This window comes from Streptomyces griseoaurantiacus, from assembly GCF_036189845.1.
In the GTDB taxonomy this organism is placed as follows: Bacteria; Actinomycetota; Actinomycetes; order Streptomycetales; family Streptomycetaceae; genus Streptomyces; species Streptomyces griseoaurantiacus.
Window position 1 is genome coordinate 1,357,767 of sequence record NZ_CP108326.1, and the last position, 57,259, is coordinate 1,415,025.

At 72.4% G+C, this 57,259-nt stretch carries 50 protein-coding genes (1 of these 50 running past the window's edge); 11 read left to right on the forward strand and 39 right to left on the reverse strand.

The features are described from left to right. On the reverse strand, window positions 1–75 hold the 5' portion of the coding sequence (locus tag OHB09_RS06160; RefSeq protein ID WP_328921696.1) for an SseB family protein. The gene continues 714 nt to the left of window position 1, outside the view; the window shows 75 of its 789 coding nt (coding positions 1–75); its start codon is at window positions 73–75; its stop codon lies off the left edge, out of view. A gap of 67 nt (window positions 76–142) precedes the next feature. Here OHB09_RS06160 and OHB09_RS06165 point away from each other — a divergent pair, with 67 nt between their 5' ends. Next, window positions 143–985, forward strand: coding sequence for a serine hydrolase (locus tag OHB09_RS06165; protein ID WP_319350903.1), 843 nt, complete (start codon window positions 143–145; stop codon window positions 983–985). A gap of 18 nt (window positions 986–1,003) precedes the next feature. Here OHB09_RS06165 and mycP read toward each other — a convergent pair whose 3' ends face one another. Both mycP and OHB09_RS06175 read right to left on the reverse strand, forming a co-directional pair. Beyond that, window positions 1,004–2,209 carry a type VII secretion-associated serine protease mycosin gene (mycP, locus tag OHB09_RS06170; protein WP_328921697.1) on the reverse strand — a complete coding sequence of 402 codons (1,206 nt, stop codon included), beginning with the start codon at window positions 2,207–2,209 and terminating at the stop codon, window positions 1,004–1,006. Continuing rightward, entirely contained in the window at window positions 2,206–3,033 is an 828-nt protein-coding gene (locus tag OHB09_RS06175) for a hypothetical protein (protein ID WP_040896020.1), read from the reverse strand. The genes mycP and OHB09_RS06175 overlap by 4 nt, the downstream gene beginning before the upstream one ends. Before the next feature lie 908 nt (window positions 3,034–3,941). Here OHB09_RS06175 and OHB09_RS06180 point away from each other — a divergent pair. Beyond that, entirely contained in the window at window positions 3,942–5,144 is a 1,203-nt protein-coding gene (locus OHB09_RS06180) for an amino acid deaminase/aldolase (RefSeq protein WP_328921698.1), read from the forward strand. A 34-nt stretch (window positions 5,145–5,178) separates the two neighbouring features. Here the strand turns inward: OHB09_RS06180 and OHB09_RS06185 are convergent, their stop codons facing one another. Genes OHB09_RS06185 through OHB09_RS06205 form a run of 5 tightly spaced genes read right to left on the reverse strand, consistent with a single transcriptional unit; the run spans window position 5,179 to window position 11,210 of the window. Next, window positions 5,179–6,150 (reverse strand): DUF2510 domain-containing protein, encoded by a 972-nt coding sequence (locus OHB09_RS06185; protein WP_191852380.1) that lies wholly within the window; start codon window positions 6,148–6,150, stop codon window positions 5,179–5,181. 49 nt (window positions 6,151–6,199) lie between these two features. Next, entirely contained in the window at window positions 6,200–7,564 is a 1,365-nt protein-coding gene (locus OHB09_RS06190) for an HAD family hydrolase (protein ID WP_328921699.1), read from the reverse strand. A 34-nt stretch (window positions 7,565–7,598) separates the two neighbouring features. Further along, on the reverse strand, window positions 7,599–8,414 hold the full coding sequence (locus OHB09_RS06195) for a 3-oxoacyl-ACP reductase (RefSeq protein WP_006141713.1): 816 nt from the start codon (window positions 8,412–8,414) through the stop codon (window positions 7,599–7,601). Beyond that, a complete protein-coding gene (locus OHB09_RS06200; protein ID WP_319117096.1) occupies window positions 8,411–9,826 on the reverse strand; it encodes an aldehyde dehydrogenase family protein in 1,416 nt (471 codons plus the stop codon). The genes OHB09_RS06195 and OHB09_RS06200 overlap by 4 nt, the downstream gene beginning before the upstream one ends. A 19-nt stretch (window positions 9,827–9,845) precedes the next feature. Continuing rightward, the gene (locus tag OHB09_RS06205) at window positions 9,846–11,210 is read right to left on the reverse strand and encodes a glutamine synthetase family protein (protein WP_093592520.1); all 1,365 of its coding nucleotides are present in this window, start codon (window positions 11,208–11,210) and stop codon (window positions 9,846–9,848) included. Window positions 11,211–11,284: 74 nt separating this feature from the next. On the opposite strand from OHB09_RS06205, the gene OHB09_RS06210 reads away from it, so the two are divergent. Both OHB09_RS06210 and OHB09_RS06215 read left to right on the forward strand, forming a co-directional pair. Continuing rightward, window positions 11,285–12,097, forward strand: a complete 813-nt coding sequence (locus tag OHB09_RS06210) for a FadR/GntR family transcriptional regulator (protein WP_252306761.1) — start codon at window positions 11,285–11,287, stop codon at window positions 12,095–12,097. Window positions 12,098–12,171: 74 nt separating this feature from the next. Then, window positions 12,172–12,873: a gamma-glutamyl-gamma-aminobutyrate hydrolase family protein gene (locus OHB09_RS06215; RefSeq protein WP_167793715.1), complete on the forward strand. Its 702-nt coding sequence runs from the start codon at window positions 12,172–12,174 to the stop codon at window positions 12,871–12,873. Window positions 12,874–12,926: 53 nt separating this feature from the next. Here the strand turns inward: OHB09_RS06215 and OHB09_RS06220 are convergent, their stop codons facing one another. The 4 genes from OHB09_RS06220 to OHB09_RS06235 form a co-directional block, all read right to left on the reverse strand. After that, window positions 12,927–13,481 (reverse strand): helix-turn-helix domain-containing protein, encoded by a 555-nt coding sequence (locus tag OHB09_RS06220; protein ID WP_006141718.1) that lies wholly within the window; start codon window positions 13,479–13,481, stop codon window positions 12,927–12,929. Window positions 13,482–13,662: 181 nt separating this feature from the next. Continuing rightward, window positions 13,663–14,637 (reverse strand): hypothetical protein, encoded by a 975-nt coding sequence (locus OHB09_RS06225; RefSeq protein WP_006141719.1) that lies wholly within the window; start codon window positions 14,635–14,637, stop codon window positions 13,663–13,665. Window positions 14,638–14,855: 218 nt separating this feature from the next. Then, on the reverse strand, window positions 14,856–16,670 hold the full coding sequence (locus tag OHB09_RS06230) for an ABC transporter permease/substrate binding protein (protein WP_191890160.1): 1,815 nt from the start codon (window positions 16,668–16,670) through the stop codon (window positions 14,856–14,858). After that, window positions 16,663–17,781 (reverse strand): quaternary amine ABC transporter ATP-binding protein, encoded by a 1,119-nt coding sequence (locus OHB09_RS06235; protein WP_006141721.1) that lies wholly within the window; start codon window positions 17,779–17,781, stop codon window positions 16,663–16,665. Before OHB09_RS06235 ends, OHB09_RS06230 begins: the two co-directional genes overlap by 8 nt. Before the next feature lie 251 nt (window positions 17,782–18,032). On the opposite strand from OHB09_RS06235, the gene OHB09_RS06240 reads away from it, so the two are divergent. The 3 genes from OHB09_RS06240 to OHB09_RS06250 all read left to right on the forward strand — a co-directional run bounded on the left by OHB09_RS06240 (window position 18,033) and on the right by OHB09_RS06250 (window position 20,913). Continuing rightward, window positions 18,033–18,938 (forward strand): 5'-3' exonuclease, encoded by a 906-nt coding sequence (locus OHB09_RS06240; RefSeq protein WP_006141722.1) that lies wholly within the window; start codon window positions 18,033–18,035, stop codon window positions 18,936–18,938. A 173-nt stretch (window positions 18,939–19,111) separates the two neighbouring features. Beyond that, entirely contained in the window at window positions 19,112–19,951 is an 840-nt protein-coding gene (locus OHB09_RS06245; RefSeq protein WP_006141723.1) for a siderophore-interacting protein, read from the forward strand. Window positions 19,952–19,974: 23 nt separating this feature from the next. After that, window positions 19,975–20,913, forward strand: coding sequence for an RluA family pseudouridine synthase (locus OHB09_RS06250; RefSeq protein ID WP_328921700.1), 939 nt, complete (start codon window positions 19,975–19,977; stop codon window positions 20,911–20,913). A 10-nt stretch (window positions 20,914–20,923) separates the two neighbouring features. Here OHB09_RS06250 and OHB09_RS06255 read toward each other — a convergent pair whose 3' ends face one another. From OHB09_RS06255 to OHB09_RS06330, 16 genes are all read right to left on the reverse strand, one after another. Further along, the gene (locus tag OHB09_RS06255) at window positions 20,924–22,390 is read right to left on the reverse strand and encodes a cytochrome P450 (RefSeq protein ID WP_328921701.1); all 1,467 of its coding nucleotides are present in this window, start codon (window positions 22,388–22,390) and stop codon (window positions 20,924–20,926) included. A 52-nt stretch (window positions 22,391–22,442) separates the two neighbouring features. After that, on the reverse strand, window positions 22,443–23,063 hold the full coding sequence (locus OHB09_RS06260; RefSeq protein WP_006141726.1) for a GTP-binding protein: 621 nt from the start codon (window positions 23,061–23,063) through the stop codon (window positions 22,443–22,445). After that, window positions 23,044–23,469, reverse strand: coding sequence for a DUF742 domain-containing protein (locus tag OHB09_RS06265; protein ID WP_040896022.1), 426 nt, complete (start codon window positions 23,467–23,469; stop codon window positions 23,044–23,046). Before OHB09_RS06265 ends, OHB09_RS06260 begins: the two co-directional genes overlap by 20 nt. Then, on the reverse strand, window positions 23,466–23,873 hold the full coding sequence (locus OHB09_RS06270; RefSeq protein WP_006141728.1) for a roadblock/LC7 domain-containing protein: 408 nt from the start codon (window positions 23,871–23,873) through the stop codon (window positions 23,466–23,468). Before OHB09_RS06270 ends, OHB09_RS06265 begins: the two co-directional genes overlap by 4 nt. Continuing rightward, on the reverse strand, window positions 23,870–25,477 hold the full coding sequence (locus tag OHB09_RS06275) for a sensor histidine kinase (RefSeq protein WP_093592504.1): 1,608 nt from the start codon (window positions 25,475–25,477) through the stop codon (window positions 23,870–23,872). The genes OHB09_RS06270 and OHB09_RS06275 overlap by 4 nt, the downstream gene beginning before the upstream one ends. A 368-nt stretch (window positions 25,478–25,845) precedes the next feature. Further along, window positions 25,846–28,707: a DEAD/DEAH box helicase gene (locus OHB09_RS06280; protein ID WP_093592501.1), complete on the reverse strand. Its 2,862-nt coding sequence runs from the start codon at window positions 28,705–28,707 to the stop codon at window positions 25,846–25,848. An 89-nt stretch (window positions 28,708–28,796) separates the two neighbouring features. Continuing rightward, window positions 28,797–29,747 (reverse strand): twin-arginine translocase subunit TatC, encoded by a 951-nt coding sequence (tatC, locus tag OHB09_RS06285; protein WP_006141731.1) that lies wholly within the window; start codon window positions 29,745–29,747, stop codon window positions 28,797–28,799. 48 nt (window positions 29,748–29,795) lie between these two features. Further along, window positions 29,796–30,083, reverse strand: a complete 288-nt coding sequence (tatA, locus tag OHB09_RS06290) for a Sec-independent protein translocase subunit TatA (RefSeq protein ID WP_006141732.1) — start codon at window positions 30,081–30,083, stop codon at window positions 29,796–29,798. A 217-nt stretch (window positions 30,084–30,300) separates the two neighbouring features. Then, entirely contained in the window at window positions 30,301–30,486 is a 186-nt protein-coding gene (locus OHB09_RS06295) for a hypothetical protein (RefSeq protein ID WP_006141733.1), read from the reverse strand. 9 nt (window positions 30,487–30,495) lie between these two features. Then, window positions 30,496–30,744, reverse strand: a complete 249-nt coding sequence (locus OHB09_RS06300; RefSeq protein ID WP_078631043.1) for a hypothetical protein — start codon at window positions 30,742–30,744, stop codon at window positions 30,496–30,498. Window positions 30,745–30,860: 116 nt separating this feature from the next. Beyond that, on the reverse strand, window positions 30,861–32,015 hold the full coding sequence (locus OHB09_RS06305; RefSeq protein ID WP_328922993.1) for a helix-turn-helix transcriptional regulator: 1,155 nt from the start codon (window positions 32,013–32,015) through the stop codon (window positions 30,861–30,863). Between the two features lie 5 nt (window positions 32,016–32,020). Then, window positions 32,021–33,031 (reverse strand): helix-turn-helix transcriptional regulator, encoded by a 1,011-nt coding sequence (locus tag OHB09_RS06310; protein WP_006141736.1) that lies wholly within the window; start codon window positions 33,029–33,031, stop codon window positions 32,021–32,023. A gap of 224 nt (window positions 33,032–33,255) precedes the next feature. Continuing rightward, entirely contained in the window at window positions 33,256–33,630 is a 375-nt protein-coding gene (locus tag OHB09_RS06315) for an FKBP-type peptidyl-prolyl cis-trans isomerase (RefSeq protein WP_328921702.1), read from the reverse strand. Window positions 33,631–33,719: 89 nt separating this feature from the next. Further along, on the reverse strand, window positions 33,720–34,727 hold the full coding sequence (locus OHB09_RS06320; RefSeq protein WP_093592498.1) for an FKBP-type peptidyl-prolyl cis-trans isomerase: 1,008 nt from the start codon (window positions 34,725–34,727) through the stop codon (window positions 33,720–33,722). Between the two features lie 214 nt (window positions 34,728–34,941). Beyond that, a complete protein-coding gene (gene pafA / locus OHB09_RS06325) occupies window positions 34,942–36,303 on the reverse strand; it encodes a Pup--protein ligase (RefSeq protein ID WP_006141739.1) in 1,362 nt (453 codons plus the stop codon). A 9-nt stretch (window positions 36,304–36,312) separates the two neighbouring features. Next, entirely contained in the window at window positions 36,313–37,572 is a 1,260-nt protein-coding gene (locus tag OHB09_RS06330) for an MFS transporter (RefSeq protein ID WP_006141740.1), read from the reverse strand. 101 nt (window positions 37,573–37,673) lie between these two features. On the opposite strand from OHB09_RS06330, the gene OHB09_RS06335 reads away from it, so the two are divergent. After that, window positions 37,674–38,723 (forward strand): LacI family DNA-binding transcriptional regulator, encoded by a 1,050-nt coding sequence (locus tag OHB09_RS06335; protein ID WP_176944984.1) that lies wholly within the window; start codon window positions 37,674–37,676, stop codon window positions 38,721–38,723. Window positions 38,724–38,829: 106 nt separating this feature from the next. On the opposite strand, the gene prcA is transcribed toward OHB09_RS06335, so the two are convergent. The 5 genes from prcA to arc all read right to left on the reverse strand — a co-directional run bounded on the left by prcA (window position 38,830) and on the right by arc (window position 44,577). Further along, window positions 38,830–39,618: a proteasome subunit alpha gene (gene prcA / locus OHB09_RS06340; protein ID WP_319350911.1), complete on the reverse strand. Its 789-nt coding sequence runs from the start codon at window positions 39,616–39,618 to the stop codon at window positions 38,830–38,832. Window positions 39,619–39,677: 59 nt separating this feature from the next. Beyond that, a complete protein-coding gene (gene prcB, locus OHB09_RS06345; protein ID WP_006141743.1) occupies window positions 39,678–40,523 on the reverse strand; it encodes a proteasome subunit beta in 846 nt (281 codons plus the stop codon). 161 nt (window positions 40,524–40,684) lie between these two features. After that, window positions 40,685–40,903 (reverse strand): ubiquitin-like protein Pup, encoded by a 219-nt coding sequence (locus OHB09_RS06350; RefSeq protein WP_040896025.1) that lies wholly within the window; start codon window positions 40,901–40,903, stop codon window positions 40,685–40,687. Between the two features lie 163 nt (window positions 40,904–41,066). Beyond that, complete coding sequence (gene dop / locus OHB09_RS06355; RefSeq protein ID WP_006141745.1) at window positions 41,067–42,578, reverse strand: depupylase/deamidase Dop; 1,512 nt, start codon at window positions 42,576–42,578, stop codon at window positions 41,067–41,069. 232 nt (window positions 42,579–42,810) lie between these two features. After that, complete coding sequence (gene arc, locus OHB09_RS06360) at window positions 42,811–44,577, reverse strand: proteasome ATPase (protein WP_006141746.1); 1,767 nt, start codon at window positions 44,575–44,577, stop codon at window positions 42,811–42,813. Window positions 44,578–44,821: 244 nt separating this feature from the next. Between arc and OHB09_RS06365 the strand changes: the two genes are divergently transcribed. Then, window positions 44,822–45,145, forward strand: a complete 324-nt coding sequence (locus OHB09_RS06365) for a ferredoxin (protein WP_040896027.1) — start codon at window positions 44,822–44,824, stop codon at window positions 45,143–45,145. Between the two features lie 93 nt (window positions 45,146–45,238). Here OHB09_RS06365 and OHB09_RS06370 read toward each other — a convergent pair whose 3' ends face one another. The 3 genes from OHB09_RS06370 to OHB09_RS06380 all read right to left on the reverse strand — a co-directional run bounded on the left by OHB09_RS06370 (window position 45,239) and on the right by OHB09_RS06380 (window position 48,647). Then, on the reverse strand, window positions 45,239–45,817 hold the full coding sequence (locus OHB09_RS06370) for a hypothetical protein (RefSeq protein ID WP_328921703.1): 579 nt from the start codon (window positions 45,815–45,817) through the stop codon (window positions 45,239–45,241). 240 nt (window positions 45,818–46,057) lie between these two features. Further along, the gene (locus OHB09_RS06375; protein ID WP_006141749.1) at window positions 46,058–46,963 is read right to left on the reverse strand and encodes a tRNA (adenine-N1)-methyltransferase; all 906 of its coding nucleotides are present in this window, start codon (window positions 46,961–46,963) and stop codon (window positions 46,058–46,060) included. Between the two features lie 136 nt (window positions 46,964–47,099). Further along, window positions 47,100–48,647 carry a site-2 protease family protein gene (locus OHB09_RS06380; RefSeq protein ID WP_328921704.1) on the reverse strand — a complete coding sequence of 516 codons (1,548 nt, stop codon included), beginning with the start codon at window positions 48,645–48,647 and terminating at the stop codon, window positions 47,100–47,102. 142 nt (window positions 48,648–48,789) lie between these two features. Here OHB09_RS06380 and OHB09_RS06385 point away from each other — a divergent pair, with 142 nt between their 5' ends. Both OHB09_RS06385 and OHB09_RS06390 read left to right on the forward strand, forming a co-directional pair. Next, window positions 48,790–49,860 carry a RecB family exonuclease gene (locus OHB09_RS06385; protein ID WP_328921705.1) on the forward strand — a complete coding sequence of 357 codons (1,071 nt, stop codon included), beginning with the start codon at window positions 48,790–48,792 and terminating at the stop codon, window positions 49,858–49,860. A gap of 19 nt (window positions 49,861–49,879) precedes the next feature. Continuing rightward, a complete protein-coding gene (locus tag OHB09_RS06390) occupies window positions 49,880–50,551 on the forward strand; it encodes a response regulator (RefSeq protein ID WP_006141752.1) in 672 nt (223 codons plus the stop codon). A 109-nt stretch (window positions 50,552–50,660) separates the two neighbouring features. On the opposite strand, the gene OHB09_RS06395 is transcribed toward OHB09_RS06390, so the two are convergent. The 3 genes from OHB09_RS06395 to metH form a co-directional block, all read right to left on the reverse strand. Continuing rightward, the gene (locus tag OHB09_RS06395) at window positions 50,661–52,265 is read right to left on the reverse strand and encodes an ABC transporter substrate-binding protein (RefSeq protein WP_006141753.1); all 1,605 of its coding nucleotides are present in this window, start codon (window positions 52,263–52,265) and stop codon (window positions 50,661–50,663) included. A gap of 439 nt (window positions 52,266–52,704) precedes the next feature. Next, window positions 52,705–53,421: an HAD family hydrolase gene (locus OHB09_RS06400; protein ID WP_006141755.1), complete on the reverse strand. Its 717-nt coding sequence runs from the start codon at window positions 53,419–53,421 to the stop codon at window positions 52,705–52,707. A 128-nt stretch (window positions 53,422–53,549) separates the two neighbouring features. Then, window positions 53,550–57,101, reverse strand: coding sequence for a methionine synthase (gene metH / locus OHB09_RS06405; protein ID WP_191852371.1), 3,552 nt, complete (start codon window positions 57,099–57,101; stop codon window positions 53,550–53,552). Window positions 57,102–57,259: the final 158 nt, after the last annotated feature.

The window sequence follows — 57,259 nt, forward strand, 5'->3', positions numbered from 1 at the left end:
CGCGGCGCTCAGCGCGGGATCGGCGGAGCCGTCGTCGTCGGAGAAGCCGGGGTCGGGGATGTTCTTGTTCGCCACGGTCACCGACCCTATAGGGGGCACCCGGGCCGGCTCGTACGGGCCCGTCCGCGTGGAGGGCGGGCCGGTGAGGGTGCCAGGGTTCGGGGTCGGCGGGTTCGGGAGCGGGGAGGCGTGGGTGGGGTCCGTGGGGAATGCGGCCGACGAGCGTGGCGGGGTGCTCACCGAGGCGATGGGGGCGGTCCCGGACCGGGTGCGGGTCTCGGTGGCCGTCCTCGACCGGGACTCGGGCGCCCACGCGGCCTACGGCGAGGGGGAGTTCGTCACGGCGAGCGTCGTCAAGGTCGACATCCTCGCGGCGCTGCTCCTGCGGGCGCGGGACGCGGGCCGCCCGCCGACCGCGCGGGAGCGGGCGTACGCCGCCGCGATGATCGAGCGCAGCGACAACGACTCCGCCTCCGCGCTGTGGGAGGCGATCGGCCGGGCGGAGGGCCTCGACGCGGCGAACGCGCGGTTCGGGCTGCGGGCCACGCGGGGCGGGGAGGGGCCGCTGTGGGGCCTGACACGGACCACCGCCGCCGATCGGCTGCGCCTGCTGCGGCAGGTGTACGGGGAGGGCGGCCCCTGCGGTGCCCCGCTCCTCGACGCGGACTCGCGGGCGTACGTCCGGGAGCTGATGGGGAACGTGGTGGCGGATCAGCGCTGGGGGGTGTCCGCGGCGGCCGGGCTCGGCCGAGGACCCGCACCGGCGTGCGCCCTGAAGAACGGGTGGCTGCCGCGGAGCGCCACGGGGCTGTGGGTCGTCCACAGCGTCGGGCGGATCACGACCGCCGAGGGGCACCGCTGTCTGATGGCCGTGCTGTCGGACGGGCACGCCACGCTCGCGGAGGGGATCGCGGTGGTGGAGGCGGCGGCCCGGGCCGCGGCCGGGCTGCTCGCCGGGGGCGGAGAGGGGACCGGGGCCGGGTAGCGCCCGGAGGGCGGCCGGTTACGGCAGCCGGGGGCCCGCTGGGTGCCGGGTGCGCCAGAGGACCACGGCCGCGACCAGCAGGACCGCGCCCAGGCCGCCCGCGAGGGGGCCCGCCCAGCCGAGGGAGTCGCCGTCCCCGTCCGGGTCCCCGGGGCCGGGGCCGAAGTACTTCTCGGGATAGGCGCCCGCGTGGAGCTGCCGGGGCTCCAGCCGGGCCGCCTCCCGGAGCGCCGCCGCGGGGTCGACGAAGCCGAAGCCGCGGGCGTCGTCGCGGCCCCCGCCGGGGGCGTTGCGGGCGGAGTCCTCCAGGAGTCGCTTGACCTGGGCCGGGGTGAGGTCCGGGTGGACGGCCTTGATCAGGGCGGCCGCGCCGGAGACGAACGCGGAGGCGGCGCTGGTGCCCCAGCCCTCGTAGTACTGGCGGTCGGGGTCGGCGATGACGACGTCGACGCCGGGGGCCGCGACGGTGGCGTACCAGTGGCGGGTGGAGAAGGCGGCACGGGTGCCGTAGCGGTCGACGGCGGTCGCCGCGATCACGCCCGGGTAGGCGGCCGGGTAGGAGATGTGGTCGCCCTTCTCGCCGCCGTTGCCGGCGGAGGCGACGACGACCGCGCCCCGTTCGAGCGCGTACTGCACGGCCTCGTCCTCGGCGGCCTCGGGGTGGGCTGCGTCGGAGTCGTCGCCGAGGGAGAGGTTGATGACGTCGGCGCCGTGGTCGGCGGCCCAGCGGATGCCCTCGGCCAGGGCGTTGCCCCGGGTGTCGCGGGCCTTGGCCCGGGAGGGATCGCCCTCCTCCAGGATGACCCGGACGGGGAGGATCTTCGCCTCGGGGGCGATGCCGAGGACACCGTCGGCCTCGCCCGCGCCATGCCCGTGACCGGCGATGATGCCGGCCATGGCGGTGCCGTGCCGGGCCCAGGGGCGGTCGCCGCGCGAGGCCCCGAAGCCGATCATGTCCTTGCCCGGCAGCACATTGCCGGCCAGGTCGGGGTGCTGGTCGTCGACGCCGGTGTCGAGGACGGCGACGGTCACGCCCTTGCCCTTGGTGGTCGCCCAGGCCTCGTCGGTGTGCATGGCGTCCAGGGCCCACTGCTGGGCCCGTATGCCGTCGGCGTGGGCGGTGCCGGCGGGGGTGAGCACCACGAGGGTGGCGGCGAACAGCGGGGCGAGGACCCGGGCGGCGGCGCGGCCGCGGCGGCGGGGCGAGGCGCTGGGGCGGGTCATGACGGCTTCTCCGTGGCGGAGGCGACCGCCGTGCGCAGACGGCGTTCGACGCGGTCGGCGAGACCCTTGGCCTCGTGGCCGAGTCCGGCCTGGGCGGGGGCGCTGGTGGCGCCGGAGGCGGTGGCCTTGGCGGCGGGCTGGGGGTCGGTGACCGTCCGGCCGTCGGCGAAGCCGGAGACGGCGTAGACGACGACGGGGGCGTCGGTGAGCACGGACAGGGTCCAGGAGGCGCGCTGGGCGTCCCCGAAGTCCGCGGCGACGGTGTCCTTCGCGGCGTACGGACGGGGCATGAGGTCGGGGCGCCGGTCCAGGCCCTGCGCCTCGACGCGGGTCCGCAGCGCGGCCATGGCGGTGGCGTCGGCGCGGGTGAACAGCAGGCCGACGGTGGTGACATGGCTGCGGGTGGCGTCGGTGTAGGTGGCGCGGAGCAGCCGGAGGCAGCCGACGGGGGCGAGGGCCTTGCGCAGCAGCGGGTCGAAGGCGTCGCGGCAGCCGGTGTCGGGGGCGACGGCGATCCGGGTCCAGGTGCGGTCGGAGCCGCCGGGGCCGGCGCCCTCGCCGTCGACGGTGGGCGGGAAGAGACGGTCGACGGGAAGGCTGTGCCAGAGGTCGCCGGCGGCGCTGTAGGCGGTGCGGGCGCCGTCCTCGTCCGCGCCGCCGCCGGTGAGCCAGCTGCCGGTGACGGCGCCGCCGAGGAGGCCGGCGCCGAGCACGAGGCAGGCCGCCGCGGCGGCGGCCCGGGTGCGTATGCGCTCGCCGAGGGGGTGCGGGCGGCGCGGGCGGCCCTCGGGGATCCCGGAGGTCTCGGGTCGGCCGAGGGTCACGTAGGGGCGCGCGGGCGCGGCCGCCGGGGACGACGGGGCGGGGGGTGCCGGGGGTGGGGGCGGCAGCGGTCCCGTGGTCTCGACGATGCCGCCGTCGGGGCGAGGGCGGGGGCGGGGACGGTGGACGCCGTCACTCGCCGACGGGGCCGGCCGGGCTGGTGGAACCGGTGGGACCGGCGGGACGGTTGGGGCCGGACGTGCCGGACGTGCCGGACGTGCCGGTGGGACGGGTGGGGCCGCCGGGGCGGGTGGGGTGTCCGGAAAGCGGGAGGAGGGGGCGGGCGGCGGGGGCGTGTCGCTGCCCACGCGCCGGGGGTGCACGCCGGAGCGCGGGGCGCCCGGGGGCGCGGGCGCCGCCGGGCCGGAAGCGCCGGGGGGACCGGATGTGGTGGAGGTGCCGGCCGACCCGGACGTGCCCGAGGTGCCGGACGTGCTCGACGTGCCGCCGGTACCCGGGGTGTGGCGGTGCGGGTGGCGGCCCGGGCCCGGCTCGCCGGGGCCCGGTCCGGGGCCGGGGACGTACGGGCGCGCGGGTCCGTGGGGGCGGCCCGGGGGCTTCTCTCCACCGCTCCCGCGGCCCCTGCCGTCCTCCGGGGGCTCCGCGCCCGGGGTGTGCTCGGGAGGGCGTCCGGCCGCCCGGGCGGGCTCGGCCCCCTGCGCCCGCGGGGAGGTGCGGGGCCCCGCGGGCCGTGTTCCGGCCGGCGGGACGAGGGGACGCGGGGGGACCGGGGCGCGGTCTGCTTCCGTGCTCATGGGTCCGCTCCCCTGTTCCATCTCCGGTCCTTCCCCCTCACCGCGCGTCACTCTACGGGCTGAACCCGCCCGCACGGGAACCACTCGGGGATGCCAGGGGCTTTGGCCCGGAACGTCCCCTACCCTGCGGTAATCACTTCTGGCAGGCTTCGGGCATGACCGCCCGTGCCGCAGACCGTGCCCGGTACGACAGGGCCACCGCCGCTCTCGACGCCCCTCTCGCCCTCGTCGACCTCGCCGCCTTCGACGCCAACGCCGAGGACATCCTGCGCCGCGCGGCGGGCAAGCCGGTGCGGGTCGCCAGCAAGTCCGTGCGCTGCCGTGCCCTGCTGGAACGGGTCCTGGCGCGCGAGGGCTTCGCGGGCGTCATGTCGTACACGCTCGCCGAGTCCCTGTGGCTCGCGCGCTCCGGCTTCGAGGACGTGCTCCTCGCGTACCCCTCCGCCGACCGCGCCGCCTACGCCGAGCTGACGGCCGACCCCAAGCTGGCCGCCGCCGTCACGGTCATGGTCGACGACCCCGCCCAGCTCCGGCTGATCGACGACTCCCGCGCGGGCGGCACCGAGGAGGTGCGGGTCTGCGTGGAGCTGGACACCTCCCTGCGGCTGCTGGGCGGCCGGGTGCGGATCGGCGCCCGCCGCTCCTCCCTGCACTCCCCCGCCCAACTGGCCGAACTGGCCCGCACGATCGCCCGTACCCCCGGTTTCCGGCTGGTGGGGATCATGGCGTACGAGGGGCACATCGCCGGGGTCGGCGACGCCGTGGCCGGGCAGCCGCTGCGCTCCCGGGCGGTACGGCTGATGCAGTCGGCCGCCCGCCGGGAGCTGGCCGCGCGGCGCGTGGAGGCCGTGCGCGCGGTCCGGGCGGTCGCGCCGGACCTGGAGTTCGTCAACGGCGGCGGCACGGGCAGCGTGCAGTACACGGCGGCCGAGGACGCGGTCACCGAGATCGCGGCCGGCTCCGGCCTGTACGTGCCGCGGCTGTTCGACAACTACACGTCGTTCCGCGGCCGTCCGGCCGCCCTGTTCGCCCTCCCCGTGGTGCGGCGGCCGGGCGTCGGCGTGGTGACCGTGCTCGGCGGCGGCTACCCGGCCTCCGGCGCGGCCGGCCGGGACCGGCTACCGGAGCCTTATCTGCCGGAGGGGCTGCGGTACGACCCCCAGGAGGGCGCCGGCGAGGTGCAGACCCCGCTCCTCGGCTCACCGGCCGACGATCTGCTGATCGGCGACAAGGTGTGGTTCCGGCACGCCAAGGCGGGCGAGTTGTGCGAGCGTTTCGAGGCACTGCACCTGGTCGAGGGCGAGACGATCACGGCGACCGTGCCGACGTACCGGGGCGAGGGGCGGACCTTCCTCTGAGAGCCCTCGGCCACCTAGGGTCTGCAGCCGCGTCTCAGCGCCCCGGGCCGATACTGCTGCCCACCCCGCCGTCCCCGGCCGCGTCGCCGACCGGGCGGATGCCCTCGGTGATGCGGTCCATGTCGGCGACCGGCGGACCGTCGGCGCCCGCGTCGAAGGCGAAGCGGACCAGGACCGGCGACTGGGAGCCCACGCTGGACGGGAAGGCGAGGGACTCGACGTAGCCGCCGGGACCCTCGGCCGTGGTCACGCGCCAGCGCACGAAGTACCCCGCGCGGCCGGCCACCGCGACCTGGCCCTGCTTCACCAGGCGGTGGGAGGTCACGCCGCCGTAGGGCCGGTCACCGGCGCCGTCGCGGTCGTACTCGGCCTCTGCCGCGTCCTGGACGTCGTCCTTGGCGAGTTCCTCCGGGCTCGGGCCGGCCGGGGCCGTGCGGGACAGGACGCGGCCGTGCCGGCACACCCCGACGGAGTCGCCGGGGCAGGTGTAGGTGCCGGGGGTGGTGAGGACGACGTCGTCCTCGGCCACGTGCTCGGGCCGCTCCCAGCCCTCGAGGACCGGGAAGGTGAGACCGTTCAGGTCGTCCACGACGACCGAGGGGTCGGCGGCGGCGGAGGGCTGCGGCGCCTTCGGTCCCGCGGACTTCCCCGCGGCGGCGGAGGCCCCGGAGGCCGGGGCGCTCGGCCCGGCCCCGGCCCGGCCGCCCTCCTCGCCGTCGTCCCCGCCCTCGCGCCCGAGGACGGCGATCCCGGTCCCGAGGCACGCGAGCAGCACGACCCCGGCGGCCACGAGCGCGAGGACCCGGCCGCGGCCGGAACCCGGGCGTTCGGGGACGACGGGGACGAAGACAGCGGAGGACGCCGCCACCGGCCCCGGCCCCGGTAGTGACCCGGGCCCCGGTTCCGGTGTGCGGCGGTGGTCGGTCCACGCGGTCCCGTCCCACCAGCGCTCGCTCAACGGGTAGGACGGGTCCCGGTACCAGCCGGGCGGCGGCGCACTGCTCATCCCGGCACTCCAGGCCGCACCCGGCCGGTCCCCACCACTCTCGGGAACGTCAGGAACTGTGCGCGGACTCCGGCCCGTACACCGTGTCCTTCTGGTCCGGCACCACGGAGCCGTCCTCCCGGCGCACCGGGCCCCGGCTCCCGTCGGGCTCGTTGTACGCGGTCGTCGAGCACGGGTAGGGGTCGGCCTTGCGCGGCAGCGGCTCGATGAACATGGGGTTGATCACCCAGCGGCCGTCGGCGTCGTCGTAGGCCCGGCACATGATCTCGGCCTTGTTGCGGTTGAGGACGAGGTGCGCGCCGACCGCGTCGCCGACGAAGGTGACGTCGGTGTCGGCGTCGCCGCCGCCGATCACGATGCGGTGCGCCCGGTCCTGCTTCTTCCAGGCGGCGGCGCCGTGGATGCCGAAGATGTCCTGGTTGATCCAGCAGCGCTTGCCGTCGATGTACGGGATCGCGGTGCCCTTGTTCACCGGTACGTCGCCGCAGCCGGTGTTGTAGGTGGTGATCCGGCCGCGGCGGTCGAGGACCGAGCGGATGGCGACGGTGTGCGCGGCGTCGATGCCGACGCCCGGCGCCCAGACCTCGGTGACCGGCTCGGAGCCTGCCGAGACGATCCAGACGTCGAAGCCCGCTTTCCGCAGGGTGCGGACCAGGTCGCGCTGCTGCTCGTAGTAGCGCACGTAGCCCGGAACGGTGTGCGTGCCGAGCGTGCGGGTGGAGCCCACGGGCGCGGCGAGGGCCTCGTCACGGGCGTGGCGGGCGTAGGAGGAGAGTTCGGGGACGGTGTGCCCGGCGAAGAGCTGCGGCACCCAGGCGTACTGGGGGACGGTGCGCCGGTGGTTCCAGGTGCCGGAGAAGGCGGCGGCGCCGCTCATGGTGGTGGCGTTCTCGCGGATCTCGAAGATCTCGTCGGTGCAGTCGGTGTCGGTGGCGGTCGGCAGGGGCGCGCCGACGGGCACCTCGGTGCCGCAGGCCTCGGTCAGCGCCCGGTCGGCGGCGTCGGTGAGCCAGGCGCTGGTGTCCTTCCAGCGGGCGGGGCGCAGGATCTTGTCGTGCCGCAGCGCCCAGGACAGGGTCGCGTCGGTGACGTCGTTCTTGGTGATCGTGTTGTCCCAGTCGAAGGCCGCGACCGGGCGGTGCCCCTTGTGCCGCCCGCCGTAGCAGGTGCCGAAGGTGTCGATGACCTGCTGGAGCCGTTCCCGGTTGGCGCCGTACCAGTCGGTGCTCAGTTCGGGGCAGTCGCGGTGCGCGGCGGTGGCGTGGATGTTGTGCGTCCCATTGCCCGCCGTGCCGGTGCCCGCCGTGCCGCCGGTGGCCGCCTCGGCCGACGGTGCGGCCGCCAGTGCGGCGACCGCGGCGAAGGTCGCTGTCGTCCGGATGATCGTGGGGGTGATCGCTCGTCGGAGTCGCATGGGAACGGGACGCTACACCCCGGGGCCGCCGGGGCTACAGAGGCGTGACGTAGGCACCGGAGATTCCGCCGTCCACCAGGAAGTCGGTGGCGTTGACGAAGGAGGAGTCGTCGCTGGCGAGGAAGGCGACGGCGGCGGCGATCTCCTCGGCCTCCGCGAACCGGCCGAGCGGGATGTGCACCAGGCGGCGGGCGGCCCGTTCGGGGTCCTTGGCGAACAGCTCGCGCAGCAGCGGGGTGTTGACGGGGCCGGGGCACAGCGCGTTGACGCGGATGCCCTCGCGGGCGAACTGCACGCCCAGTTCGCGGGACATGGCGAGGACGCCGCCCTTGGAGGCGGTGTACGAGATCTGGCTGGTGGCGGCGCCCATGCGGGCCACGAAGGACGCCGTGTTGATGATGGAGCCCCGGCCCTGGCGCCGCATGTACGGCAGGGCGGCCTTGCAGCACAGGTAGACGGAGGTGAGGTTGACCTCCTGCACGCGCTTCCACGCCTCCAGGCCGGTCTCCAGGATGGAGTCGTCGTCGGGCGGGGAGATGCCCGCGTTGTTGAAGGCGACGTCGACCGAGCCGTAGGTGTCGTCCGCGGCCCGGAACAGTGCCTCGACCTGGTCGGGGTCGGTGACGTCGACGGCGACGAAGAGGCCGCCGGTCTCCTCGGCGGCGGCCCGGCCGCGGGTCGCGTCCACGTCGCCGCAGACCACGTGGGCGCCCTCGGCGGCGAGCCGGCGGGCGGCGGCCAGGCCGATGCCGCTGCCGGCCCCGGTGACGACGGCGGTGCGGCCGACCAGTCGGCGGCAGACGACGTCCGACGGCTGTTCCGACGCTTGTTCCGACGGCTGTGCGCTCATTGTGCGGGGCCCTCCGTGGAGATGAAGACGTTCTTGGTCTCGGTGAACGCGGTCAGGGCGTCCGGGCCCAGCTCACGGCCGATGCCGGACTGCTTGTAGCCGCCGAACGGGGTCCAGTAGCGGACGCTGGAGTGGGAGTTGACGGACAGGTTTCCGGCCCGGACGGCGCCCGAGACGCGCAGGGCGCGGCCGACGTCGCGGGTCCAGATCGAGCCGGACAGCCCGTAGGGGGTGGCGTTGGCGAGGCGGATCGCGTCGGCCTCGTCCTCGAAGGGCAGGACGACGGCGACGGGGCCGAAGACCTCCTCGACGGCGACACGCGCGTCCGGGTCCGTGCCGGTGAGGACGGTGGGCGGGAACCAGAAGCCGGGGCCCTCGGGCGCGGTGCCGCGGAGGGCGGGGGCGCCGGGGTCGACGTAGGAGCGGACACGGGCGAGCTGGGCGGCGGAGATCAGCGGGCCCACGTCGGTGCGCTCGTCGGCGGGGTCGCCGACGCGGACGGCCTCGAGGGCGGGGGCCAGCAGGTCGAGGAAGCGCTCGTGGACGGAGCGCTGGACGAGGATGCGGGTGCGGGCGCAGCAGTCCTGGCCGCAGTTGTCGAGGAAGGACATCGGCGCGGCCGCCGCGGCCGTCTCCAGGTCGGCGTCGGCGAAGACGAGGTTCGGGCTCTTGCCGCCGAGTTCGAGGGTGAGGCGTTTGAGGTGCTCCCCGCTCCTCGCCCAGACCTGCCTGCCGACGGCGGTCGACCCGGTGAAGACGATCTTCGCCACGCCGGGGTGGTCGACGAGGGCGGCGCCCGCGACCGGTCCGTGGCCCGGCAGCACCTGGAACAGGTGCTCGGGCAGCCCGGCCTCCAGGGCGAGTTCCGCGAGGCGGAGCGCGGTGAGCGGGGTGGCCTCGGCGGGTTTGAGGAGGACCGCGTTGCCCGCGGCGAGGGCGGGGGCGGTGCCCCAGGCGGCGATCGGCATCGGGAAGTTCCAGGGCGCGATGACGCCGACCACGCCGAGCGGTTCGAGGATCGTGACGTCCAGACCGCCGGGGACCGGGATCTGGCGGCCGGTGAGCCGCTCCACTCCCCCGGCCGCGTAGTCGAGCAGGTCGCGGACGTTGCCGGCCTCCCAGCGGGCGTTGCCGACGGTGTGCCCGGCCTCGCGCACCTCCAGCGCGGCGAGTTCCTCCAGGTGGGCGTCGACGGTCGCGGCGAAGCGGCGCAGCAGCCGGGCGCGGTCGCCGGGGGCGAGGGCCACCCAGCGTTCCTGCGCCCGCCGGGCGCGGGCGACGGCCGCGTCCACGTCGGCCGGGCTCGCGGCGGGGACGGTGGCGAGGAGTTCCTCGGTGGCGGGGTCGAGCACCCGGAGTTCCTCCGGGGCGGGCGCGTGGTCGTCGTTCACGTCGTGCGCTGCCTGCCTCATGGTGGGCACTGCCTGCCTCTCACATGCGTTCGAAGGAGCGGCGCAGCTCCCAGTCGGTCACCGCGGCGTCGAAGGCGGCCAGTTCGACGCGGGCCATGTTGCGGTAGTGGGCGACGACCTCGTCGCCGAAGGCGGCCCGTGCGAGCGGGCTGTGCTCCCACAGTTCGGCCGCCTCGCGCAGGGTGGTGGGCACGTGCGCGTAGTCGGCGGAGTAGGCGTTGCCCGCGCACGGCTCGGGGAGCTCCAGACGGTGCTCGATGCCGTACAGCCCGGCGGCGACCATGCCGGCCACGGCGAGGTAGGGGTTGACGTCGCCGCCCGGCACCCGGTTCTCGAAGCGCCGGGAGCGGCCGTGGCCGACCACCCGCAGGGCGCAGGTGCGGTTGTCGTGGCCCCAGGCGACGGCGGTGGGGGCGAAGGAGCCGGGCTGGAAGCGTTTGTAGGAGTTGATGTGGGGCGCGTAGAGGAGGGTGAAGTCGCGGAGCGCGGCGAGCTGTCCGGCGAGGAAGTGCCGCATCGTCTCCGACATGCCCTCGGGTCCGTCACCGTCCATGACGTTGGCCCCGTCGGCGTCGGTGAGGGAGAGGTGGATGTGGCAGGAGTTGCCCTCGCGCTCGTTGTACTTGGCCATGAAGGTGAGCGAGACGCCCTCCTGGGCGGCGATCTCCTTGGCTCCGGTCTTGTACAGGGCGTGCTGGTCGCAGGTGACGAGGGCCTCGTCGTAGCGGAAGGCGATCTCGTGCTGGCCGGGGTTGCACTCGCCCTTGGCGGACTCGACGGTGAGCCCGGCGCCCGCCATCTCGTTGCGGATGCGGCGCAGCAGGGGTTCGACGCGGCCGGTGCCGAGGACGGAGTAGTCGACGTTGTACTGGTTGGCCGGGGTGAGGCCGCGGTAGCCGGCGTCCCAGGCCTGCTCGTAGGTGTCCTTGAAGACGATGAACTCCAGCTCGGTGCCGACCTGGGCGCTCCAGCCGTGCTCGGCCAGTCCTTCCAGGTGGCGGCGCAGGATCTGGCGGGGGGCGGGGACGACCGGGGAGCCGTCGTGCCAGGTGAGGTCGGCCAGGGCGAGCGCGGTGCCCTCGTGCCAGGGCACCCGGCGCAGGGTGGCGAGGTCGGGGCGGAGCACGAAGTCGCCGTAGCCGTGCTCCCAGGAGGACATCGCGTAGCCGTCGACGGTGTTCATGTCGGCGTCGACGGCGAGGAGGTAGTTGCAGCCCTCCGTGCCGTGCTCCAGTACCTCGTCGCAGAAGAAGCGCGCGGCGAACCGCTTGCCCTGGAGCCGCCCCTGCATGTCGGGGAAGGCCAGGACGACGGTGTCGATCTCGCCGCCGGCGACGAGGGCGTGCAGTTCCTCGACGCCGAGCGGGGGTGTGCGGTCTGCCACGGGAAGGCCTCCTCGGTCAGCCGGGAGCCCTAAGGTATGGCGTTGGACCATTGCCTGGGAAGGGGGTGCCGCGCATGTCGCGGAACGCGCCGGGCGAGCCGGGGGACGGCCCGCAGGAGGACGCTCCGGAAGGCGCCCCTGAGGGCGCGGCGGACGGTGCGCGGGACCGGCTGGCCCCGGTGCTGCGGCCGGTGCGGACGGGCAACGGCTTCGAGGAGGCGCTGGAGCAGATCCTGCGGGTCCTGCGGCTCGGGCTGGTGCCCGCCGGGGAGCGGCTGCCCGCCGAACGGGAGCTGGCCGGGCGGCTGGGCGTCAGCCGGGTGACGCTGCGCGAGGTGCTGCGGGTGCTGCACGAGGAGGGCCTGGTCACCTCGCGGCGCGGCCGCTACGGCGGCACGTTCGTGCTGCCCCGCGCGGAGGCGGGCGGCACGCGGGACGCGGGCGGCGCGGCCGAGCTGCGGCGCCGGACCGCCTCCGTGGACCTGGAGGACGTGCTGCGCTTCCGGGAGGTGCTGGAGGTCGGCGCGGCCGGGCTGTGCGCGGCGCAGGGGCTGGACGGGGCGGGGGCCGCGCGGCTGCGCGCGGCGCTGGCCGGCACCCGGGACACGCCGCCGGGCGGCTACCGGCGCGGGGACACCCTGCTGCACCTGACCCTCGCCGAGCTGTCCGGCTCCCCGACGCTCGCCGCCCAGTACGCGGCGGTGCGGGCCACGCTGAACGACCTGCTGGAGTGCATCCCGCTTCTCGTGCGCAACCTCGAGCACTCGCAGCGGCAGCACACCGCGCTGGTCGAGGCGGTGCTGGACCGGGACCCGGAGGCGGCGCGGGAGCGGATGCGGGAGCACTGCGCGGGGACGGCGGCGCTGCTGCGCGGGTTCCTGGCCTAGGGCGTGTCCCGCGGGGGACGGGCGGCAAAGGTACGGTGGCAGGCCATTGGCGGAGCGAGGCGCGGGTGAGTGGTGTGGGCGGACGGCCGTTGATCGGCGTGAGCACGTATCTGGAGTCCGGGGCGCGCTGGGGCGTCTGGGAGCTGGAGGCGGCGCTGCTGCCCGCCGGGTACCCGCGGCTGGTGCAGCGGGCCGGGGGTCTCGCGGTGATGCTGCCGCCGGACGACCCGGACCGGGCGGCCGAGACCCTCGCGCGGCTCGACGGCCTGGTGATCGCGGGCGGTCCCGATGTCGACCCGGCCCGCTACGGCGCCGAGCGCTCGCCCCGGACGGGGCCGGCGGCGCCGGAGCGCGACGCGTGGGAGCTGGCGCTGATCCGGGCCGCGCTCCGTGCGCGCACGCCGCTGCTGGGGATCTGCCGGGGCATGCAGCTCCTCAACGTGGCGCTGGGCGGCACCCTGGTGCAGCACCTGGACGGGCACGCCGAGCGCGTGGGGGTGTTCGGGACGCATCCCGTGGAGGCGGTGCCGGGGTCCCGGTACGCGGAGATCGTGCCGGAGGTCTGCGAGGTCCCGGCCTACCACCACCAGGCCGTGGAGCGCCTGGGCGAGGGGCTGGTCGTCTCGGCGTACGCGAAGGACGCCGTGGTCGAGGCGGTGGAGACGCCCCCGGGCGCGGAGCACGGCTGGGTGCTGGGGGTGCAGTGGCATCCGGAGATGGGGGACGACGTGCGGGTGATGCGGGCGCTGGTGGAGGAGGCGTCCCGGCGGGACTGAGTCGGACCCGACGACGCCCCGACGGGCGGACGGCGCCGCTTCGGGAACAGGCCCTACGCGCCGCCCGGGTCCAGGTGTTCGCCCACGGCGACGACCACGACCCGGGTCTCGGGCACCGTCGCCCGCCAGCGGTGCCGTATCCCGCCGGTCAGGTACAGCGTGTCGCCCCGGCCGAGGCGCTGGGCGCGGCCCTCCGCCTCGACCTCGATGCCGCCCTCGACGACGTACATCAGCTCGTCGTTGCGGTGCTGGAACTCGCGTCCCGCGTCGTGGTCGCCGATGAACTCCAGGGCGTGCAGCTGGTGGTGCCCGCGCACCAGGGAGCGCACCCGGGCGGGCGTGTGCTCCCCCTCGTCGGCGCGCACCACGTCCACGCCGCCGGCCGGGTCGGCGGCGGCGAGCAGCGTCGCGGCCGTCGTGCCGAGGGCGGCGGCCACCTTCTCCAGCGAGTGCCGGCTGGGGCGGGCCCTCTCGTTCTCCACCTGGCTGAGGAAGGGCACCGAGAGCCCACTGCGCTCGGCCACGACGGAGAGCGTGAGTTCCAGGGCCCGGCGCCGTCGCCGGACGGCCGCGCCCACCCGCAGGGGCTGTTCCTTGTGGTCGCCCATCGCCTCCGCCTCCTCCCTCGCTCGTCGGTCGGTCGTGTCGTTCATCGGTAGTGGTCGGCGGCCGGCCGCCGGTGGTTCGTGCGGAGCCCTGTGCGCTCCACGGTTGTCTGCACCCTACGCACGTTCGGCAAACCGTTTCATGCGCCCTTCACAACGCCGTGACCGGGCTGTACCACGAGGCTCACAGATTGCGCCAGTAGAGGAGCTCGCCCGCTTCCCCCGCAGCCGCCCCCTCGCGCGGGACGAACACGCTGACCAGGAGGGCGCGCCGGCCGTCCGGGGCGGTGATCGTGGTGGCGGAGGGGTTGGCGAGGGCGTGGCTGCCGCGGTGGGTGCGTACGGCGACCGGTTCGGCGCGGCCGAGCCGGGGGTCATAACCGTACAACCGCCAGCTTCCGAAGTCGTCCGGTCGGAGCTGTCCCTCGATCAGGACGAGGTCGTGGCCGGCCAGCCGCAGGGAGGTGCGGTCGCCGATGTTGCCGCGGGGGCCGCAGGCCCGTACGGCGTGGTCGAGCCGCTGGTCGGGGTGGGTGCGCCAGGCGCGGAAGCCGTGCAGGACGGCGGTGAGCTGGCGGTCGGTGTCGCAGCGGTCGCGGTAGTGGCCGGTGAGTTCGACGGTGCCGCCGCGCGCGGCAGTGATGTCGGGGGTGCCCTCGGCGCAGCGGGAGAGGGTGCGCGGGGCGTCGAAGGAGCGTTCGGGGCGGCCGGTCAGGAGGGCGGTGAGTCCCGGGTAGGACCGTAGCTCCAGGTGATTGTCCGGATCTTTTTCGTAGGCGAGGACCCAGTCGCCGCCGCTGTCCTCGGTGGCGGCGAGGGAGGGCTGGCTGGTGCCGGGGCCGAAGTCGTGTCTGCGGTGCCAGGTGCGCAGGTCGGTGGAGGTGGCGACGGCCGCGTGGAAACGGCCGTCCTCGAGCGCGGTGTGGTAGACGGCGAGGTACGGGCCCGAGGGCGGCTGCACGATCTGCGCGGCGTCCATGGTGCGGCCGGTGTCGTCCCGGGCGTCGTAGAGGTGGCCGTCGGCCTCGCGGACGTCGCCGGCGAGCCGGGTGAAGCGGGCGGCGGCGGAGGGCTGGGCGAGCACCGGGCCGGCTGTGGGGAGTAAGGCGACCAGGGCGGCGAGGGCCGCGTACAGCACGGGGCGGGGCGCTGGGATCACGACGCCTCCCGGATGGTCGGCGGGCAGGGACGCACGCGTACGCGAAGGGCCGGGTACCCCGAATGGCCCTCTCACGTGCCTCTCCCCCGCTCCGCCTCGCGAGGCACGGGAGGCACGGGAAGCACGGGAAGCACGGGAAGCACGGGAAGCACGGGAAGCACGGGAGAGGGGCGGGTCGCCCCGCCCCTCTCCCGTCACGACGCCCCCCGTACCGCCGACTACTCCGTCTTCGCGTCGCCGACCGGCGCCCACTTGTCGAGCTGACCGGGGTTCTTCTTCAGCCAGGCGCGGATCGCGTCCCGCTCCTGGCCCTTGTCGACCTTCTGGATCTCCGCCTCGAGGCTGGTGAGCTGCTTCTCGGTCATCGAGAAGTTCTTCAGCCACTTGCCGACCACGGGGTTGTCCTCGGTGAAGCCCTTGCGGGCGAGCACGTGGACGTCGTCGCCCTTGCCCCAGGCGCCCTTGGGATCCTTGAGCTTCCTCAGGTCGAAGTTGTTGTACGCCCAGTGCGGCGACCACAGCGGGACGACGATCGGTTCCTTCTTGGCGTAGGCCCGCTTGAGCTCGGCGAGCATCGCGGGCGTGGAGCCGTCCACGACCTTGAACGTGCCGTCCAGGCCGTACGCCTTGAGTATCTTGCTCTTGAGCAGACCCATCTCGCCCGCGCTGGGCTCGATGCCGACGATCCGGCCGTCGAACTCGGAGGCGTGCTCCTTGAGGTCCGCGAGCGATTCGACGTCCTTGACGTAGGCGGGCACGGCCAGCTCCAGGCTGGTGGGCCCGTACCAGGAGCCGAGGTCGTCGAGCTGCTTGCCGTACTTCTTCCAGTACTCGGCGTGCGTGGTGGGCAGCCAGGAGTCGGTCTGGAAGTCGATCTGGCCGGCGGCCAGGCCGGTGTAGAGCGGGCCGGCGGTGTACTGGCTGGTGGTGACCTCGAAACCGCGCTCCTGGAGGATCTCCTTCCACAGGAACGTGGTGGCGATGCCCTCGTCCCAGGGGATGTAGCCGATGCCGATCTTCTTGCCGTGGCCGATGTCGCCGTCCGAGGCCTGGACGCTTCCGGAGGAGGACGAGCCGAAGATGCCCATGCCGCCGGCGACCAGCGCCAGGACGACCACGCCCACGACGGCGACCGCCGGACGCGGGCGGTGCTCCCACGCCTTGGTCCCGCCCGCCGCGCGGGCGCGGGCGGCGGCCCGCCGGCCCAGCGGGGAGAGCTGGGTGCCGAGCGCGCCGGTCACCCGGTCGAGGTAGATGGCGAGGATGACGATGCCGAGGCCGGACTCGAAGCCGAGGCCGATGTCGAGCTGGCCGATGGACTCGTTGACCGCGCCGCCCAGACCGCCGGTGCCGACCATGCCGGCGATGACGACCATCGACAGACCGAGCATGATCACCTGGTTGACGCCGGCCATGATGGTCGGCAGGGCGAGCGGGAGCTGGACGCGCAGCAGGGTGTTGCGCGGGCTCGTGCCGAACGCCTCCGCCGCCTCGACGAGCTCGGCGTCGACCTGGCGGATGCCGAGCTCGGTCATGCGGACGCCGGGGGCGATCGCGAAGATCAGGGTGGCGATGACGCCGGCGGGCACGCCCAGGCCGAAGAACAGGATCGCCGGGATCAGCAGCACCATCGACGGCATCGTCTGGAGCAGGTCGAGGACCGGCCGTACGACGGAGGACACGGTTTTCGAGCGGGCCGCCCAGATGCCCACCGGAACACCGATCACCAGGGCGATCACGGTGGCGACCAGGACCAGGGACAGGGTCGACATGGACCGGTCCCACAGGGCGAGCGAGTCGATGAGCGCGAAGCCCGCGAAGGTGAGGACGCCGGCGGCCAGGCCGCGCAGCCACCAGGCGAGGACGGCGAGGATGCCGGCCATCAGCAGCGGCGAGGGGGCGCCGAGGACGGCGTCGACACCGTCGTACATGCCTTCGACGACCGTCTTGATCGCGTCGAAGAGCCAGGACATGTGGTCGACGAGCCAGCTCACGCCGTCGTCGACCCGGTCGCCGAGATGGATCCTAGGCACGGCTGATCACCTTCTCCCCGCGCGCGTCGCCCGGCCGGTCGCAGGGCACGGGCTCACCTCCCTCGGTGCCGGGGCGTCCGCCGAGGAAGCCGACGAGGCGCTGCCGGGGGACGACACCGACGAGCCGGCGCTCGCCGCCCTCGCCCTCGCCGCCCGCGACCACGGCCACGGGGTGGCTGAGCCGGGCACTGAGCGCGCACAGTTGCGTGAAGGGCGTGGCCGGGTCGGCGGTCTCGCAGCCGCAGTCGGCCTCGTCGCCCCTGACCTCGGTGTCCATGACGGACTCGGCGGTCAGCACGCGGGAGCGGTCGACGTCCTTGGTGAAGGAGGCGACGTAGTCGTCGGCGGGCCGCAGCAGGATGTCCTCCGCGGTGCCGGTCTGGACGATGCGGCCGTCGCGCATGACGGCGATGCGGTCGCCCAGGCGCATGGCCTCGTTCAGGTCGTGGGTGATGAACACGATGGTCTTCTTCAGGGTCTTCTGCAGTTCGAGCAGCTGGTCCTGCATGTCGCGGCGGATCAGCGGGTCGAGGGCGCTGAAGGACTCGTCCATGAGCAGCAGGTCGGCGTCGGTGGCGAGGGCGCGGGCGAGGCCCACGCGCTGCTGCATGCCGCCGGACAGCTCGTCGGGCCAGGAGGACTCCCAGCCGGCCAGGCCGCACAGGGCGAGCGCCTCGTCGGCGCGGCGTTCGCGCTCGGCGCGGGGCACGCCCTGCACTTCAAGGCCGTAGGCGGCGTTCTCGCGGACGCTGCGGTGCGGGAAGAGCGCGAAGTGCTGGAAGACCATGCTGATCTTCCTGGCGCGGACCTCGCGCAGCTCGCGGTCGTCGAGTGCGGTGAGGTCACGGCCGTCGAAGGAGACCCGTCCCGAGGTGGGTTCGAGCAGTCCGTTGAGCATCCGCAGCAGCGTGGACTTGCCCGATCCGGACAGGCCCATGACGACGAAGATCTCGCCGGGAGCGACGGAGAAGGACGCGTCGATCACGGCGGCGGTGACACCGTCCTCGCGCAGCTCCTCACGGTCGGCGCCCTTCCGGATGCGTTCCACGGCGTCGTCGGGTCGTCTGCCGAACACCTTGTACAGGTGCTCGGCCTGCAGTCTTGATGACACGTGTTCCTCTCGTATTTCCGGCTTCCTTGCTCGGCGTCGGCCGGTCGATACCGGTTGAAGCGTCAACCGGCCGAGCGCAAGGGCGGCGCCTGCCCTGATCACCGGCCTTCAAACGCGTACGTGACACCCTTCACACACCCTCCGGAGCCGGGTACGCCGGGTGCGCCCCACGGCCCCCGGGACCCGTTCACGCCCATGCCCAACCCCGGGCACGCCCGCCCCGTAATCTGCGGGGCGTGACCCGACGCCTCATGCTTCTCGACACCGCCTCCCTCTACTTCCGCGCCTACTTCGGCGTCCCGGAGTCCCTGAAGGCCCCGGACGGCACGCCCGTCAACGCCGTGCGCGGACTGCTCGACTTCATCGACCGCCTGGTCAAGGACCACCGCCCCGACGACCTCGTGGCCTGCATGGACGCGGACTGGCGGCCCGCCTGGCGCGTCGAGCTGATCCCCTCCTACAAGGCGCACCGCGTCGCCGAGGCCCGCCCGGCCGGGCCCGACACCGAGGAGGTGCCCGACACCCTCTCCCCGCAGGTCCCGATCATCGAGGCCGTCCTGGACGCCCTCGGCATCGCCCGCGTCGGCGTCGCCGAGTACGAGGCGGACGACGTGATCGGCACGTTCACCGCCCGTGCCACCGGCCCCGTCGACATCGTCACCGGGGACCGCGACCTCTACCAGCTCGTCGACGACGCCCGCGGGGTGCGGGTGCTGTACCCGGTCAAGGGTGTCGGCACCCTGCTCCTCACCGACGAGGCGGTGCTGCGCGAGAAGTACGGCGTGGACGGGCGCGGCTACGCGGACCTCGCCACGCTGCGCGGCGACCCCAGCGACGGCCTGCCCGGCGTGCCCGGGGTCGGTGAGAAGACGGCCGCGAAGCTGCTCGCCGAGTTCGGCGACCTGCCCGGCGTCCTCGCCGCGGTCGAGGACCCGAAGGCGAGGCTGACCCCGACCCAGCGCCGCCGGCTCACCGAGGCGCTGCCGTATCTGGAGGTGGCCCCCAAGGTGGTGAAGGTCGCGGACGACGTCCCGCTGCCGCCGGTGCCGACCGCGCTGCCGCACACGGCGCGTGATCCCGAGATGGTGGAGGCGCTGGCCTCCCGCTGGGGTCTCGGCGGTTCCCTGCAACGGCTGCTGACGACGTTGAGGTCATGAGCGGGAGACGGCCCGCGCGCTTCCTTCCCCTTCCCTCTCCTGCGCTCCGTCCTCTCTGCTCATCTCTCTGTTTCTTTCCTTTTCCCTTGCCCTCCCGGGGCGTTCGGGGCCGTTCCCCGGCGCGGGCGAGTGTTAGGTTAGGTAAGCCTTAGCGATGAGACACGGAGGCCGTCATGGCAGAACGCCCCGCACGCAAGCCCCGCACGCTCCACACCGGCCAGGTGATCCGCACCGAGCGGCTCACCCCGCACATGCGGCGCGTGGTGCTGGGCGGCGAAGGGCTGGCCGCGTTCGGCACCGCCGGATACACCGACCACTACGTGAAGCTGCTCTTCCCGGTCGAGGGCGTCGATTACCCGGAGCCCTTCGACGTGCAGCGCATCCGCGAGGAGTACCCGCGCGAGCAGTGGCCGGTGAGCCGTACGTACACCGTGCGCGCCTGGGACCCGGAGGCCCGTGAGCTGACGCTGGACTTCGTGATCCACGGCGAGGAGGGGATCGCCGGCCCCTGGGCGGCCCGGGCCCGGCCCGGCGACCTGCTCCGGTTCAACGGTCCCGGCGGCGCCTACGCCCCCGACCCGGAGGCCGACTGGCATCTCCTCGCCGGGGACGAGAGCGCCCTGCCCGCCCTCGCGGCCGCCCTGGAGGCGCTGCCCGCCGGCGCCGTGGCGCACGCCTTCCTCGAGGTGTCCGGTCCCGAGGAGGAGCAGAAGTTCGACTCCGACGCGCAGGTCACCTGGCTGCACCGCGGCGAGCGCCCGGTCGGCGAGGCCCTGGTGGAGGCCGTGCGGGCACTTGAGCCCCCCGCCGGGCGGATGCACGCCTTCGTGCACGGCGAGGCCGGTTTCGTGAAGGAGCTGCGCCGGCTGCTGCGGATGGAGCGGTCGGTGCCCCGCGAGGACCTGTCGATCTCCGGCTACTGGCGGCTCGGCCACAACGAGGACGGCTGGCAGGCCTCCAAGCGGGAGTGGAACGCGCAGGTCGAGGCCGAGCAGGAGACCGTGAGCGCCTGAGTCCTCCCCGTACGCTGGGGCGCGTGAGACGCCGGACCCGTAGCATCCCGCCCGCCCCGCTGCCGCAGTGCGAGGGCGTCGACCCGGTGCGGCTGCGGCTCCCCGGGGAGGGCACCTGGGCGACCGTGCGGGACCATCTGGTGGCGCGGCTGGCGGCCGGGGACGGCGTCGTCGACGCGATGCTCGACGCGGGCGCGTTCGTCGGCGCCGACGGGCGCCCTCTCGCCCCGGACGCCCCCTACGTGCCCGGCATGTACGTGTGGTTCCACCGCGAGCTGCCCGCCGAGGAGCGGGTGCCCTTCGCGATCGAGGTGGTGTACCGCGACGCGCACGTCCTCGTCGCGGACAAGCCGCACTTCCTGGCCACCACCCCGCGCGGCAGCCATGTCGCCGAGACCGCGCTGGCCCGGCTCCGCCGCGAGCTGGACCTCCCCGCCCTCACCGCCGCGCACCGCCTGGACCGGCTCACCGCCGGGCTGGTGCTCTTCACCCTGCGGCCCGAGGAGCGCAGCGCGTACCAGACCCTGTTCCGCGACCGCCGGGTGCACAAGGAGTACGAGGCCCTCGCCCCGTACGACCCCGCCCTCGCCCTCCCCCGCACCGTGCGCAGCCGCCTGGTGAAGGAGCGCGGGGAGCTGAGGGCGCGGGAGGTGCCGGGCGAGCCCAACGCGGTGAGCCGCGTGGAGCTCGTGGAACACGACGGCACCGTGGGGCGGTACCGGCTCCTCCCCCGCACCGGGCAGACGCACCAGCTCCGCGTGCACATGTGCGCGCTGGGCCTGCCGATCCTCGGCGACCCGCTCTACCCGGTGGTGGAACCGGCCGCCGCGCCCGGGGACTTCACCCGGCCGCTGCGGCTGCTGGCCCGCGCCCTGGAGTTCACCGACCCGGTGACGGGACGGCACCACTGCCTGCGCAGCGCCCGGGAGCTGGCACCCCCGGACCCCGCCGTCCCCGTATGACCCCGCTTTCCTAGGCGCCCCGCCACCAGCGCAGGAACCGCTGCCACGCGCCGGGGCGCGGAGCGAGGGCCGGCACCTCCGCCGGTACGGGTGGGGGTGCCACCGGCGGCGCCTCCGGCGGGACCGCGGCCGCCTCGCGCCGCGCGGCGGGCGAGGTCGCGGGCGCCGGGAGCTGCCGGAACGCGGGGCGCCGCTCGACGTCCTGCGGGGGCCGGGGCCCGAACCGCACCGGGAGTTCCGCCAGGTGGCGCGAGGCGATCGACTCCGTCCACCGCAGCCGGTCCTCCGCGCAGGCGAGCTGCACGTCCGGCAGCCGCATGAGCAGCGCGTCGATGCCGGCGTCGGCGATGGCGCGCCCGATCTCCTGGCCGGGGCACTCGTGCGGGCCGCCGCCGAAGGCGAGGTGGGAGCGGTTGCCCTGCATGTTGGCGGTGAGGTCGGGGCGCACCCGGGGGTCGACGTTGCCGGGGGCGATGCCGAACAGCAGCCCGTCGCCCTTGCGGATGCGCTTGCCGCCCAGTTCGGTGTCCTGCTTGGCGAAGTAGCCGAGCACGGTGCTGAACGGAGGCTCGTCCCACAGCGACTGCTCGACCGCCTCGGGCACGGTCATCTGCCCGCCGCTGAGCTGGGCGCGGAACCGGGGGTCGGTGAGGATCACCCGCAGCACGTTGGAGATGAGGTTGACGGTGGCCTCGTAGGCGGCGATCAGCACGAGCCGCAGGTGCTCGCGGATCTCCTCGTCGGTGAGCCCGGCCGGGTGGGTGATGAGGTGGCTGGCGACGTCCTCCTCGGGGTGGGCCCGGCGGCGCCGGGTGAGCCGATCCAGGGCGTCGACGAGGTACTGGTTGCTCGCGATGGCGGTGTCGCTGCCCTTGAGCATGTCGCGGGCCGCGTGCACCATGCGGTCGTCGTACTCCTCGGGCATGCCGAGGACCTGGCACATCACGGCCATGGGGAGGTGCTCGGCGAACTCGCCCACCAGGTCGGCCCGGCCGTCCTCGCAGAAGCGGTTGACGAGGCGCTGGGTGGCCCGGTTGATGTGGCGGCGCAGCGCACGGTGGTCGATGGTGCCCAGCGCGCCGTTGACGGCGCCGCGCAGCCGCAGGTGCTCGTCGCCCTCGGCGTGGGAGCAGATGGGCTGCCAGGCGATGTGCGGCATCAGCGGGTTGGCGGGGTGGACCTCGCCGTCGAGGAGGGGTTTCCAGATGCGGCTGTCCCGGGTGAACTGCGAGGGCGAGCGCACCATGTGCAGGTTCTCGCCGTGGCCGAGGACGACCCACACGGGTACGTCGTCGTGCAGCAGGGCCGGGGCCACGGCACCGTGCTCCTCGCGGAGTTCCTCGTACAGGTCCGAGAGGTTCTCCGCGCCGGGGCCGTAGAGCCGGCGCAGCCCGTCCGGGCCCAGCGCGTGGGCGGGGCAGCCCGGCGGCGGTCCCGCGGTGTCCGTGCCGGTCGGGGAAAGGGGTTCAGGCGTCACGGTGATCGCTCCGAAGCTGAAAAAGGGGTGTGTCCTGGGTCTTGGCGGCCGGTCAGACGGGGGCGCGCCGGGTGGCGAGGGTGTGCAGGAAGTGCATGAGGGTCATCAGCACGTCCCGGCTGGAGGCGCGGCGCCGTACGTCGCACTCGATGATGGGCACCCACTCGGCCAGGTCGAGGGCGGCCCGGAGTTCGGGCACGGGGTAACGGGGGGCGTCGGGGAAGGAGTTGACGGCGACCACGAAGGGCACGCCGCGCTCCTCGAGCCGTCCCATGACGTCGAAGCTGACCTCCAGGCGGCGGGTGTCGATGAGGACGACCGCGCCGAGCGCCCCCTCGAAGAGGCCGTTCCACAGGAACCAGAAGCGTTCCTGGCCGGGGGTGCCGAACAGGTACAGCACCAGTTGCTCGGTGATGCCGATGCGGCCGAAGTCCATGGCGACGGTGGTGGCCGTCTTGCTGTCGGAGCCGTAGTTGTCGTCGACGCCGACGCCCGCCTGGGTCATGGTCTCCTCGGTGGTCAGCGGCTTGATCTCGCTGACGGAGCCGACCATGGTCGTCTTGCCGACCCCGAAGCCCCCGACGATCACGATCTTCACGGCGGCCTGGGTGGTGTGCGGCAGGTGGTCCTCGACCCGGGGGCCGGGGACGGTGTCAGAGCTTTTGAAGTCCATGCATCACCGCTTCGAGGAGGGATCGGTCGGGCACGATCTGCCGGACGATCGGCGCGCGTGCCTGGACCAGGTCCGCCGCCATCAGCTCGGTGAGCAGGATGGTCACGACGCTGAACGGCAGACTCAGGTAGGCCGAGATCTCGGCCACGGACAGGGGGGCCGTGCACAGCCGGAGCAGGGAGACCTGCTCCGGTGTGAGGGTCGGGGGCGGGTCCTCGGCGGCCACGATGAGGGTGACGAGGTCGATCGAGGCCCGCTCGGACCCGGCGGCCGTGCCCGTGAGGGAGTACAGCCGCTCGGGGTTGGGAACCGCCGGTTCCCCCTCGGCCCCCTCCGCCGGGGCGGCCGGGGCGGGCTCGGGGGGCGGTTCCTGGGGCATGCGCCTTCGGCGTTGCGGAGGAGTCATACGGTCTGCCCGTCACGCCGGGGCGGACTGGTCAGATGGGAGCCGATGCGGAGCACGAGGTCACGCATCCGGGTGCTCATCATCCCCGGCTCGGTCCGCATGTCGGACAGGACGGCGAGATAGGCGTTGGCCCCGGCCGCCATGAGGTAGAAGTAGCCGCCGTCGACCTCGATGATGACCATCCGCATCCGGCCGTCGCTGACGTGGATCTCCCCGGCCACGGCACCGGCCAGGCTCTGCAGTCCGGCGCAGGCCGCGGCGACGCGGTCGGCGGTGTCGGGGTCGCCGCCGTGGCGGGCGATGCGCAGACCGTCGGCGGAGAGGACCACGATCTGCTGGACGCCGGGCACGCCGTCGGCGAGGTCCTTCAGCATCCAGTCGAAGTTGGCACGCTGCGAGATCACTTGAGGTCCCCCTCGTTGCCGGCCTCGGCGTCGGCCGGCTCGTCTTTCCTGGTGAATGCGTTCGGGTCCGGGTCGCTCTTGAGGCCCTCCATGAAGGCCTCGACCCACATGCCGGGCAGCGGCTCCTCCTTCTCCGGCTTCTCCGGCGCGGCCGCGACGGCCCGGGCGGCCGCGGTCCGCGCCTCCTTCTCCGCGCGTTCCTTCTCGGCCCGTTCGGCCGCGGCGTAGGTGTTGAGGATGTGCTCGTCGAGCGGAATGCTGATGCGGCTGCGGCGCTGCGGGAGGCCGTTGGGCGTCCACTCGGTGACGACGGGGACGTCCTCGTCGTAGTCGTCCTCGCCCGGGATGCGGGGGCCGGTGGTGGGCCTGCGGTTCTTCTTGTTGGCCGAGCCGACGTTGACGCCGTCGTTGTCCAGGGTGGAGCGGGACTGCACGCCGACACCGTGGGCGACGCCGAAGGCGGGCTCGTCGGTCACCATGACGTGCGGCAGGACGAGGACGGCGCGGACGCCGCCGTAGGCGGACTGCCGCAGCGAGACCTGCATGTTGTAGGCCGTGCACAGACGGCCGACGACGGCGAGGCCGAGCTGGGGGCTGTCGGCGAGGCCCTGGAGGTCCTCGGCGCGCTTGGCCTCCTCGATGATCCGCTCGATCCGGGCCCGCCCCTCGGCGTTGAGGCCGGTGCCGGAGTCCTCGATCTCGACGGCGATGCCGGACTGCACCTCGTGCGCGGTGACGTGCACCTTGGTGTGCGGGGGCGAGTACCGGGTGGCGTTGTCGAGGAGTTCGGCGGCGGCGTGCAGGATCGGCTCGACGGAGATGCCGCGGATGTTGACCTTGGCCACGGAGTGCAGCTCGATCCGGCGGTACTCCAGGATGCGGGAGAGCGCGCCGCGCAGCACGCTGTAGAGCGGCACGGGGACGGGCCACTGGCGGCCGGGGCGGCTGCCGCCGAGCACGGCGATGGAGTCGGCGAGCCGGCTGATCAGCGCGTTGCCGTGGTCGATGCGGAGCAGGTCGTCGAAGACCTCGGGGTTGCGCCCGTGGTCCTCCTCCATCTCCCGGACCTCGTTGGCCTGTTGGTGGATGATCGCCTGGACGCGTCGGGCGATGTTGACGAAGGAGCGCTGCAGGGAGTCGCGCAGCGTGTCCTCGCGGTCGATCACGCGGAGCACCTGGCGGATCAGCAGGCGCTGGGAGTCGGGGAGTTCGCGCCACTCGGGATGGGTGTCGATGACTTCGCGAATCACCTCATCGGGTGAGTACCCGGCCCGCATGCGGTCCAGGCTCTCGGGCACGATCTCCTGGCCCAGGCGGCGGAACTGGGCGTCCTGGGAGGCGACGCACTCGTCCAGGCGGGCGCTCCGCCGGGCCAGTTCGGCGCGCAGCGCGCCGATGTCACGGCCGCGTCGCAGCGCCTCGGCCGCGGCGAGGGTGACCAGGAGCGTCGCGATGCCGCCGCACCAGCCGACGGCGGCCCGGGCCGGCTCCGTCACCACGGCGACGGCGGCCCCGGTCACCGCGGCCATCACTATGGCCGGCAGCACCAGCACGCGTGCGTAGGGAAGTTCACGGCCACCGTGGGGCGTTTGAACACTCACCATGTAAGCCCTCTGAGACGAGATCGACGGATGTCGGGGGGTGTGGTGCCGCCGTACGGGTGTGAGGCCGGCGTACGTGGGTAGCTCTCTGGACCAACGGCACGTTTTGGGCATGTTGTGGGAACAAGCGCACGAATACCTCAACTCGGTGCGCCGCGGGCGAGCTTAGTCCGACCGGGTCATCGCCGTGTCATATTCAGCAACCACCTGAAATCCCCTCTTTCACAGGAGTACGCTCTGCTGATTTACACGCTGGGCATCCACTCGCACACGAATGGTGACTGCGTACGGGCATACGAAAACCGCCGCGCACCCCGGCGTTTCACCGGGGTGCGCGGCGGTTCGGTCAGGCGCTCGGGTCCCTGCGGGCCTCAGCCCACCGAGGAGTAGGCCACCACTCCCCGCAGCAGCCCCTCGACCGCCTTGCGGGCGTTCCTCGGCACCGTGGAGCCCTCGGGCACCGCGGCGGCCTGGATCTGCCCGAGCACGTCGATGACCTGCTTGCACCAGCGCACGAAGTCTCCGGCGGGCATCTCGACCTCGCGCAGCACCTCGTCCAGACCCTTGCCGGAGGCCCACATGTGGGCGGCCCAGGCGAACCCGAGGTCCGGCTCGCGCTGGCCGACGCCCTCGGTCTGGCTGATCCGGAACTCCTCCTCCAGGGCGTCCAGCCGGCCCCAGATGCGCACCATCTCGCCGAGCGCCGCCTTGGCCCTGCCCGAGGGCACCTTCGGCGCCATCGCGTCGTCCCCGGAGCGGGACTCGTACACCAGTGCCGAGACGCAGGCCGCCAGTTCGGCCGGGCCGAGGCCCTCCCACACGCCGTCCCGCAGGCACTCGCTGGCCAGCAGGTCGAGCTCGCCGTAGAGCCGGGCGAGGCGCCGTCCGTGCTCGGTGACCTCGTTGCCGCGCAGGTAGTCCAGCTCGGTCAGGAGCGCCACGATCCGGTCGAAGGTCCGCGCGATGGTGTTGGTGCGGCCCTCGATCCGGCGCTCCAGCTGCGAGGTGTCGCGCAGCAGCCGGTAGTAGCGCTCGGCCCAGCGGGCGTGGTCCTCACGGTCGTTGCAGCCGTGGCAGGGGTGCGCGCGCAGGGCGGTGCGCAGCCGGGCGATCTCCCGGTCGTCGGCCGCCTGCGAGCGCTGCTTGCGGTGCCGCTCGACGGAGATGTGCCCGGCCTTCGTGCGCAGCGCGGAGGCCAGGTCGCGGCGGGACTGCGGGGAGCGCGCATTGAACGACTTGGGGATGCGCATCCGCTCCAGCGCTTCGACCGGGACCGGGAAGTCGACCGAGGCGAGCCGCTTGACCTGCCGTTCGGCGGTCAGGACCAGCGGGCGGGGGCCGTCGTGGTACTCCGTGCCGCGGTGGCCGTTCGTCCGCCCGGCCGGCAGCCCGGGGTCGAGCACGAGGGCGAGGCCCGCGTACTTGCCGGTGGGCACGTGGATCACGTCGCCGGGGCGGAGCTTCTCCAGGGCGACGGCGGCCTCGGCGCGCCGCTGGGCGGCACCCTGCCGGGCCAGTTCCGTCTCGCGGTCCTTCAGCTCGCGGCGCAGCCGGGCGTACTCCTCGAAATCGCCGAGGTGGCAGGTCATCGACGCCTTGTAACCGTCGAGCCCCTCCTCGTTGCGCTGCACCTGACGCGAGATGCCGACGACCGACTTGTCCGCCTGGAACTGGGCGAAGGACGTCTCCAGCAACTCGCGCGAGCGGTGCCGGCCGAACTGTTCGACCAGGTTGACCGCCATGTTGTACGAGGGCCGGAAGCTGGAGCGCAGCGGATACGTGCGGGTGCCGGCCAGCCCGGCGAGGTGCTCGGGGCTCATGCCGCGCTGCCAGAGCACGACGGCGTGCCCCTCGACGTCGATGCCGCGACGGCCGGCCCGGCCGGTGAGCTGGGTGTACTCGCCGGGGGTGATGTCGGCGTGCTGCTCGCCGTTCCACTTGACGAGCTTCTCCAGGACCACCGAGCGAGCGGGCATGTTGATGCCGAGCGCGAGGGTCTCGGTGGCGAAGACGGCCTTGACCAGGCCGCGGACGAAGAGTTCCTCGACGACCTCCTTGAAGGTCGGCAGCATGCCCGCGTGGTGGGCGGCGATGCCCCGCTCCAGGCCCTCGAGCCACTCGTAGTAGCCGAGGACGTGCAGGTCCTCGCGCGGGATGGAGGCGGTGCGCTCCTCCACCAGGGCGCGCACCTCCTCGCGCGCGTCCTCGTCGTTGAGCCGGAGTCCGGCGTAGAGGCACTGCTGGACGGCGGACTCGCAGCCGGCCCGGCTGAAGATGAAGGTGATGGCGGGCAGCAGGCCCGCGGCGTCGAGCCGTTCGATCACCTCGGGCCGGCCCGGGGTCCAGACCCGGGAGCGGCTGCGGCGGTCCCGCTCGCGGTCCGCCTCGCGCATCGCGCGGCCGCGTTTGCGGTCGCGGTAGAGCGGGCGGGCGGCCTCCGTGCGGGCCAGTCTCGTCAGGTCCGGGTTGACGGCCTTCTTCTGGCCCTCGCCCTCCTCGAACAGGTCGTACATCCGGCGCCCGGCGAGCACGTGCTGGAACAGCGGCACGGGCCGGTGCTCGGAGACGATGACCTCGGTGTCCCCGCGCACGGTGTCCAGCCAGTCGCCGAACTCCTCGGCGTTGGAGACCGTCGCCGAGAGGGAGACCAGCGTCACCGACTCGGGCAGGTGGATGATCACCTCTTCCCAGACGGCGCCGCGGAAGCGGTCGGAGAGGTAGTGCACCTCGTCCATGACCACGTACCCGAGCCCGGTCAGCGTCTGCGAGCCCGCGTACAGCATGTTCCGCAGCACCTCGGTGGTCATCACGACCACCGGGGCGTCGGAGTTGACGCTGTTGTCGCCGGTGAGCAGGCCCACCTTGCCGCTGCCGTAACGGCGGCACAGATCGGCGTACTTCTGGTTCGACAGCGCCTTGATGGGCGTCGTGTAGAAGCACTTGCGGCCCTGCTCCAGGGCGAGGTGGACGGCGAACTCGCCGACGATCGTCTTGCCCGAGCCGGTGGGCGCGGCGACGAGCACGCCCTTGCCCGACTCGAGGGCCCGGCAGGCCTCGATCTGGAAGGGGTCGAGGCCGAAGTCGTACATCTCGCGGAAGGACGCGAGTGCGGTGGCCTGCTCGGCAGCACGCTTACGGGCTGCCGCGTACCGCTCGGCCGGAGAGAGATCCTCTGTCATCGTACTTTCGAGCGTACCCGGCGCCACCGACAACGGGCCGATCTTTATCGGCATACCCACTGCGAGCTGCGGAGACGGGGGCGGGCCCCACCGTCATCCCGGTGGGGCCCGCCTCCGTATCCGCTGTCTGTGCCCTGCGGGGCTCACGTCACGTCGTCGTAGCCGTTGACCCGTTCCGTGCTCGTCTGCTCGGGCAGGACACGGCCGGCCGTGACGGGCTCGACCTCGTCGATGGACTCCGGCGTCAGATCCAGCTCGGAGGCCTCGTCGTCGGCGGGGCCGGACAGCTCGCGGCGGCGCCTGCGCCGGTCGTTGAGCAGCGAGAAGGCCACGGCGCCGAAGTACAGCACCCAGATCGGTCCGGCGAGGGCGAGCATGCTCACCGGGTCGGTGCTCGGGGTGGCAACGGCCGCGAAGACCGTGATGCCCATGATCATGGCCCGCCACCAGCCGAGCATCCGCCTGCCGGTGAGCACGCCGGTGAGGTTGAGCATGATCAGCAGCAGCGGCAGCTCGAAGGAGAGGCCGAAGACGACCACCATGCGCGTGACGAGCTGCAGCAGGTCGTCCAACGGCAGGAAGTTGTTGACGTCACCGTTCGGCGTGAACTCGAGCAGCACCTTCGCCGTGGTGGGCAGCACCTTGTACGCGAAGAAGGCGCCGCCGAGGAAGAGCGGGGCGCCGGTGAGGACGAAGGCGTACGCGTACTTCCGCTCGTGCTGGTGCAGTCCCGGGGCGACGAAGGCCCACATCTGGTAGAGCCAGACCGGCGAGGCGAACACCACGCCCGCGGTCAGCGAGACCTGCAGGGCCAGGGTGAACGGGGCGAGGAGGCCGTTCATCGTGATCCGCGCGCACTTGACGTCCTCGCTGGACTTCGCCAGTTCCTCGAAGCTCTGCCGGCACCCGACCGACTTCAGGATCGGGTCCGTCAGGAAGTTGATGATGTCGTTGTAGAAGAAGGCGGCGACGACCGTCACGACGACGATCGCCAGCAGTGCCTTCGCGAGCCGGTTGCGGAGCTCGCGCAGGTGATCCGCGAGGGGCATCCGCCCCTCGGGATCCTTCTCCTTCTTGCGGGCAGGCTTGGGCAACCCACGTCCTCATCTCGTGCGGCAGGCCGGGGGCGTCCCGGCCCTGCGTCAGCGCTTGGTCGTGTCCGAGGGCTCGGTCACCGGGCGGGAACTGCTCACGTCACCGGGGGCGGCCTGGATGGTGCGCTGCGCGGCCTCGGGGTTCTCGGGGTTCGGCGGGCCGGCCGGGGCGGCGGACGTCTTGCCCTCGTCCTTCATCGCCTTGGCCTCGCTCTTGAGGATGCGCGCGGACTTGCCGAGAGAGCGCGCCATGTCCGGAAGCTTCTTGGCGCCGAACAGCAGGATGATGACGACGAGGATGAGAATGATCTCGGGAGCGCCGAGCCTTCCGAACATAAGTCTCTACCTTCTCACCGAGGCGGGCTGGGGGGTGTGCTGTCGTCCGACTTCGGACAGGTGTCCGATCGTCGTCCGCAGCGATCGTAACGCCCAGGGGTAAACGCGAAGCAATCCCCGTGCGTACTCCCGATGCGGCCCGCGCCTCGTTCTTCGGGCCGCTGGCCAGACTACCCGCCAGTGCCACGGAGGTGACAGGGCCGACCCGCGCCCGCTCTCACAGCCGTTCGGCCGCCCGGCCCGCCGCCTTCTCCAGGTCGTCCGCCGCCCGCCCGATCCGCTGCGCCGCGAGGGCGACCTCCCGGCCCAGCCGTCCGGCCTCGAGGAACACCCGCACGGCGAACACCGCGAGCACCGTCAGCCCCACGAACCCCAGGGCCACCGCGACCATCGCCCAGACCATGCCGGCCCCCTAGATCCGTCCGGCCGAGGCCGTGGAGTGCAGGCGCAGCGTCCGCACCCCGCCGCCGGTGAGCAGTTCCACGATCCGCTCCCCCGCCGGCTTGCGCACCGCCGCCCCGCACTCGGGGCAGGTGAAGGAGTAGAACGTCGTCCGGTCGCTCGCCCCGATCGCCAGGCGCAGCGCCCCGGCGCCCAGCTCGAAGCGGGAGCGGCAGTCCGGGCAGCCGGCCCGGAACACCACGTCGGCGACTCTGCGCATCCCGGCGAACGCCGTCCGCACCGACACCTCCGGCGCTTCCGACGCCGGTCCGTGCGCCGCTGCCGCACTTCCCGCTTCCGGCCCCCAGGCTGTCGTACCCGACCCCGCCGACGCGCTCACAGACCCTGCTCCTGCCTGTCGTACAACCCGTCCCGGGCTCCGTGGGCCGCGGGCACCGCGTCCTGCGGTGCCGCGCCGGGCGCCGTCGCGCCGTTCGCCCCGGAGCCGTCCCCGTACCCGTCGCTCTCTTCGCTCTTGTCGTTCTCGCCGTTCTCGTCGCTCTCGGCGGCCTCGTCGCCGTATGCCGCCAGTGCCGCCCGCGCCGCCTCCCGCGCGCTCTGAGCGAGGTCCGTCGGCGTGACGATCCGCCCGTCCCGGCCCAGCCGGAGCGCGAGCCGGCGCAGCGAGGCCGGGTCGGGGGTGCGCAGAGTGATACGCAGTCCGCCGTCGTCCAGTTCATCGGCGCTGTCGTGCGGGTAGTACTCGGCGACCCAGCGCCCGCCCGGACCGACCTCGATGACGACCTCGGGGTCCTCGGCCGCCGGCTGGACGAGTCCCTCGGACAGGTCCCGCAGCTCGACCTCCGGCGGCGCGGAGGGCTCGTCCAGGACGCGGATCTCCGCGACCCGGTCGAGCCGGAAGGTGCGGCGTGCCTCCGAGCGGCGGCACCACGCCTCCACGTAGGTGTGGCCGACGCTGACCAGGCGGATCGGGTCGATCTCGCGTTCGGTGACCTCGTCGCGGGCGGGCGAGTAGTAGCGGATCCACAGTCGCCGCCGCTCGGAGATCGCCCGGTCGACGTCGGCGAAGACGCCGCCCTCGGACTCGAACGTCACCGAGAGCCGGGAGCTGGCGCCGGCGGCCTCGCCCGCGGCCGTCTCCACCTTGGCGGTGGCGCGCACCAGGGCCAGCCGGTCGCTCTCGCGCAGCCCGGGGAGCGTCGCGACGGCGCGGGCGGCGACCAGCAGCGCCGTCGCCTCGTCGGCGGCGAGCCGCAGGGGCTCGGCGGCCTCCGCGCCCAGCGCCGCCGGGTTGTGCCACCAGATGCGGTCGCCGTCGGTGTCGATGTCGAGCAGGTCACCGCCGCGGAAGCTGGTGCCGCACATGGGCAGCACGTCGAGGTCGGAGACGAGCTCCTCCTCGGTGATCCCGAAGGCGCGGGCGACGTCCTCGATCCGGGCGCCCGGCCGCTCGCGCAGATACGTCACCAGGGACAGCATCCGCCGGGTCTGGTCGATCGCGTTCACCGGCCGGGCCGGCTTGCCTGCCACTGTCCTCAACGCCCCCCTCGGACCCCGGCCACGGCACGCAACCGGTCCACCACGTCGGCCCGCAGTTCGGCCGGCTCCACGACCACCACGTCGGGCCCGAACTCGACCAGCCAGGCGTCCAGCCCGTGCCCGTACGGAATCTCCAACTCGTCCCAGCCGTTCCCGAGTTCCCGGGCCACGGTGGCCTTCGCCCGAAGGGGGTAACCGGAGCCGGACCGCAGCCGGATCCGCGCCGAGCGGTCGGTGATCTCCCCGGCCCAGCCCGCGACGGTCTCGCGCACGGTGACCGCGTCGGGGACGGGCGCGGTGAAGCGGCCCGCGCGGCTGCGCACCCGGCCGGTGATCCGGGACAGCCGGAAGACCCGCTCGGCGCCCCGGTCGCGGTCGAAGCCGGCCAGGTACCAGTGGCCGCGCCAGCACTCCAGCGCCCAGGGCTCGACCTGCCGGGGTTCGGGGCGGGCGGCGGAGGCCTTGCGGTAGTCGAACACCACCGGGCGGCGGTCGCGGCAGGCCAGCATCAGCGGTTCGAAGGCGGCCTCGTGCACCGGGATGCGCGGTTCCAGCGCGCCGTGCGCCTCGTAGGGGTCGACGTCCTCGGGGATACCGGCCGCGCGCAGCTTCTGCAGGGCGCCACTGGCCGCGCCGGCGAGGCGGGCCTGCTGCCAGACCTTGGCGGCCAGGCCGAGGGCGGCGGCCTCCTCGGCGTCGAGGGTGATCGGGGGCAGCCGGTTGCTGTCGCGGCGGGCCAGATAGCCGACCTCGCCGTCGAGGTTCTCCACGGTCTCGATGACCAGGCCCAGCTCGCGCAGGTCGTCCTTGTCCCGCTCGAACATGCGGTTGAAGGAGTCGTCCGAGGTGCTCGGACCGCCGGAACCGGGGGCCGCGCCGTTGCCCGGCCCGAACGCCTCGACATAGGCCTCGATGGACTCGCGCAGCTCGCGCTTGCTGAGCGGCCGCCGCGTCCCGAGCAGACACAGCGCCAGGTTCATCAGCCGCTCGGCCTTGGCAATGGCCATCGACGCCCTACGCCCTTCCCCTATGTGCTTCTGAGCGACGACCGTACCGCTCCTTGGTCGCGCGACAAAAGCGGAGGGCCCATGCCCGCGCGGGCATGGGCCCCGAGTGATCGCGTACGGTCCCGGCTCCGGTCGAGGTCGTGCGCCGACCGGCCGGAACCGGTCGGGCACGCCCACCGCGGCGGGGGACGCCGTTCCGGCGCCGCCCGTCCCGCGTCACGGCCTCAGCGCACGGCCACCAGGTCGCAGACGAAGATCAGCGTCTCGCCCGGGCCGATCGCGCGGCCGGCGCCCTGGTCGCCGTACGCCAGGTGCGCGGGGATGATCAGTTGGCGGCGGCCGCCCACCTTCATGCCCTGCACGCCCCGGTCCCAGCCCTGGATGACCTGGCCGACGCCGAGCTTGAACTCCAGCGGGTTGCCGCGGTTGTAGGAGGCGTCGAACTCCTCGCCGGAGGAGAAGGCCACGCCCACGTAGTGGACCTGGACGACGTCACCCGCCTTGGCCTCGCGGCCGTCGCCGTCCCACAGGTCCTTGATCTCGAGGTCGGCCGGCGGCTCGCCGCCCGGGAAGTCGATCTCGGGCTTGTCGATGCTCACTTCTCCAGCTCCCGCATGTCGATAGGGCAGAACGCAGAACTACGGACGTCCACAGGACATCGCTGGACAGTCTCGCATCTTCCGCGGCGCTACATCGCCGCGAGGATGTCCACGGAGAACACGAGGGTGGAGTCCTTCTTGATGACGTCGCCGCCCGGCGGGGTGTCGCCGTACCCCAGGTCCGGCGGGACCACGAGGAGCACGCGGCTGCCGACCTTCTTGCCGGTCAGCCCCTGGGCCACGCCCTTGAGGACCTGTTCCATCTGGGGCAGCGCGAACTGGTTCAGCGACTTGCGCGCGTAGGTGGACTCGAACTTCTCGCCGCCCTTCCACACCACGCCGACCATCTGCACCAGCACGGTCTGGTCCTTCTTGACGGCCGCTCCGTCGCCCTCGAGGACGTACGCCGAGACGAGCTTCTTCGGCGGGTCGCCCTTCGGGACCTTCACGGAGGGCTCCTTGCCGTCCGTGTTCGTGCCCACGGTGGGCAGGGCGGCGTCGTCCTGCGGGACCTTCTCGCCCTTGACGGAGCTCTTGGAGTTGAACGTCTCCTGGACGTCGATGACGAAGACGAGCGTGTCGGTGCCCTTGATGCCCGCCTGGCTGTTGCCGTCCTTGCCGTAGCCCCAGGTCGGCGGCACGGCCGTCTCGACGCGGCTGCCCGCCTTCTTCCCCGCGAGGGCGTAGCGCCAGCCGTCGATGACGCTGCCCTGGGAGAGCTGGATGAGCAGCGGTGTCTTGCGGTCGTAGGAGTTGTCGAAGACCTTCGCGCTGTCCCAGATCTGGCCCAGGTAGTGGGCCTGCACGAAGTCGCCCTCCGCGACGGTGCGGCCGTTGCCCGCGATGACCGTGCGGACCGCGAGGTTCTTCGAGGGTTCGCCGCTGCCCTTGGCCACGGTGGGCTTCTCGCCGAACTCCTTGCCCGCGGTGATGGCCGGCAGCGGTCCGTCCACGATCTTCGGCGGCGGCGCGGCGGAGGGGGCCGACGCGGAGGGCGAGGCCTCCTCGCTCCCGCTGCCGGAAGAGTCGTCGCCGCAGCCGGCGAGCGTGACCAGCCCCGCGGGCAGGGCGGCGAGAAGGAGGGAACGTCGGCGCACTTGGGTGCCTCAATCGATCGGTCTTGCGACGGCCTCACCGGCGGCGGAGCCGGGTGCCACGGACGGAAGTGCGCGCAACTCTACGACGTGAGAAGGGCGCCGCACGGTTAACGTGCGGCGCCCGTGTGGCGTTCCGGGGCCGGTTTCCCGCGCCCCCGCTCACCCGTCAGGTCTCACCCGGCCGGTCCACAGGTCCGGGCCCACGAGTCCGGTCTCACATGCCGGCGATCAGCTTCTCCACCCGGTCGTCCACCGAACGGAAGGGGTCCTTGCACAACACGGTGCGCTGTGCCTGGTCGTTGAGCTTGAGGTGCACCCAGTCGACGGTGAAGTCGCGGCGCTGTTCCTGTGCCCGCCGGATGAAGTCGCCGCGCAGCCGCGCCCGAGTGGTCTGCGGAGGTACCGACTTGCCCTCGAAGATCTTCAAGTCGTTGCAGATCCGGGTGGCCTGGCCCTTCTTCTCCAGCAGGTAGTACAGACCGCGACGCCGGTGGATGTCGTGGTACGCGAGGTCTATCTGGGCGACCCGCGGGTGCGACATCGTCATGTTGTGCTTGGCCCGGTACCGCTCGATGAGCTTGTACTTCATGACCCAGTCGATCTCGGTGCCGATCCGGTCCAGGTCCTCGGCCTCGATGGCGTCCAGGGTGCGGCCCCACAGCTCCAGCACCTGCTCGACGGTGCCGGTGCGGATGCCGCGGCGCTCGCAGAAGTCGAGTGCCTTCTCGTAGTACTCGCGCTGCACCTCCAGGGCGGAGGCCTCGCGGCCGCTGGCCAGGCGCACCTTGCGCCGGCCTGTGATGTCGTGGCTGACCTCGCGGATCGCCCGGATGGGGTTCTCCAGGGTCAGGTCGCGCATCACCGTACCGGCCTCGATCATGCGCAGGACGAGGTCGGTGGCGCCGACCTTGAGCAGCATCGTCGTCTCGGACATGTTCGAGTCGCCCACGATGACGTGCAGCCGGCGGTAGCGTTCGGCGTCCGCGTGCGGTTCGTCGCGCGTGTTGATGATGGGCCGGGAGCGTGTCGTCGCCGAGGAGACGCCCTCCCAGATGTGCTCGGCACGCTGGCTGACGCAGTACACCGCACCCCGCGGGGTCTGCAGCACCTTGCCGGCGCCGCACAGCAGCTGCCGCGTGACGAGGAACGGAATGAGGATGTCCGCGAGCCGCGAGAACTCCCCGTGCCGGGCCACCAGGTAGTTCTCGTGGCAGCCGTAGGAGTTTCCGGCGGAATCGGTGTTGTTCTTGAAGAGGTAGACGTCGCCCGCGATTCCCTCCTCGTGCAGGCGGCGTTCGGCGTCGACCAGCAGTCCTTCGAGAATGCGCTCGCCGGCCTTGTCGTGAGTGACCAGTTCGGTCACGTTGTCACATTCGGGTGTCGCGTATTCCGGGTGGGAGCCGACGTCCAGATACAGACGGGCTCCGTTCCGCAGAAACACATTGCTGCTGCGGCCCCATGACACGACACGGCGGAAGAGGTACCGCGCCACCTCGTCAGGCGACAGACGGCGCTGTCCCCTGAACGTGCACGTGACGCCGTACTCGTTCTCCAGCCCGAAAATGCGGCGGTCCATGACTGAACATTACGCCCGATCACCCGAACTGAAACGGGGTTGGGCAGCACGGTTCGGATCATTTTCCGGTGAAGCCCCGACGGCCGTGCCCCGCGCGGGAGCTGCGAGGACCCGCGCGGTGGCGAGCAGCACCAGCAGCGAGACGCCTCCCGCCGCCGCCGGCACCGCGAAACCGGCCACCGCGCCGCCCGCCTGGACCACGGGCCCGGTGAGGCCGGTCCCGAGGGAGGAGCCCACGGTGAACGTCGTCACGAGCCAGGAGAACGCCTCGGTGACCGTGCCCGCCGGGGCGTGCCGGTCGACGAGGACGAAGGCACAGGCGACGCACGGGGCCAGGAACACGCCGGAGACCGCCGCCAGCGCCACCATCCCCGGCACGCCGGGCGTCAGCGTCAGCGGCAGGTAACAGACCGCCAGCAGGGCCACCAGGAGGCGCAGCCGCCGTTCCGGTGTCCCGCTCCACTGCCGCGCCCCGTACACCGTGCCGCCGATGAGGGCGCCGAGGCCGAGGGCGGCCATGAGCCACCCGTAGACGGCGTCGCCGCCGTGGCCGTCGGCGTAGGACACCGCGGCGACGGTGATGGAGCCGAGGGCGAGGCCGACGAAGAGGAAGGCGCCGAGCAGGGCCAGCAGGCCGGGCGAGCGCAGGGCGCCGAGCCAGTGCGCCTCCCGGGGTGCCGAGCGCCAGGCGCGCGAGGGCGGCGAGGCGACGACCCACAGGGCGCCCAGCACGCCCAGGACGTTGAGCACGAGCAGCGCGGCCCGCCCCGACCACAGGGACACGCAGAGGGTCACCAGGAGCGGTCCGGCGGTGAACATGACCTCCTGTGCGACGGCGTCCATCGCGTAGGCCGTGGGCACCTGCTCCTCGCGGCGCAGCACGCTGGGCCACAGGGCGCGCAGTCCGCCCTCCAGGGGCGGGCTGAACAGTCCCCCGGCCGCGGCGGCGGCGAAGGCGAGCGGCAGCGGGTCGGTGCCGGAGACGGCCAGGACGGTCATGGCGAGGGCGGAGGCGAGCGCGGCGGGCAGTTGCACGCGCGGCTGCCCGTACAGGTCCACGAGGCGGCCGAGCGAGGGCTGTCCCACGGCGTTGGCGATGCCGTTCACGGCGGCCAGGGCCCCGGCGAGGCCGTAGCTGCCGCCCTGGCCGCGGACGAACAGCACCAGCGCGATCGCGGCGGTCGCGTTGGGCAGCCGTCCGGTCAGGGTGCCCGCCAGCAGGCGCGCGGCGTGCTTCGTACGGAGGATCTCCAGGTACCCCGCGGCCATGCCGCACCTCTCTCGGCGCTCGTACAGTGTTACGTATAACGTGACCCCGTATACGTACCATGTGCGCTGTTCACTGGTCCAGACGAAGGAGCGGCCCCGCGGTGGCACGCAACAGCACGCGCCCGACCAGCCGGGACGTCGCCCGGGCCGCGGGGGTGTCTCAGGCGGCGGTCTCCCTGGTCTTCGGCGACAAGTGGCGCGGACGGGTCTCCGAGACCACCGCCGAGCGGGTCCGGGCCGCCGCCCGCCGGCTCGGCTACCGGCCCAACCTCGCCGCCCGCAACCTCCGCCTCGGCCGCACCCGCACCGTGCTGCTGGTGGTGCCCGCGCTGACCACCGAGTTCTTCGGCGGCGTCTACACCGGCGCCGCCCGGGTCGCCGCCGAGCACGGCTTCGGCCTGGTCCTCTACCCCTCCCCCGAGGGCGTGGGACCCGCCCGTGACCCGTTCCCCTCCGCCCGGGCCGCCCTGGACGGCGTCATCGCCTCCTCGATGGCCGCCGAGGCCCTCACCGCGCTGCGCGGGGACGAACTGCCGCTGGTCATGCTGGACAGCGACCCGCAGGGCAGTCCGGGGGCCACCACCGTCAACCTGGACATCGCGGCCGGCATGCGCGCGGTCGCCGGTCACCTGCTCGGTCTCGGACACCGCCGCTTTCTGCACCTGGCTGCCGACGTGCCGTCCTGGACCTTCGAGGTACGCGCGCGGGAGCTGGCCGCGCACCTGGGCGGGATACCGGGCGCCGAGCTGCGCACCGCGCGCGCCCCCCTCTCGATCGAGGGCGCCGTGGCCGCCGCGCGGACCGCCCTGACCGCACCCGGCCCCCGGCCGACCGCGCTGGTGTGCGACGACGACCTGCTCGCGGCGGGCGCCTGCAAGGCCGCCCGCAGGCTCGGCCTGCGCGTCCCCGAGGACCTCTCGGTCACCGGGGTGGACGACCTGGGGCTCGCCTCGGCTCTCGAACCCGAACTGACGACCGTCCGCCTGGACGCCGAGCTCTTCGGCGAGCGCGGCATGCACGCCCTGCTCGCCGTACTGGAGGGCCGTCCGCCCGCGGTGGGCGACATCCCGGTGGAGCTGGTCGTACGCGGCTCCACGGCGCCGCCGGGAGCGGCCGGGAACGAGGGTGACACACCCCTTGAAAGGCGCTGACAGACGCTGAGAGGCGCCGAGAGGCCCTGAGACGCCCTCGGGCACCCCGGAACGCCCGGCGCCCCGGCCGCGCACGCGGTCCGGGGCACCTGGGGCCGGTGGGCGGTCAGTCCGCCTCGGGGTCCGTCTTCTCGACGCCGCCGCTCGGGCCGGCACCGTCCGTGCCGTCCGTCTCGGAGGCCTCCCCCGCGTCGGAGTCGCCCGCCAGCAGCCGCGAGAGCCTGTTGCCGACGATCCGCTTGAACTTGCGCTTCTGCCACCGCGTACGGTCCAGGACGGCCACTTCCAGGCGCTCCGCGGGGATCTCCCGCTCGCTGCCGTTGGTGTCCCGCGACAGCGCCTGCACGGCCAGCTTCAGCGCCTCGGCGAGCGTCATGCCGTCGCGGTGCCGCTGATCCAGGAAGGAGCTGATCTGCTCCGCGTTGCCGCCGACCGCGACCGAGCCGTGCTCGTCCACGATGGAACCGTCGTGCGGCAGCCGGTAGATCTGGTCGCCCTCGGGGGTCTCCCCCACCTCGGCGACGACCAGCTCCACCTCGTAGGGCTTCTCGGCCGCGCTGGAGAAGATCGTGCCCAGCGTCTGCGCGTACACGTTCGCCAGGCCCCGGGCCGTGACATCGGTCCGGTCGTAGGTGTAGCCCCGCAGGTCGGCGTAGCGCACACCGCCGATCCTGAGGTTCTCGTACTCGTTGTACTTGCCGGCGGCGGCGAAGCCGATCCGGTCGTAGATCTCGCTGAACTTGTGCAGCGCGCGGGACGGGTTCTCACCGACGAAGACGATGCCGTCGGCGTACTGCAGCACCACCAGGCTGCGGCCGCGGGCGATGCCCTTGCGGGCGTACTCCGCCCGGTCCGCCATCGCCTGCTGAGGGGAAACATAGAACGGCGTCGACACCGGTTATCCGTCCCTTTCTGTGGAAGTCACTCGAACACCTCGAACAAGACCGGGCGCCGTCAGAGCAGCGCGGCCCGGGGGCCGTCGGGCTGTTCCAGACGCCGCTGGAGGATCGAGCGGGCGATCTCGGAGGACTCCTCCTCCGTCAGCCGGCGGAAGCCGTCCTCGGTGATCACGGTGACGATCGGATAGATCCGGCGTGCGACATCGGGACCGCCGGTCGCCGAGTCGTCGTCCGCCGCGTCGTACAGGGCCTGGACCACGAGTGTCGTGGCCTGCTCCTCGGTCAGGTCCTCGCGGAAGAGCTTCTTCATTGCGCCCCGGGCGAAGACCGAGCCGGAGCCCGTGGCCGCGTAATTGGTCTCCTCGGAACGGCCGCCGGTGACGTCGTAGGAGAAGATCCGGCCCCGGTCGCGGTCCACGTCGTACCCCGCGAAGAGCGGGACCACGGCCAGACCCTGCATAGCCATGCCGAGGTTGGAGCGGATCATCGTGGACAGGCGGTTGGCCTTGCCCTCCAGGGAGAGCTGGGCGCCCTCCACCTTCTCGAAGTGCTCCAGCTCGAGCTGGAACAGCTTCACCATCTCCACGGCCAGGCCCGCCGTGCCGGCGATGCCCACCGCGGAGTACTCGTCCGCGGGGAACACCTTCTCGATGTCCCGCTGGGCGATCACATTGCCCATGGTCGCCCGCCGGTCACCGGCGAGCACCACGCCGCCGGGGAAGGTGACGGCCACGATCGTCGTGCCGTGCGGGGCCTCGATGACTCCCTGGGTGGGAGGCAGCTGCCGCCTGCCGGGCAGGATCTCCGGCTGGTGCTCGGAGAGGAAGTCCATGAAGGACGAGGACCCGGGCGTCAGGAAGGCAGCCGGCAGACGCCCGGTGCTACGAGTGTTGGCTTCCACGCGTTTCCTTCCACGTGAGACTGCGGCCCCGCCTGGATCAGCCGAGCCGATCATCAAATCCGTGCACGGACCCTACCCGCACCGGGGCCGGTCATCCGCCCCGGTGCCCGCCCGGTGCCGGCGTACCCGCCGGGGGCCGGCACCGGGTGGTGCGCCGGGTGTTACTCGCCGCCCTTTTGCACGAAGGACCGCACGAAGTCCTCGGCGTTGGACTCGAGGACGTCGTCGATCTCGTCCAGGACGTCGTCCACGTCGTCGCTCAGCTTCTCCTGGCGCTCCTTGAGGTCCTCCGAGCCCTGCGCGTCCTGCGCCTGCTCCTCGACCTCCTCCGTGGAGCGCGTCGCCTTCTGCTGGCCGCCGCCGGTGTCCTTGGTCGCCATTACCCTCACCCCGCTCAGTTCGGTTCGCCCGACATGGTCGGCATTCCTGCCGATCGGTGATGATCAGACCCTACTCGCCGGGTCCGACATCGGCCCCGCGATCGGATCATTCCCCCGCACCGCGGTTTCCACCCCGCCCGAAGTGATCGGCCGGGCGGGCCGCTCATCCGCCCGACAACACCTTGACCAGGTCCTCGGCGGTGCGGCAGCGGTCGAGCAGCTCCTTGACGTGATTACGCGTTCCGCGAAGCGGTTCCAGCGTGGGTACCCGCTGCAGGGAGTCCCGACCCGGCAGATCGAAGATCACCGAGTCCCAGGAGGCGGCGGCCACGTCGTCGGCGTACTGCTCCAGGCACCGGCCGCGGAAGTAGGCCCGCGTGTCCTCCGGAGGCTGCGTCCGGGCCCGCTCCACCTCGCCCTCGTCCAGCAAGCGCTTGATCCGCCCGCGGGCCGCCAGACGGTTGTACAGCCCCTTCTCGGCGCGCACGTCGGCGTACTGCAGGTCCACGAGGTGCAGCCGGGCGGCGTCCCAGTCCAGGCCGTCGCGGCGCCGGTAGCCCTCCATGAGCTCCCGCTTGGCGACCCAGTCGAGCTCGCCGGCCAGGCTCATGGGGTCGTTCTCCAGCCGGTTCAGGGTGTCCTCCCAGCGCGTGAGGACGTCCTTGGTCTGCTCGTCCGCGTCGGCCCCGTAGCGCTCCTCCACGTACTTGCGGGCCAGCTCGTAGTACTCCATCTGGAGCTGTACCGCGGTGAGCGTGCGGCCGCTGCGGAGGGTGACGAGGTGCTGCAGCGTCGGGTCGTGGGAGACCTGGTGCAGAGTGCGTACCGGCTGGTCGACGGCCAGGTCGACGGCGATGAAGCCGTCCTCGATCATGGAGAGAACCAGAGCCGTGGTGCCGAGCTTCAGGTACGTCGAGATCTCCGACAGGTTCGCGTCGCCGATGATCACGTGCAGCCGGCGGTACTTCTCGGCGTCGGCGTGCGGCTCGTCGCGGGTGTTGATGAGGGGGCGCTTGAGCGTCGTCTCCAGGCCCACCTCCACCTCGAAGTAGTCCGCGCGCTGGCTGAGCTGGAAGCCGTGCTCGTGACCGTCCTGTCCGATGCCCACGCGGCCGGCACCGGTGACCACCTGGCGGGAGACGAAGAAGGGCGTCAGGTGGCGCACGATGTCCGAGAAGGGGGTCTCCCGCTTCATCAGGTAGTTCTCGTGCGTGCCGTAGGAGGCGCCCTTGTTGTCGGTGTTGTTCTTGTAGAGGTGGATCGGCTGGGCGCCGGGGAGCTGGGCTGCCCGTTCGGCGGCCTCGGCCATGATCCGTTCACCGGCCTTGTCCCACAGCACGGCGTCGCGCGGATTGGTCACCTCGGGGGCGCTGTACTCGGGGTGGGCGTGGTCGACGTAGAGGCGCGCGCCGTTGGTGAGGATCACATTGGCCAGGCCGATGTCCTCGTCGGTGAGCTGGGTGGAGTCGGCGGCCTCGCGGGCGAGGTCGAAGCCCCGCGCGTCCCGCAGCGGATTCTCCTCCTCGAAGTCCCAGCGGGCCCGGCGGGCCCGGTGCATCGCCGCCGCGTAGGCGTTGACGATCTGGGACGAGGTGAGCATGGCATTGGCGTTGGGGTGACCGGGGACGGAGATCCCGTACTCCGTCTCGATGCCCATTACTCGCCGTACGGTCATGCGGCCCTCCTAGCCCGGCGGCGCCCTCGGTCGGGGGCGGCGCTCAAGTACCGCTGGTGCTCCGGTGCGCGTGCGGTGCCCGTCCCCGCACGGCGCGACGCGGCGGTACGAAAGAGCCTAGAACGCCTCTGCGCTGGGGGGGAGATCATTTGCGTCATTGGTGGTCCGACCGTGGCCGGTAAAGCAATCGGCTGCGGGTACCCGCCGTGGGCACCCGCAGCCTCTTTTTGTGCTACAGGTACTGCCCGGTGTTGGCCACGGTGTCGATGGAGCGGCCGGTGTCGGAACCCTGCTTCCCGGTGATGAGCGTACGGATGTACACGATCCGCTCGCCCTTCTTTCCGGAGATGCGGGCCCAGTCGTCCGGATTCGTGGTGTTGGGCAGGTCCTCGTTCTCCTTGAACTCGTCCACGCATGCCTGGAGGAGATGGGAGACGCGGAGACCCTTCTGGTTCTTCTCCAGGAAGTCCTTGATCGCCATTTTCTTGGCGCGCCCGACGATGTTCTCGATCATGGCGCCGGAGTTGAAGTCCTTGAAGTAGAGGACTTCCTTGTCTCCATTGGCGTAAGTGACTTCCAGGAAGCGGTTCTCCTCGGATTCGGCGTACATGTGCTCGACCGCGGTCTGGATCATTCCTTGGACCGTGGACGACTTGTCGCCGCTGTGCTCGGCGACGTCGTCGCCGTGCAGCGGGAGGCGCTCGGTGAGGTACTTGCCGAAGATGTCCTTGGCCGCCTCGGCGTCAGGACGCTCGATCTTGATCTTCACGTCGAGCCGGCCGGGCCGCAGGATCGCGGGGTCGATCATGTCCTCACGGTTGGAGGCGCCGATCACGACCACGTTCTGCAGACCCTCCACGCCGTCGATCTCGGCGAGGAGCTGCGGGACGATGGTGTTCTCCACGTCCGAGCTGACACCGGAGCCGCGGGTGCGGAAGAGGGACTCCATCTCGTCGAAGAAGACGATGACGGGCGTGCCCTCGCTGGCCTTCTCACGGGCCCGCTGGAAGACCAGTCGGATCTGCCGCTCGGTCTCACCGACGTACTTGTTGAGGAGCTCGGGGCCCTTGATGTTGAGGAAGAAGCTCTTGCCCGCGGCCTGGCCGGTGACCTCGGCGACCTTCTTGGCCAGCGAGTTGGCCACCGCCTTGGCGATGAGCGTCTTGCCGCATCCGGGCGGCCCGTAGAGCAGCACACCCTTGGGCGGCCGCAGTTCGTGCTCCCTGAACAGGTCGGGATAGAGATAGGGCAGTTCGACCGCGTCCCGGATGGCCTCGATCTGGCCGCCGAGACCGCCGATCTGCTCGTAGCCGATGTCGGGGACCTCTTCGAGGACGAGCTCCTCGACCTCGCTCTTGGGAACGACCTCGTAGACGTATCCGGAACGGGGCTCCATCAGCAGGGCGTCGCCGGGACGGATGGTGATGTCCAGCAGCGGCTCGGCGAGCCTCACCACCCGCTCCTCGTCGGTGTGCCCGATCACCAGGGCCCGCTCACCGTCCTCGAGGATCTCCTTGAGGGTGACGATGTCCCCGACGCTCTCGAACTCCATGGCGTCGACCACGTTGAGAGCTTCGTTGAGCATCACTTCCTGGCCGCGCCTGAGTCCGTCGAGCTCCACCGAGGGGCTGACGTTGACGCGGAGCTTGCGGCCGCCGGTGAAGATGTCGGCGGTGCCGTCCTCATTGGCCTGCAGGAAGACACCGAAGCCGGCCGGCGGCTGGGCGAGCCGGTCGACCTCCTCCTTGAGGGCGACGATCTGGTCGCGGGCCTCGCGGAGCGTATTGGCGAGTCGTTCGTTCTGGGCGGACACGCCGGCCAGGTTGGTCTGCAGCTCGACAATCCGCTCCTCGAGAATCCTCGTGTGTCGCGGAGAATCGGCGAGCTTGCGTCGCAGGACGGCGATCTCCTGCTCAAGATAGGCGATCTGCCCGGCCGGGTCGTCGGACCCGCGTCCCGGGCGGATGCCGCGGTTCATGTCGTCGTCGTGGGCTGCCACGGTCCTCACCTCCTCCAAGGGGAGCTGGACGCTTCCAGACCCTACCTGGGTGGGTGTCGATTGAAACCCCTAGATCACAAAGACGGTCGGGGTGTGTCCGATCTTCACCCTTGCGCTCTCCCTCACGCCAGGGGAATACCCACCGAACGCGCAGGGGAAGCCGCCCCGGGTAGGGTCGACGTGTTCAACACCCGCCGGAGCTGGCCGGATTCCCGCCCGGCCCGGCACAGAAAGGGCAGGGAAGATGACCGTGCAGCAGGAGGCGACCGGCGGGGGCGAGGCGCTGGAGGTGTGGATCGACCAGGACCTGTGCACCGGCGACGGGATCTGTGCCCAGTACGCCCCGGAGGTCTTCGAGCTGGACATCGACGGCCTGGCCTACGTCAAGGACGGCGAGGACGAACTGCTGCAGGCCAGGGGCGCGACGACGCCCGTGCCGCTGCCCTTGCTGACGGACGTGGTGGACTCGGCCAGGGAGTGCCCGGGCGAGTGCATCCATGTGCGCCGGGTTTCGGACAGGGTGGAGGTCTACGGGCCGGACGCCGTGGAGACCGCGGACGCCGGGTGACCCGGGCGTAGCGATACGTGACTTCTGTCTGTTTTCTCACATTGATGCGCCCGTGTCCGGTCCGTGGACGGGCGGTCGGAGACGGCCGGTGCCTCAGACCCGCTCGGTCGGCGCCGGAGTGGAACGCTCGAACACGCCGTTCTTCCACTGCCACTTGGCGTGCTCGGTGACGTCGGGGCAGCAACTGGGCACCTCGGACGAGGAGTAGCCGAGCAGGGTCGCGGCGACGGCCCCGTCGGCGACCGTGAAGTCGGTGACGGTGTCCCGGTCCTTCGGGTTCACGAGGGTGGCGACCACGCGCGGACGGCTGTCGCCGGCGCCCTGGGTGAGGACGTAGACGCCGTCGGGCGGTGTCCCCATGCCCGACTCGCAGTGGACGACGGCGGTCGTCTCGGGCCGCCCGTCCCCGTCCAGGTCCCCGCCGGCCTTCTTCGCGACGACGAGCTTGTCGGGGCCGCAGTCGAGAGGGAAGGCGGCCTCGGCGGGGTCGGGGGCCGGGGCGGTGACGGGGGCGGCCTTCGCGGCCGTGTGGGAGGTCTGGGCCGCCGTCGCATGGCCGGGCTGCAACACGGCGGAGAGGGCGATCACGCCCGCCAGGGCCGTGGCCGTGGCGACCCAGTGGATCGGGCGGGTGGTGGCGTGAGCCAGTTCCGGGACGGCGGATTGCTGCACGAGGACGGCGTCTCCTGTGAGGGCTGAGCCGGCGGGGGTGCTCGGCATCGTGCCACACGTCACAGTCCCGGGGAACGGCGGGGTCCGGATTTTCCCCGGCGCCACGGGGCGGGCGCGGCCGCGGCGGCCGTCAACGGTGAAGGGCCGTGGCCGAGTTCCCCGGTGTGTCGGGGAACTCGGCCACGGCCCTTGTGCGTTGTACGCGGCGCCGGGCCGCCCGGGGCGGTCCGGCGGCCGGGGTCAGCGGCCGGCGGTGCCTCCGTCGGCGTTCGGGCCGGCGTAGTCCTCGCCGTAGGCGCCCTTCGCGGGGCGGCGGCGACGCATGGGCGGCTCGACGCCGTCGGCGAGGCGGCGGGCGGTGAGCAGGAACCCGGTGTGGCCGATCATGCGGTGGTCCGGACGGACGGCGAGGCCCTCGATGTGCCAGTTGCGGATCATCGTCTCCCAGGCGGTCGGCTCGTTGAAGCAGCCGATCTCGCGGATGGACTCCACGGTCCGCGCGAGCTGGGTGGTGGTGGCCACGTAGGCGCAGAGGATGCCGCCGGGCACGAGCGCCTTGGAGACGGCCTCCAGGCACTCCCAGGGGGCGAGCATGTCGAGGATGACGCGGTCGACGTCGGTGTCGGACAGGTTGTCCTGGAGGTCACCGACGGTGAGCTGCCAGGCGGGGTGGGGGCCGCCGAAGTAGCGCTCCACGTTGCCCTGGGCGATCTCGGCGAAGTCCGCGCGGCGCTCGTAGCTGTGCAGCATGCCCTGGTCGCCGATGGCGCGCAGCAGGAAGCTGCTGAGCGAGCCGGAGCCCACGCCCGCCTCCACGACGCGGGCGCCGGGGAAGATGTCGGCGAAGGCCAGGATCTGCCCCGCGTCCTTGGGGTAGACGACGGCGGCCCCGCGGGGCATGGACAGGACGTAGTCGGGGAGCAGGGGGCGCAGCGCGAGGTAGGCGACGTTCCCGGTGGTACGGACGACGCTCCCTTCGGGGGCGCCGATCAGTTCGTCGTGCGGGAAGGAACCCTTGTGGGTGTGGAAGTTCTTCCCGGCTTCGAGCGTGAACGTGTAGTGGCGACCCTTGGGGTCGGTCAGCTGTACCTGGTCCCCGACTTTGAAGGGCCCGCGACGGCGGGCGGCACCGGTCGGTTCGGACATGTGCCCAGCCTAGCCTCTGTCGGGGACTGCCCGTGACGGGGCCGCCGTCGCACGGGGTGCGGCCGGGACGGCGGGCGCGGTCGGGACGGGGACCGGGACGCGGGCGCGGTCGGAAGGGCAGTCGAAACGGGCGCGGTCAGGACGGCCGGGCCATCGCCCGCACGAAGGCGCGTTCGACGTCGGCCGCCGACAGGACGCCGTAGATCGCGCCGGTGTCCTCCACGACGAGGTATTCCGTGGCGGGAGTGGCCCGCAGGACGTCGAGCAGTTCCTCCCCCGAGAGCTCGGCGGAGACCCGCATGCCCTCGGTGAGGTCCTGGGCGAGCCCGCTGACCGCGACCCAGGGGCGGCGGTGCTCCGGCACGCCGACGATGGCGGCCTCACGCACCAGGGAGAGCGGCTCGCCCTCGGCGTCGACGACGACGAGGGCACGGGCGCCGACCTCGTTGGCACGGCGCAGCGCCTCGGAGAGCGGGGTGTCGGTCTCGACGGGGACGGCCCGCCGGGTGAGGGCACGGGCGCGCAGTTCGGGCAGGTGTTCGCGCAGCCGGGCCATGCGCAGGCTGTTGCCGGCGCCGGTCCAGATGATCGCGGCGAGGATGGCCGCGAGCAGTGCGTCGGTGACCGTGTCCATGCCGCCGATGTCCTCGGGATCGCCGCCCAGGGCGCCGGTCTGGGTGAGCAGCGGCAGCCCGATCAGGACGGCGATGGCGAGCGCGCGGCCGACCCAGGCGGCGGCGACGGTGCCGCTCATGGGAGTGCCGGTGATCTTCCAGACGACGGCGCGGAGCATGCGGCCGCCGTCGAGCGGGAGGCCGGGCAGCAGGTTGAAGGCGGCGACGATCAGGTTGGAGATCATCAGCCCGGCGAGCAGGACCCCGGGGACCGTGCCGGGCTCGACGGGGCTCATCGCGAGGTAGAAGACGCCGGCCAGGACCAGGGAGAGCAGCGGGCCGACGAAGGCGAGGACGAACTCCCGGCCGGGCGTCTCGGCCTCCTTCTCGATCTCCGAGACGCCGCCGAAGAACTGGAGCTGGATGCGGCGGACGGGGAGCTTGAAGCGGAGCGCGGCCACGGTGTGCGCGAGTTCGTGGACGAGGACGGAGGCGTAGAAGGCGACCGCGAAGAAGAGGGAGACGAGGTAGCGGGCGGCGCCGAGCTCGGGCAGGACGCGGTCGAGCTGTCCGCCGAAGACCCAGGTGATCAGGGCGGCGACGAGGAACCAGCTCGGGGCGACGTAGACGGGCACGCCGAAGGGGCGGCCCATGAGCAGTCCGCCCCCGGGGTCCTTGGGCCGGCGCGGCCCGCGGGGACCGCCGACGCCCGTTCCCGCTCCCCCGCCGGTGTTGCCGGACGAGGCCTCGGTGCGCCCGCGGGGGGCGGCGGGGGCGCGGCCCGCCGGGGGGTCGGGAGTGCCGGACGGGTCGGGGGTGCCGGACACGCCGGGGCTGACGGAGCCGTCGGAGCTGCCCGAGCTGTCCGAGGCGTCGGACGGCTTCGCGCCGGTGTCCCGGCCGTGCGCGTCCTCGGCCGGGGCCTGCTCCTCCGGGGCCGGCCCGGAACCGGTGGTGTCCGGGGTCGCCTCGGGGTGGGAGGGGTCGGTGCGGGGCGGCTGCCCCTCGTGGCGATCGGTCGCCCGGTCGTTGCCGGAGCGCGGCTGCCCGCTCCCGCCGCTCTCGTCCACGGTGTCCCCTTGTTCGAAGCGTCTCCCGGTCCCGGTGGTGACCGGGAGGGAGGGTCCGGTGTCGATGGTATGCGGCCCTCACGCGGTGTTCCGCCCCGGCACCCCCTCAGTCTGTCAGTGGTGGGCCGTATGGTCTGTGGGCATGGAGACCAGCACGGAGGGCGGCGCGGCGGCGCCGGCCGGCACGGAACCGGCGGAGACGACGACGCGGGCGGGCTCGGTGGCGGAGTCCGCCGTACCGGCGGCCGGTGCGACCACGCCCGGGACCACGCCGGCTCCCGTCATACCCGCCCAGGCCCCCGCCCCGGCCCCCGCCCCGGCCGCTGCCCCGGCCGCCTCGCGGCGGGCGCCCGCGCGGCCGACCTCGCTCTCGCCCTCCCGGGCCGGTGACTTCATGCAGTGCCCGCTGCTGTACCGCTTCCGGGTGATCGACCGGCTCCCGGAGAAGCCGAGTCCCGCGGCGACCCGCGGCACCCTGGTGCACGCGGTGCTCGAGCGGCTGTTCGACGCACCGGCCGCCGAGCGCACCGCCCCGCGGGCCCGGTCGCTCGTCCCCGGCCAGTGGGACCGGCTGCTGAAGAACCGCCCGGAACTCGCGGAGCTGTTCGCCGACGACGAGGACGGCAGCCGGCTGGCGGGCTGGCTGGAGGAGGCCGGGCAACTGGTCGAACGCTGGTTCGCCCTGGAGGACCCGACGCGGCTCGAGCCCGTCGAACGGGAGATGTTCGTCCAGACCCGGCTGGAGTCGGGGCTCACCCTGCGCGGCATCATCGACCGGGTGGACGTGGCGCCGACGGGCGAGGTGCGCATCGTCGACTACAAGACGGGCAAGGCCCCGCGGCCCGAGTACGCCGAGGGCGCCCTGTTCCAGATGAAGTTCTACGCCCTGGTGATCTGGCGGCTGAAGAAGGTCGTCCCGCGCCGGCTCCAGCTCGTCTACCTGGGCAGCGGCGACGTGGTGACGTACGACCCGGTGATCGAGGACCTGCAGGGGGTCGAGCGGAAGCTCCTGGCCCTCTGGGAGGCGATCAGAACCGCCACGGAGACGGGCGACTGGCGGCCGCGGCCCACCAAGTTGTGCGGCTGGTGCGACCACCAGGAGTTCTGCCCGGAGTTCGACGGCACGCCCCCGCCCTACCCGCTGCCCCTGGCGCTGCCCTTCGGGGCGGCCGGTTCCGAGGAGGACACGCAGGGCAGAATGGGGCCGCAATAGCCTACCGAGGGAGTTCCACGTGGCCGTTCGCGTCCTACTGGTCGACGACCAACCGCTCTTGCGCACCGGGTTCCGGATGATCCTGGAGGCCGAGCAGGACCTCGCGGTCGTCGGTGAGGCCGGGGACGGCCTCCAGGCCCTCGACCAGGTGCGGGCGCTGCAGCCCGACGTGGTGCTGATGGACATTCGCATGCCGCGCATGGACGGGGTGGAGGCGACCCGTCAGATCACCGGGCCCGGCCGGGACGGACCGGCCAAGGTGCTGGTGCTGACCACCTTCGACCTCGACGAGTACGTGGTGGAGGCGCTGCGCGCCGGCGCGAGCGGCTTCCTCCTCAAGGACGCCCCGGCCAACGAACTGGTGCAGGCGATCCGGGTGGTCGCGGCCGGGGAGGCGATGCTGGCTCCCAGCATCACCCGCCGGCTGCTGGACAAGTACGCCACGCATCTGCCCTCGGGGGACGAGCCGGTCCCCGACACCCTGCACACGCTGACCGACCGTGAGGTCGAGGTGCTGAAGCTGGTGGCGCGCGGACTGTCGAACGCGGAGATCGCCGCGGACCTGTTCGTCAGCGAGACGACGGTGAAGACCCACGTCGGGCACGTGCTCACCAAGCTGGGGCTGCGCGACCGGGTGCAGGCGGCGGTGTACGCCTACGAGAGCGGGCTGGTGCGGCCCGGCGCGCAGTAGCCGCGTCCGTCCGCGTCCCCCTCTCGGGCCGTGGCAGCGGGATGCGCGAAGGGCGCCCCTCCGAAGTGGAGGGGCGCCCTTCGCGCATCCGGCCCGGGGGGCCGTCGGGTCAGCTGCTCACGCCTCGGCCCAGCTCCCAGAGCTGGAGGGTCGAGGAGGAGTTGATGGCCCATTCGGAGCCCGTGATGTTGTCGCGGGCGGCGATGTACTGCTTGCCCTGCCACAGCGGCAGCAGCGGGACGTCGTCGGCGATCTTGTTCTGGATCGCGCCGAGGTCCTTGGACGCGCTCAGCCGGTCGGCCTCACGACGCGAGCGCGGGAGGAGCTGGTTGCGTATCTCGGTGCTCACGTACGGCGAGTTGAGGGTGTTGTCCTTGTCCAGGAACGGCGCCAGGTAGTTGTCGGCGTCCGGGAAGTCGGGGAACCAGCCCATGCCGTAGACGTCGAACTTGCCCGACTGCTCGAGCTTCTTGTAGTCGTCCCACGGGGTGCCCTTGATGGACACGTCGAACAGACCACTGGCGTTGAGCTGCTTCTGCAGGACCTCGAATTCCTTCTTGGTCGCCGCACCGTAGTGGTCGGTCGTGTAGTGCATCGTCAGCTTGACCGGCGTGGTGATGCCCGCCTTGGTCATCAGGTTGCGGGCCTTGCTGACGCTGGGGTCGCCGTACTTGTTGAGGAAGGCGTTGTTGTGGCCGGTGACGGTCGCCGCGACCATCGAGTACAGCGGCTCGGCCTGGCTGCCGTAGACCTCGGAGACGAGCTGACCGCGGTTGATGATCTGGGCCATCGCCTCGCGCACGGCCGTGTTCTTGACCGTGTCGGCCTCGGTGTTGAAGCCGAGGTAGCGCACCTCGAGACCGGGCATCTCGACGAGGTCGATGTCGCCGTTGGTCTTGGCGGACAGCTTGTCGATCTGCTCCGGCGTCATGGCACGGGTCATGACGTCGATGTCGCCCTTGGCCAGCGCGTCGCCCATGGAGTCCGCGTCGGGGAAGGTCTTCAGCTCGACCTTGTCGTTCTTGAGCTTCAGCATCCCCTTGTAGTGGGGATTCTTGGTGAAGACCGCCTTGACGATCGAGTCGTTCTTCACCTCGGCCTTCATGGTGTACGGGCCGGAGGCGTCGATCGAGAAGCCCTCGCGCAGCTTGTCCTTCTCGTAGTCCTTGGGGTTGAGGATCCCCGCGACCGGAGTGGACAGCTTGAACGGGAAGGTGGCGTCGGCCGTCTTGAGGTGGAAGATCACCTCGCGGTCGCCCTTGGTCTCGATGGTGTCGATCGTGGACAGCAGCGCGAAGACGCCCTCGGGGTCCTTGATCGTCAGCGCTCGCTCCATGGAGAACTTGACGTCGTCGGCCGTGACCGGGGAACCGTCCGAGAACTGCAGGTCCTTGCGCAGCGTGCACGCGTACCGCTCGTTGCCGGAATCGGTGAAGCCGCAGCTCTCGGCGGCGTCCGGCTGCGGAGCCCCGTCACCCTTGGGGTAGGCCATCAGCGTCTGCACGGTCTGCCGCAGGATGTTCCACGTGCCCACGTCGTAGGCGTACGCCGGGTCCATGGGCGCGGGCTTGTTCTTGTTCTGACTGAACGCGTCCGTGGTGCCGACGACGATCGCGTCGCCGCCGCTGCTCCCACTGTCGGAACCACCGCAGGCGGCGAGCACAGGAGCGAGCAGGCCGACGAGGGCCGGCAGCACCAGAGTCTTGCGGTTCATGCTCGAGATTCTCCAGAGCGGTCGAGTCCGTGTACCCGGCATGCAGGGGTGTCGCGGCGGATCACGGGGGTAGTGACGGTGTTTACCGCGATGAGATTAGTAGGCGCCGCCTCAGGGACTCGCAGCCGCCGGAGCCGGGACCCCATCACGGAGCGAAACCGGGTGCGGACACACCGAAAACCCGACAGGGGGAGGATTAGCGCAGCGTCCCACCAAACGGGACACAAGGGCGCGCCCCGGCGCCCCGAAATGGGGTGAACAGCACAGGCGCAGCCCGCTGTCGACCCCCGCGCACGTGGCGAACGTCACATCCGGGGCCGTAGGGGCGGGGACCGGAATCCGGTCGTCCGGCGCGAAAAATTGGCGGGAAGGAGGCGGGGGGACGGCTCTCGTGCGGGCGTCGGGGGCTGTTCGCGCCGACCTGGTCCGTCCCTTCGGCTCACCTCGCGCCGGACGGGCCGTCCCTCCTCATCAGACCGTGCAGAAAGGGCAGGTCGACCTCTTCCAGGGAGGTGACGATCGTGCGCCGGCGGGCGGGCGCGATGGGCGTCACGGACGGGACGGCGACGACACGGCACCCGGCGGCCTCGGCGGAGGCCACGCCGGTCGCGGTGTCCTCGACGACGGCGCACCGCTCGGGCCGCGCGCCGAGCCCGGAGGCGGCCAGCAGGTAGGGGTCGGGGAACGGCTTGGTCCGGTCGACCTCGTCGCCGGCGACGGTCAGGGCGAAGTACTGCGGCCCGAGGGCGGCCAGGACGCGGTCGATGATGCGCCGGTGGGAGGCGGAGACCAGGGCGGTGGGGATGTCGTGCGCGGCGAGCTCGGCGAGCAGCCGGGCGGCGCCGGGCATCAGCGGCAGGGCGCTGTCGATGCGGTCCTCGAAGCCGTCGTTGAGCAGCACGGTGAGTTCGGCGAGGGTGATGTCCGCGCCGGTGGCCTCGATGAGGAAGCCCGCGCTGCGGGTCATGGGGCCGCCGACCACGACCTCGCGCCAGTCGTCCTTGAGGGAGTGGCCGAGACCGGCGAAGACGTCTCTCTCGACGTCCCACCAGAAGCCCTCGGTGTCCACCAGGGTGCCGTCCATGTCGAGGAGGACGGCCTGCAGGGACGAGCCCTCCGCCGAGTGGGTTCCGAGCGCGGGGACGGTTGTCGTCATCCGACGCACCTCCTTGGGGGACGAGCAGGCCGGTTCCCGAAGAGGAACCGGCCTGCGGTGGACCGACCAGTGTACGTCCTGGCCGTCCGGAGTGCGTCTCGGAGCGTGTGGCGCCCGTGCGCGGTGCGTCACCGGGCGTTGAAGTACTTGGCCTCCGGGTGGTGGATGACGATGGCGTCGGTGGACTGCTCGGGGTGGAGCTGGAACTCCTCGGACAGGTGGACGCCGATCCGCTCCGGCTGCAGCAGCTCGGCGATCTTGGCGCGGTCCTCCAGGTCGGGGCAGGCACCGTAGCCGAGCGAGAACCGGGCGCCGCGGTACTTGAGGGCGAACATGTCCTCCATGGCCGCGGGGTCCTCGCCGGCGTAGCCGAGTTCACCGCGGACGCGGGCGTGCCAGTACTCGGCGAGGGCCTCGGCGAGCTGGACGGACAGTCCGTGCAGTTCGAGGTAGTCGCGGTAGGCGTTGGCCTCGAACAGCTTCGCCGTCTCCGCGCCGATCCTGGAGCCGACGGTGACGACCTGGAAGCCGACGACGTCGACCTCCCCGGACTCCTCGGGCCGGAAGAAGTCGGCGAGGCACAGCCGGCGTCCGCGGCGCTGGCGCGGGAAGGTGAAGCGGGTGCGCTCGTTGCCGTCCTCGTCCAGGACGATGAGGTCGTCGTCCTTGGAGACGCACGGGAAGTAGCCGTAGACCACGGCGGCTTCGAGCAGGTTGTCGGTCTGGAGCCGGTCGAGGAGCCCGCGCAGCCGGGGCCTGCCCTCACGCTCCACGAGTTCCTCGTAGGTGGGTCCTTCGCCGGAGCGGGCCTGCTTCAGCCCCCACTGCCCCTTGAACAGGGCGCCCTCGTCGAGCCAGCCCGCGTACTCCTTGAGCTGGATGCCCTTGATGACGCGGGATCCGCGGAAGGGGGGTTCGGGCACCGGGTTGTCGGTGGCGACGTCGGAGCGGACGGCACCCTCCTCGGGGCGGTCCTCGATCTCGACGGTGGCCGCCCGCACCCGGCGCTGCCTCAGTTCGGGCAGCTTCGCCCCGGGCACGCCGCGCTTGACGCCGATGAGGGCGTCCATGAGGCGCAGCCCCTCGAAGGCGTCACGGGCGTAGCGGACCTCGCCCTCGTAGATCTCGTGCAGGTCCTGCTCGACGTAGGCCCGGGTCAGGGCGGCTCCGCCGAGGATGACCGGGAAGTCGGTGGCCATCCCGCGCTGGTTGAGCTCCTCCAGGTTCTCCTTCATGATCACCGTGGACTTGACGAGCAGTCCGGACATCCCGATGACGTCGGCCTTGTGCTCCTCGGCCGCCTCCAGGATCGCGGAGACGGGCTGCTTGATGCCGAGGTTGACGACGTTGTAGCCGTTGTTGGACAGGATGATGTCGACGAGGTTCTTGCCGATGTCGTGGACGTCGCCGCGGACGGTGGCGAGCACGATGGTGCCCTTGCCGGCCTCGTCGGACTTCTCCATGTGCGGTTCGAGGTGGGCGACGGCGGTCTTCATGACCTCGGCGGACTGCAGCACGAACGGGAGCTGCATCTGCCCGGACCCGAAGAGTTCGCCGACGACCTTCATGCCGTCCAGCAGGGTCTCGTTGACGATCGCCAGGGCGGGCCGGCTCTCCAGGGCCTCGTCGAGGTCGGCCTCCAGGCCGTTCTTCTCGCCGTCGATGATGCGCCGCTTGAGGCGCTCGTCCAGCGGCAGGGCGGCCAGTTCCTCGGCCTTGCCGGCTTTCAGGGACTTGGCGGTGGCGCCCTCGAAGAGCTGCATCAGCTTCTGCAGCGGGTCGTAGCCCTCGCGGCGGCGGTCGTGGATGAGGTCGAGGGCGGTGGTGACCTGCTCCTCGTCGAAGCGGGCGATGGGGAGGATCTTGGAGGCGTGGACGATCGCCGAGTCCAGGCCGGCCTTGACGCACTCGTCGAGGAAGACGGAGTTGAGCAGGATGCGGGCGGCCGGGTTGAGGCCGAAGGAGATGTTGGACAGGCCGAGGGTGGTCTGCACCTTCGGGTGCCGCTCCTTGAGCCGGCGGATGCCCTCGATGGTGGCCAGGCCGTCCTTGCGGGATTCCTCCTGCCCGGTGCAGATGGTGAAGGTCAGACAGTCGACGAGGATGTCCTCCTCGTGGATGCCCCAGTTGCCGGTCAGGTCCTCGATCAGGCGTTCGGCGATCTCGACCTTCTTCTCGGCGGTGCGGGCCTGGCCCTCCTCGTCGATGGTCAGGGCGATGAGTGCCGCCCCGTGCTCCTTGGCCAGGGCGGTGACCTTGGCGAAGCGCGACTCGGGTCCGGCGCCGTCCTCGTAGTTGACGGAGTTGATGACCGCGCGGCCGCCGAGCATCTCGAGGCCGGCCCGCAGGACGTCGACCTCGGTGGAGTCCAGCACGATCGGCAGGGTGGAGGCGGTGGCGAAGCGCCCGGCCAGCTCCCGCATGTCGGCGACGCCGTCGCGGCCCACGTAGTCGACGCAGAGGTCGAGCATGTGGGCGCCTTCGCGGATCTGGTCCCGGGCCATCTCCACACAGTCGTCCCAGCGGCCCTCCAGCATGGCGTCGCGGAACTTCTTCGAACCATTGGCGTTGGTGCGCTCCCCGATGGCGAGGTAGGCGGTGTCCTGGCGGAAGGGCACGGTCTGGTACAGCGAGGCGGCGCCGGGCTCGGGCTGCGGGCTGCGCTCGGCCGGGGTGGTCTCCCGGACCCGCTCGACGACCTGGCGCAGGTGCTCGGGGGTGGTGCCGCAGCAGCCGCCGATCAGGGACAGGCCGTAGTCCTGGACGAAGGTCTCCTGCGCGTCGGCGAGCCCCTCGGCGTCCAGCGGGAAGTGCGCGCCGTCCTTGGTGAGCACCGGCAGACCCGCGTTCGGCATGCACAGCAGCGGGATGCGGGAGTGCCGGGTGAGGTAGCGCAGGTGCTCGCTCATCTCGGCGGGGCCGGTGGAGCAGTTCAGGCCGATCATGTCGATGCCGAGCGGCTCCAGCGCGGTGAGCGCGGCGCCGATCTCGGAGCCGAGCAGCATGGTGCCGGTGGTCTCGAACGCCATGGAGACCAGCAGCGGGACCTCGGTGCCGGTGGCGGCCATGGCGCGGCGGGCGCCGAGGACGGAGGCCTTGGTCTGCAGCAGGTCCTGGGTGGTCTCGACGATGAGGGCGTCGGCGCCGCCCGCCAGCAGGCCCTCGGCGTTGGCCTGGTAGCCGTCGCGGATGGTGGTGTAGCCGACGTGGCCGAGGGTGGGCAGCTTGGTGCCGGGGCCGATGGAGCCGAGGACCCAGCGCTGGCGGCCGTCGCGGGCACCGTGCTCGTCGGCGACCTCGCGGGCGATGCGGGCGCCGGCCTCGGAGAGCTCGTGCACCCGGTCGGCGATCTCGTACTCGGTGGCCGCGGTGTGGTTGGCGCCGAAGGTGTTGGTCTCGACGCAGTCGACGCCGACGGAGAAGTAGGCCTCGTGCACCGAACGGACGATGTCCGGGCGGGTGATGTTGAGGACCTCGTTGCAGCCCTCGAGGCCCTGGAAGTCCTCCAGCGTCGGGTCCTGGGCCTGGAGCATCGTGCCCATCGCTCCGTCGGCCACCACGACCCGCGTGGCGAGGGCCTCGCGGAGGGCGTCGGTGCGGGCCCGGGCATCGGCGGCGGGCGTGCCCCCGGGGCGCTCGGAGGGGGCGGACGAGGCGGACGGGTTCGGCGACGAGGCCATGGAAGATGCTCCCTGGAGTGCGACGGCTGTCGGCTTTGCGGCCTCCCTCGGAAGGCGCACCCGGTCAGGGTAGCCCTCGGCACGCCGTACGGTCAGAGGCGTCCACGGGGCGGACGGGTGTCCCCGCGGGGGCCGGCGCGTGGCATTCGGGCGGTTTC

Bases quoted from the DNA above. Each gene is read 5' to 3' on its own strand.
- mycP (WP_328921697.1), bottom strand. From the start codon at position 2,209: ATGACCCGCCCCAGCGCCTCGCCCCGCCGCCGCGGCCGCGCCGCCGCC.
- OHB09_RS06180 (WP_328921698.1), top strand. From the start codon at position 3,942: ATGACCGCCCGTGCCGCAGACCGTGCCCGGTACGACAGGGCCACCGCC.
- OHB09_RS06185 (WP_191852380.1), bottom strand. From the start codon at position 6,150: ATGAGCAGTGCGCCGCCGCCCGGCTGGTACCGGGACCCGTCCTACCCG.
- OHB09_RS06190 (WP_328921699.1), bottom strand. From the start codon at position 7,564: ATGCGACTCCGACGAGCGATCACCCCCACGATCATCCGGACGACAGCG.
- OHB09_RS06195 (WP_006141713.1), bottom strand. From the start codon at position 8,414: ATGAGCGCACAGCCGTCGGAACAAGCGTCGGAACAGCCGTCGGACGTC.
- OHB09_RS06200 (WP_319117096.1), bottom strand. From the start codon at position 9,826: ATGAGGCAGGCAGCGCACGACGTGAACGACGACCACGCGCCCGCCCCG.
- OHB09_RS06210 (WP_252306761.1), top strand. From the start codon at position 11,285: ATGTCGCGGAACGCGCCGGGCGAGCCGGGGGACGGCCCGCAGGAGGAC.
- OHB09_RS06220 (WP_006141718.1), bottom strand. From the start codon at position 13,481: ATGGGCGACCACAAGGAACAGCCCCTGCGGGTGGGCGCGGCCGTCCGG.
- OHB09_RS06240 (WP_006141722.1), top strand. From the start codon at position 18,033: ATGCTTCTCGACACCGCCTCCCTCTACTTCCGCGCCTACTTCGGCGTC.
- OHB09_RS06245 (WP_006141723.1), top strand. From the start codon at position 19,112: ATGGCAGAACGCCCCGCACGCAAGCCCCGCACGCTCCACACCGGCCAG.
- OHB09_RS06260 (WP_006141726.1), bottom strand. From the start codon at position 23,063: ATGGACTTCAAAAGCTCTGACACCGTCCCCGGCCCCCGGGTCGAGGAC.
- OHB09_RS06265 (WP_040896022.1), bottom strand. From the start codon at position 23,469: ATGACTCCTCCGCAACGCCGAAGGCGCATGCCCCAGGAACCGCCCCCC.
- OHB09_RS06275 (WP_093592504.1), bottom strand. From the start codon at position 25,477: ATGGTGAGTGTTCAAACGCCCCACGGTGGCCGTGAACTTCCCTACGCA.
- OHB09_RS06280 (WP_093592501.1), bottom strand. From the start codon at position 28,707: ATGCCGATAAAGATCGGCCCGTTGTCGGTGGCGCCGGGTACGCTCGAA.
- tatA (WP_006141732.1), bottom strand. From the start codon at position 30,083: ATGTTCGGAAGGCTCGGCGCTCCCGAGATCATTCTCATCCTCGTCGTC.
- OHB09_RS06295 (WP_006141733.1), bottom strand. From the start codon at position 30,486: ATGGTCTGGGCGATGGTCGCGGTGGCCCTGGGGTTCGTGGGGCTGACG.
- OHB09_RS06300 (WP_078631043.1), bottom strand. From the start codon at position 30,744: ATGCGCAGAGTCGCCGACGTGGTGTTCCGGGCCGGCTGCCCGGACTGC.
- OHB09_RS06310 (WP_006141736.1), bottom strand. From the start codon at position 33,031: ATGGCCATTGCCAAGGCCGAGCGGCTGATGAACCTGGCGCTGTGTCTG.
- pafA (WP_006141739.1), bottom strand. From the start codon at position 36,303: ATGGACCGCCGCATTTTCGGGCTGGAGAACGAGTACGGCGTCACGTGC.
- OHB09_RS06330 (WP_006141740.1), bottom strand. From the start codon at position 37,572: ATGGCCGCGGGGTACCTGGAGATCCTCCGTACGAAGCACGCCGCGCGC.
- OHB09_RS06350 (WP_040896025.1), bottom strand. From the start codon at position 40,903: ATGGCGACCAAGGACACCGGCGGCGGCCAGCAGAAGGCGACGCGCTCC.
- dop (WP_006141745.1), bottom strand. From the start codon at position 42,578: ATGACCGTACGGCGAGTAATGGGCATCGAGACGGAGTACGGGATCTCC.
- OHB09_RS06365 (WP_040896027.1), top strand. From the start codon at position 44,822: ATGACCGTGCAGCAGGAGGCGACCGGCGGGGGCGAGGCGCTGGAGGTG.
- OHB09_RS06375 (WP_006141749.1), bottom strand. From the start codon at position 46,963: ATGTCCGAACCGACCGGTGCCGCCCGCCGTCGCGGGCCCTTCAAAGTC.
- OHB09_RS06385 (WP_328921705.1), top strand. From the start codon at position 48,790: ATGGAGACCAGCACGGAGGGCGGCGCGGCGGCGCCGGCCGGCACGGAA.
- OHB09_RS06395 (WP_006141753.1), bottom strand. From the start codon at position 52,265: ATGAACCGCAAGACTCTGGTGCTGCCGGCCCTCGTCGGCCTGCTCGCT.
- OHB09_RS06400 (WP_006141755.1), bottom strand. From the start codon at position 53,421: ATGACGACAACCGTCCCCGCGCTCGGAACCCACTCGGCGGAGGGCTCG.
- metH (WP_191852371.1), bottom strand. From the start codon at position 57,101: ATGGCCTCGTCGCCGAACCCGTCCGCCTCGTCCGCCCCCTCCGAGCGC.